Raw genomic sequence first — 57,671 nt, forward strand, 5'->3', positions numbered from 1 at the left:
CTGTTCCTTCCAAAGCCGTGGGCTCGCGCATGTTCAAGGTGACGCTTGAGGAGCTGGCGCTGCTATCAGCTGACCATCTGTTTATCACGTTCGACAAGTGGCACAGCCAAGCGGAAGGAGAGGAGCGCCGGCTGCTGGAGCAGCCGAGTGGCGCAGCCTTCCCGCTGTACAGAATAGCTGTGTGTACGAGGTTGATTTTCTTACTTGAATGAACAATGGCGTCATTTCCAATAGTAAGAAAATCGAAGATGCTTTGCATGCGCTTGCTTGAACGGGGCAGTTCTACCGAATGAACACCGCGCCGTGGCGCGCTTCACTAGGAAGCTGCACGAGCTCTCCTGCTGATTCCCAGCGAACAAGATCACTTGAGCGGTAAGCGCTATAATCAAGCTTTTGAAAACCATCTACGAGCATGATCCATTCACGTCCGTTCGGACCCTCTACAGCATACAGTGTCGGACCTTCGGTTAGCGGCTCGGTCAGCAGCTCTGAAATGAAACTGACTGCTGGGCGGTCGCCGGCTTCCTTGGCAATGCGGCATGAGCGAATCGCCTTATAATCGGTGCCGGGTTCATTGACGCCGCGCTCATCCTTGAACAGCATGAAATAATGGTCTTCCCTGTCGATGACACACGCATCGATAACATTGTAGCCCGGATCGAAATACAGCTTTGCCTCGGAAAAATGCTCAAAATCAGCTGTCGTCACCGACCATATCCGATGGTTGCGCGGCCCCGGCTGGACGGTGGATGACCAGATGATGCGATAAGCCTGAGCGGCGGTATCAAAAAAGATTTCCGGCGCCCACGTATTTTGCGTATCCGGCTCCGAATCCATAACGGGAATCAGCTTTGCCTCTTCCCAGTGGAGAAGATCGGCTGAACGCGCATAGCCAATGCTGCGGCTGCTCCAGCCATCGGTCCAAACAAGATGGTACAGGCCGCGCTTCGGGTCTGGCAAAATAAACGGGTCGCGGATTAGTCCGCTGCCCAGCTCCGATTGAAAGACTGCCTCGCCGCCCGCGAAGTCGCGCCAGCTGTAGCCATCCTCGCTTTCGGCTAGAAACAGCCGTTCATCCGTATCTTTAAAATAACTGAACATATACATGGCAGCACTCATCCTTTGCTAGCTTATTTAAGTCCTGAAGTGGCTGTGCCTTCGACAAAATGCTTTTGAGCAAAGAAGAACATCAGCACAGGCGGAATAATGGAGACGATCGACATGGCGAACAGCGAGCCCCAATTAATTTGGGCGGCGTTGTCGACGAACATTTGCAGCGCAAGCGGCACGGTGAATTTTCGCACCTCGTTCAAATAAAGCAGCTGCTCAAAATAATCATCCCAGCTCCATAGGAAGGCGAAGATCGCAATCGTATACAGCACCGGCTTGCAGTTCGGCAGCAAAATATTAAAGAAAGTCCGGAACGGTCCGCAGCCGTCCATGACAGCTGCTTCATCGAGCTCCTTGGGAATGCCGCGCAAAAACTGGATCATCAAATAGATGAAAAAGGCATTGCCGAGAAAGGCAGGCAGCACGAGCGGCACAATCGTATTAATCCAGTGGAGCTGGGAAAATAGTACATAACGTGGGATGAGGAGCACTTGCGTCGGCAGCATGAGCGTGCCCATCAGAATAGAAAACCACAGCCTTTTGAGCGGGAAGTCCATACGGGCAAAAGGAAAAGCGACCAATGAGCTTGAAATCAGGCTGCCCAATACGACCAGCGCAGAAATAAGCAGAGAGTTCGTAATAAACGTCTCAAAGCCAAAGCCGGGAACGGCTTTCCAGCCATCCACATAATTATGAAACTGGAACGAGCTTGGCAAAATGCTGGTGACGACAAATACTTCATCATTCGCTTTGAAGCTGCTTAGAAACAGCCAGATGACGGGATAAATCATCGTCAGGCTCATAACGATCAGCAGCAAATGCTTTCCGATGGCAGCAGGAGAAACACGGGTTGCCATAGCTATTTGCCTCCTTTCGTTTCGGATTCGTAAAACACCCATTTTTTCGACGTCATAAAAATAATGGCCGTGACGACGGCGATGAGTACGAGCAGCATCCAAGAAATAGCCGAGGCATAGCCCATCCGCTGCTGCTGGAAGGCAAGCTCATATATATATAACACGGAGAATAACGTCTCGTCGATAGGGCCGCCTTTAGTAATGACATAACCTTGGGTAAACACTTGGAACGAGCCGATTGTTTGCAGCACCAGATTAAACAGCATAATGGGAGAGATGATAGGCAGCGTAATTTTGAAAAAACGGCGAACCGCATTGGCGCCATCAATTTTGCTCGCCTCATACAGCTCAGTGGGCACATTTTTCAGTCCAGCTAGAAAGATCACCATGGAAGAGCCAAACTGCCAGACGACGAGCAGCACAAGCAGGAACAAGGCATAATCCGGCTGGCCGAGCCACTCTTTGCCAGGAATGCCGAACAAGGAGAGAAAGCTGTTCCAGAGGCCATCCAGGCCGAAGATTTTGCGCCACATGACGGCGACGGCAATGCTGCCACCAATCAGTGACGGCAAGTAAAAAAGCGTGCGATAAATGCTCATGCTGCGCGAGCCTTTGAACAGCAGCATCGCAACGGCAAGCGCCATAGCGAGCTTGAGCGGCACGGACATGACGACGTATTTCGTCGTCACTTCAATCGATTTCAGAAACCGCGGGTCCTGAAACATTTCGATGTAATTTTGCAGACCGATAAAGGTGGTAGACGTCAAGGTGGCTTGCGTAAAGGAAAGGTACAAGGAATTAATAAAGGGCCAAAACGTAAAAGCAAAAAAACCGATGAGCCACGGAAGCAAAAATAAATAAGCAACCAGATAGGTGGCTTTCTGGCGGGACATTTTTTTTCTTGGTGTAGACAGCTTTTCTGTTACGGCTTCCATCTTGATCTGCTCCTTCCATCCTGCAAACGACTGGGGAGGCGGCAGCCCGCTCCCCAAACGCTTGTATTCTCTATTTAATTTATAGCTTATTAGTTGCTGGCAGCTGTTCCGTATGCTTTGTAGGCGTCGGTATATAGCTTCTTCGCGCCTTCCTCTACACTGATGCGGCCAAAGGCGATTTCCTGACCAACCTTCTCAATCATGCCCTTCCAGCCAAAAAGCTGAGGACCTTTAGGCAGCGCGTAAGCAGGCGGTCCCGTCAATTTCGTTGCTTCATCAATGATCGTAATGCCGCGTTTATCGGTTTCCGTCAGGCTCGGATCTTCGAGCAGCACTTTGCGCTGTACTTCAGTTGGCAGCACGCCGCGCGTCGTTTTCAACACTTTAGCGGCATCGGTATCGTAGATCATGAAATTAATAAATTTGATCGCAGCATCCGGGTTTTTCGAATTTGCGTTAACCGACAGCAGCTGGCTCGTTCCGACCTTCACAGAGTCGCCGGATTCCTTATTTTGCGGCAGGACGATCATGTCCAGCACATCCTTTGTCTGGCTTTGGAAACGGCTGAAGCTGCTCGTTGCAATCGGCACGAATGCGGCTTTGCGCGTTATCATCAGGCTGTTTGCCGAATCATCGGAGGTTGCGGACAAATCAGCAGGCGCTACGGCTTTTGCATCGCGCAGATCGGCCCAGTATTGGTAATACGCCTTGATTTGATCTTCCGTAAAGGTCAGCGCCGTATCCGTGTTCGGGAACGGATCTTTGGCACTCAGTGCGGCAATGCCGAAAGGTATAAACACATCGAAAGCAACGGAGGAGTCAACGGCGCCGTACACTTTTCCGCCAGATTTCTCGGCAACTTCCTTAAACACAGTCGCTAGGTCATCCCAAGTGTAAGGGGCAGTAGGGGCCTTGACGCCAAGCTCATCCAGCAGCGTTTTGTTATAGGCGTATGCCTGGGTAGCAAGGCCGAGGTAGGCACCTGTTATTTTGCCGCCGACGCCTTCTTCCTTCAAAATCGTTTCGTTGAGGCCCGATACATCAAGCTTGCCTTGCAAATCAAGCAGATTGTCGCCTCCCAATTGAGTTGCAATATCGCGGGTAACTTGAATGAGATCGGGGGCAGTGTTGCCGGCAAGCTGGGCTTGCAGCTTCGTTTGGTACCCGTCAAAGCCGGAGTATTCAGGCAAAATCTTAATATCCGGGTTTTTGCTTTCGAAAATTTTAATCGCTTCGAGCGTTGCCGTATGGCGCTCCTCCGAGCCCCACCATGCGAAGCGAAGCTCTACCTTGCCGCCTGCTTCAGCAGGCTTATTGTCGTTATTGCCAGAGGAGCAGGCGGATAATACAACACTTGTCAACAGGAGCAAAGCGATGCTGAATGAGACCATTTTTCTTTTCATTGATTGACACCCTCCAAGTAGAAACGTTTATTTACAGCTTTATTGTACGGGGAAGCGTTTTCAGAAAGTAGATAACAATTCAACAATAACGACAACAAAACAATGAGATCGTTTTCATTACACATAAAAAACAACCTTATTCTGCTAAATTTGCAGTTTCCGGTTGTTTTTCGTGTATGGTGCAGCCCAGTCTCAGGGTGCTCGCTACTAGTATTCCGAAGGAGTAACGCCCGTATACTCTTTGAATATTTTGCTGAAATAGTGGGCGTTTTTGTAGCCAACGCTTGCCGCTACCTCATAAATCCGGCTGCCCGGCTTAGTCAGCAGCGTCTTGGCATGCTCCATCCGCAGCTGCATCAAATAGCTGGAGAAGCCCATTCCTACTGTTTCCTTAAACAGATAGCCCAAGTAGTTGGGCGTCAAATAGACAAGCTGGGCGAGATCATCAAGCTTAATTTCTTGATCAAGATGCTCCGCCATGTAGGTGCGGACAAAATGAATAATGTCGCGGTTGCGGCTGGCGCCTTTCTGCTCATAATGCTGAATGATCGCGGTGTAGGCCGCCCGCAGCGTATCAAAAATATCGGCTACCGTGCCAAGCTGCTGTACTTCACCCAGCAGATCGGGATGTCCGGGGCAGATGTCGGCTAAATGGTCGCCCTTCTCATGAAGCACAAGGGAAGCGATCAGCACCAGCTCCATGCTCAGCGTACGAATATAGGGGATGCCGTATTTCTTCTCCTTTTCCAGCGTACTCTGAATCGTACTCAGCACTTGCGTCGACAGCTTGGCATCGCGGATTTGAATCGCATCGACAAGTTGGTCCTTCGCTTGGCGGAAGGAATCCAAATAGTGGCCCTGATTCACCTCGATGTCGCTGTACGATACGATGCAGCCATTGCCGTAATACAGCTTGTGCTTGAGCGCTTCCTGCGCTTCGTGAAAGGACTTTGCTACCCGCTGCAGGCTGTCATAGGCTCTGCCGATGGCGAAGCTGACCGTCAAGCCCGTCTCGCGCTGCACCAAGTCCTGAACGGCGGAAAAGGGAGGCTGCAGGCCTTCGCCTTCGCTGCCAGTCGGAAGCGCTGCTTGATGCTGGAGCAGCAGCACGAAGTCGGTCGAATTATAGACCACGACCGAGAAGGGAAGCGGAAGATGCTCTGCCAGTGACTCGCTCACCATATGCTGAATGGTCAGTGAAAGCAGCTGCCGCTGCCGCTCAATATCTGCTGTATGGACTGCACTTGGGTCGGCTGGCTTCAAGTTGTCGATTTGCACAATGATCGTTTGATAAGCGGCTGCATGCAGCTTAATTCCTAGCAGCGCCTGCATATCCTGCTGATAAATGCCGCTGAGCAGATTGAAATAAAAGCGCTCCTCCAGCAGAGGCAGGCTCTGCTGGAGCTTTTTCTCCATATCGTGAAGCCGCCGCTGCTTCTCGTTCTCCTCCCTAAATTCCGCGGACAGACGGCTGACGGTTTCTTCAATTTTGTCCAGCGTGACGGGCTTGAGCAAATATTCAAAAATGCGGTAGCGGATCGCTTTTTTCGCGTAATCGAATTCCTCATGTCCAGTGAGCACAATGATTTTGCAACGATGACCGCGTTCGTTCAGGCGCTCAATGAGGCCGAAGCCGTCCATGATGGGCATGCGCACATCGGTCATAATAATATCGATAGGCTTGTCCAGCGTATCCAGCAGCTCCAGCGCCTCTGCGCCGTTGTTGGCTTCTCCGGCAATGCGAATGCCGTATAAGGACCAGTCAACCGCATGCTTTAGCCCCTCGATAACAAACGATTCATCATCAACGATCAGCATGTTCAACATGTTGAATAACCTCCCCGGAAGCGGTGTGATTGGATGGTCTTGCTGCTCTAATGCGGACTTCAACGGCGGTACCCCGCTCCGTGTGGAGATAGGTAAGGCCGTAGGCGCTGCCATCATGCATTTTGATGCGCTGATTGACGTTGACGACGCCATAACCGCCTGTCTGTTCAGCGTCTTGGACAGCTGCATTTTTTAAATTAGCATTCATCTGCTCCACATTTACGCCAATGCCGTCATCAGTCAATACGAATACAATATCCTCACCTTCCCGCCAGGCGCGAAGGTTTAGCGCTCCGGCACCCTTCGTGGCGGAGAAGCCATGGACGAGACTGTTCTCGACGAGCGGCTGCAAAATAATTTTAACCGTCTCGGCGCTTAACAGCTCTTCATCGACCTCTTCGTCGTAGGTGAACCTGTAGCTATAGCGGAAGCTCATCAGATGGATATAGGCTCGCAGATGCTCAAGCTCCAGCTTGATCGTTGTTTGGCTGCGTCCTTTATTCAGGCTGAGCCGGAAAAAGTCGCCAAGAGCGGATGTCATGCGGCTAATATCGTCAGCCCTTATTTTGATTGCCATCCAGTTGATGGCGTCCAGCGTATTGTACAGAAAATGCGGATTAATTTGCGACTGCAGCGCCTTTAATTCGGTTTCTCGCAGCTGCCGCTGCTCCTCCTCGATGCTGTGCATGAGGTCTTTAATTTTTGAGGACATAATCATGAAGCGCTGGTTCAGCTCGCCAATTTCATTCATGTAATCGGTATCAAGTGTAATGTCGAAGTTGCCTTTGCCGACTTTGTTCATCTGTTGGATCAGCCTTTTGAGCGGATTCGTAATGCTGCGGGAGAAGAAAATGAGTATAACAATGCCCAGTGACAGGCATAAAATGCTGGCAATCATGACCCGATTCATAATTTGCGGAATGCCTGCAACGACTTCATCGTAAGGCTTGAGCTGGGCGATGCGCCAACCGTATTCATTGGGATGGGTGAACATGCTTAAATATTTTTGTCCGCCGATGTTGATGACCGTATAACCTTGGCCGGAAGCTGCGGAGGCAGCGCCCTGTAAGCCGCCTTGCTGCTCGATTTGCGCCTCTGTGCCGTTCATATTGTCTGTGGAGTTTTGAAGATTAACGCCGTGAATGCCGTTTTGATCATCGACGATATAGGTTTGGTTTTGCTGTGGTAAGTTCGTCAGTGCACTGCTGAAATGATCGAATTGCAAATTAATGTTGACGTAGCCAAGCGCCTTGCCATCAGTGGAAAATATTTTATGAAAATACGTAATAATATGAGCTCCGGCCCCGTCTATTCGAATGTCGTTGGCACGTGGCGGCAAAAAACCTTCCGTACGGCTGCTCATATAATCCCAGTAAGGCTTGTCTTTCATACGTTCCTGCTCGTAAATGCCGTTAGGATTGGAATAGTTGTAGATGCTCATGCGGTCGGTAATGATAATAATTTCGCTAATATCAGAGCGGGAGTAGGCCGTGTTGGACAGCAGGTCAGTAATTGACTCATTGCTGCGGATTTGCTGGTAAATATCGGCGCCCCAGCGCCCGTCCTCCAAAATGCGAATCACATTTTGATTAATGACAATAGACAGTGCTAGCGAGCGAATCGACTGCATCTGCTGCGTCAGGCTCTCATTAGTCTGCTCCAGCTGTGACAGTGAAGCGTCGCTAATTTTAGCGGACATTAGCTGCGAAGTAGAGTAGTAAACGATGACCGCCTGCACCGCAAGCAGCAGCAAAATAACCAAGCTGCTTACGATAACGAGCGTTGGCTGCAGCTTATAGCGCTTGAACCACTTCATCTTGTTGACCTCCATCTAGGTTAAAGTGAAAATCTGAGCGAGAAAGTTAAAACCTATCTTACTGTTTAATGTTTCGGGTGGCAAGGAAGCGCTTGTATTTTAATTTGTAGGACTTTAGATGGAGGTAAGGGTTAGGCGGTGAAAGACGCTTTTGAGAACAGTGAAGCTGCTGCTAGCGATTGAAATAAGGGTTTTGGCAGTGCGACAATATGGAAAAAATCACAAATGAAAGAAGAGGGGGACTAGGATAGGATAGCTTGCATAACGGCTGCTGAAAGTAGAAAATTGGTTATTTATGCAGAAAATCAGCGAATTTAGGAGCATGATGAGGAGTGTGATGAGTATTTGTGACGAAAAGACCCGGAAAAAGGATTGACAATATTTTATAAAATAGGGTAAAGTATAAAATAATTATGAAGCGAAGCACGCTTAAATCCTCCTGGGTTTTTTGCGTGCTTTTTTGCGCTTTATGGGGGGATGGGCTGTGCCATTTTACCTATGAAGGAGTCCCCGCATGAAGAAAAATCAATTTATGTTAACGGTTGTTGTAGCGCTTGCCTTTAATCCGGTTTTGCATGCCCAAGCAGCAGAGGCGAAGCAGCAGCTAAACGATATGGACGGCCATTGGGCCCGTATTCCTGTGGAGCAGGCGGTACAATCCGGTTATGTGAGCGGTTATGCGGATGGTACATTTCGACCGAATAAGCCCGTAACTCGAGCAGAGCTGCTTGCCGCAGTCGTAAAAGCACAGCAGCTTAAGGTCGCCAATATGGACACGCCTTTTCTGGATGACACCGGGTGGTTCCGCCCCTATTTGGCTGCCGGGTTGAAGATCAGCCTATTGAAGATGCCGGAATATGATTCTGGCAAGTTCAAGCCGAATCAAGCGATCACGCGTGGAGAAGCGGCGAGGCTATTCGTTCGGGCAGCAGGGGAAGACAAGGCTGGACGCGTAAAAGGCTATGTCTATATGTCCAAGCAGCTTGGGCTGATGAAGGGTGATGCTGCTGGGCGAATCGGGATGGACCGGAATATGACGCGGGCAGAGGCGATTGTGGTCATTTATCGGTTGCTGAATTGGCAGTCTGCGCAGCTTCGGGCTGCTGGGGGCCTGGCGGAGCAGCCCGCTTATGCATCTACGGAGGAGCTGAAACAGTTGATTTTGTCACTCGAAAGCTTTTCGGGCGATGTAATGGTCAGTGGGCAGACGGTGCTGCTTAATCCTGAAGGCAGTGGAAAATCCGCAGATTATAAATTAGTGCTAGAGTATGACAGTAGGAAAAAAGCAACGACGATATGGCTATATGAGAAGCCCTCATTACATAAGGAATTGTTAATGGAACTCTTGACCCGTTATGTAGGAGAGTCTGCGGATACAGCTTACCGGGATGCGGTCAAGCTCGGCGCTGGAAAAGCGTTAGAGGCTAGATTGCTGAAAACCTATAACGGGAAGAAAATTATAATGGATAAAAGTTGGGCCAGCAAGTCTTTGGCTATTATTATTTATGCAAACTAATCTAATCTAATCGGAAGAAGGTTAAATAAGATGGGGAAAATGGGATTTCAATGGTGGAAAGGCTCTATTGTATGGCTAGTGTTGGTGGCGGTAGCGGTTACGGTTACGTTGTCGTTAACGTCGGTAGATTCTAAAGTTGCTGAGGCGGCCGCGCCTGTGTTTAAGGATATTTCAGGACACTGGGCGAAGGAATCGATAGAAGCTGCGGTGAAGGCGGGTATTTTGAACGGGTACCCGGATCAAACGTTTAAGCCGCAAAATCCGATTACGCGTGCGGAGCTGCTCAAGGTTATTGCGCTGACGACGAAGGTGGAGGCCGCAGCAGCTCCTGCTGGCAAGCCATGGTATACAGGCTATCAGAAGGCGCTGACTGATGCGAAAATCTATGCCGCTGGCGATTTTACGGGCGAGCTGAGCAAGGCGGTAACACGCATGGAAATGGCTAAGCTTGCGGTACGCGGAGCAAATGCTGAGTATCGCGGCGCAAAGCTGACGGCGGATGAGCTGATGTTCCGCGCCGTGAACGCGGGCTTGCTGTCGCGCACAGGAGCCAAGGCGGAAACGATAGATCCCGATGGGACGACTACTCGGGCACAAGCGGCGGCAATCGTCACGCGCCTGTTGAAGCTTGCGGGTGGCGGGAAGCTGTCGGTGGATCAGGGGGCTTCTAGTGCCGCTGAGATTAAGTGGCATGATCATAATGTGATCACAATGCTAGAGCAAGATGATCTTGTTAAACTTCCTTTTACAAAAGAAATGCGTCCGGGATATGAAGTTTCGATTCAGCAATTAGTTATTATGGACCCGCTTGATAAAGACGGGTATTATGCTGAATATTTAGATGGGGCTAGATTTCAAATATATGGTAAGTTTATTGATCCTAAAAAAACGCCAGGATTAGTATTTGGATACAAACTCGTAGGAAAGAATCTTGTCGTTGACGCTAATCGTAGTGAAAGCGCAGATAGTAGCTACTATATGTACACTGAAGGCGATGTTGGAGCAACTGAGATTCAAGATAAATATTATTACTATGACATGAAGACCATCGAACGTGAAGGGATTTTCAGAAATAAAATGGCACTATACTTCGGCAAAAAAGGTAATATTGAGCACAACTGGTCTTTGCCATTTATCCCGAAATCTGATATTGAGAAACAGGTAAAAAAATATGGTGGTTTTCCTATTCATCTAAGAACGTATAGTGGTCAAAAAGACTACTATTTGACTGGAGTTAAAGACATATGGGCAAAATAAAACAAATAATCTCTCTACTACTGATATTCTCAATAGCAATAGGTATTTTTACATCTCAACCATTACTTGTTTCGGCAGCTGTAGCTAGTTCAGAAACGATGACAAAAAGTTATAAAGTAATGCTGGGAACAGATGGGTATTTCGATCTTTCTTCAAGCAGAATTAATGCTACTACTGTAAATGCACCTGTTCCAGAAGGTTACAAGATAAAATCCTATGAACTATGGACAATGATTGCTAATAGTAAGGGCGAATTAAAACTAGTTAATTTAGGAAGCATACAAAGTAACTTTAATTTCGCGAATGATAAGATTACAGTGAAAAAATTTCCGGGAACAAAAGTTACAGCTATAGTTGAAGGTTACAATCCAGATATGTACTTTGCCGTAAATCGCCGCTCCAACGGAAAAGAATGGGTATTCAAAGGTGTTGATGGGGTCACATATAACGTAACTCCACCTGTTGGAAATTCTTGTTGGCAGGGAATCCTATCAATTTGCCCAGGCATATTGCCATCAAAAGATACTACTGGCAAAACTATATCAAATCAAATGAAAGATTCGCAAGGATGGGCCGTCGTTACAAATCCACAATTTAACGGGCCATCTTGGTATGCTTTTGATGATAAGCCAGTTAATATAAGTAAATTAATTTCATCAAGTATTAAAATTACAAATGCAGTTGCCACATCCAAGAACAGTAGGGCTATATACCATAAAGTTGTAGAGGCCAAAAAAGGAGTAGATGGATTTGGCTATATATCAATAGTAGTACCAATGGATAAAAATAATACAACCTGGGACTACAATGAATGTAACGGGTGTACTGAAAATGCCATTGGTATGAAATACCCAATCTCTGCAATCACTGACTGGGCAGGACAAACCTACTATTACGAAGGTGAAGTCCGAGTCACATACGAAAAACTACCGCCAGTAGACCAGCCCTACCTCGACTGCTCCTGCAAAGCTGATCCGTCAACCGTGACCTTTGCAGACAAAGACGTTGCTGTAAACTCAACAATTACTGCAACGATAAAACAGCGAGGCTCGCTTAAAATAAAAAACTGGAAAGTATTTGGCCGCCTTGAAGACGGGACCCAATATCAGACGCAGACCATAGCTCAGGTTTTGGACACGATCAGCTATAAATTTGCATTCACAATACCGAAGGCCCAGTTGAGTGGCCGAGACAGCTTCACCGAGACATACATCATGCGTGCTATAGTCACGTTCACGGACGGAACGACAGCGGAGCAGGCCATTGAATGTACGACCACCGTTACGAAGCCGGGAGCGGCTACGCCAATCGCTACAGCTTCCAATGGAGGATCCGAGCCAACGCCTACACCAAGACCGATACTCGAAGTAAATGCCAACTGGAGTCCAGCCTCTATTTTCACAGGCGATCAGGCGACTTTATCGGCGACAGCCCGAGGATATACCGATTATTCGTGGGAATTAACTGAAAATTTAGACAAATTTAATTTTGATCAAAAAGCTTTCTCTCATCCCGCGGTGACCTTTAATGAACCGGGCGTTTATAAAGCTACGTTGAATGTATCTAACGATTATGAAAGCCAGTCAGATACGGCGCTGCTCTATGTCAATGATCCAAAACCAGTAGCCATCATTTCTGGGGTAACGCGCTGGATTCAGGGGAGACCATTCCCGCAGCCTCATCATCTGAATAACTCGTTTTCACCACTGTCGGAGCGGGGAGTGACCATTGATTTCAGCAAGTCGGAAATTCGCTATAAGAAAAATGATAGTAGCACTTACACGGTTGGTATATGGCCTGCTAAAGCACCGGATCAACTTGGAGCCTATACTCTTCAGGGAAAGGTCCATGATTCTCAAGGGAGAGAAAGCGAATGGACGGCTTATCCATTGGAGGTTGTCCCTGATCAGCCGCCTGTGGTGGCGCTTTTAGCTGCCGAGCAGGGCGTGCGCCATAACGAAAACACGATTTATGTGGATGCAAGCAGCCCGGATGGCGACAAACTGGAGCGACTTTTGCTTGAAGAGCGTTACGATGCTGATAATGATGGCGATTTTAATGAGGAACCATGGCGTACGTTGTATAGCGGGACCTACAAGGAGGCGCATAGCGTAAAATATACGACAGTTGGAAAGCGGCAGTACAGGGCAACGGTTACGGAGGATTATGGCTTGTCAGCACAGTCTGCTATTGTAGCAACGGACATTATTAATCGCGCGCCAAGTGTAGATTTTACAGCTATCGGTCTGACGCAGCAGCCGGATCAGGGAGAGAGCAGCGGTCCGCCAATTACCTCCTATTCTCCGGAATCGATTTTGCGATCATGGGTTAATAAGACGCCATATGAAGGCGGATCGACCAATAAGGCAAGCTGGAAATCAAGTGGCGCTAATCTAACGACCCGCAATGCGCTATGGGCGGATTTTAATGGAAGCTATAATTTAGCAAAAAATGTGAAGCCGCTGCCGGCATGGGAAGGCAGTATCGGCCAAATTTATGCTGGCTACAAAACGACAGTGATGACCGAAGCGGGCTATTATTGGGTTTACAGCTACAAACCGCCGGAGTCTAAAAACTGGACGTTTGCAATCCGTGATGTATGGACAGGCCTGATTGAACAGACTTATGTGCATCCCGGAATCACATTCAAAGGGGCATTTTATCAGTATCATCCAACCCAAATGAAGCAGGCTTATTTTCTAGAAGAAGGGACAGTGAATGTTTCTGGGGATGCGCTGCGCTTATATGACATCGAGACCGGGCAGCTATTGGAGGAATATCCTAACATTGCACCCCCAGCGACTGGAGCCGCAACGGGTAGCAGCTATTGGGACGATCCGAGCAATAAGGTCATCGGTACAGCTTTTTCGCCAGATCGGCAGTTTCTATATGTCGCGTATCGGGAAAGCAACGGAGGACGGACGTTCGATATTCGGCAAAAGCTTTATGTAGCTAAATATTCGGTTGCACAAAAAACGCTGTATTGGACAAAGCTTGTGCATGCGGGAATAGATGCATGGAATGTTTACCAGATCGGCAGTGTAGATGTCGATGCAAATGGCAGTTTGTTAGTGGCTGCGAACATGCGCAGAGGTACGGAAGATAATTGGACTGCATTATTTTATGTCGTAAACTCTAATGGTCAGTTAATAGCCAATCATGTTACCGGCAATGGCATGCTTTCGGGCATTACGATGTCGGCTGATCGATTGAAAAGCTATGTCACCTCCATGCGTTTTGAGTTTGGAAATTACGGATACTCCCAGGTGAGTGGCGTTCTGTCTTACGGTACAGCAACTAATAGTTTTACGAGGCCGGAGAAAAACAGCGGTACGATTGATGTTTTGAAATTCCCTTACGAGCTCGCAAAAACAGCGGTTAATAAGTCCGGAGTTATGGCGACGCCATATGGTTTTTTGATAATGCCGGACGGTTCCATAACGAGAAACGATGATAGAAATCCATATCGAATGCTGGACCATTTTATAGTTGCGAATGATAAAGGACCGTCGCCAAGCGATCCGATTATGACGCAAATTTTATGGCCTAAAACAGGCTTAATCGGTCCTTTTTCACAGCCTTCGGATGAATTTTGGGCAATGGCATCTGGTGTGAAGCTATTTAATAAAATTACTTATCAGACATCGGGTGGCCAGCAAGTTTGGGCAAGCTCCGCATTTCAAAAATTACAGCATTGGGCAGGTGTATTGGGCATTAATCAAACGCCGTCTTTAGGTGCGGAAACTTATGAGAACAAAGCCTATTTTGTGACGGATACGATGAAATATTCAGATGGAAATGGCTATGATGGAGTTGCTTTTAACGCTTCATCCAATGTCCTTCCGAATGGTTCGGTTTTAGGCATCGGAACAGATGTTACCTATACGGGACCATACTCTGGCTCACTCATGAGCAAAAAAGTAGTGATTCCTTTCACAGGTGAATCAACGGGAGATTTGCCGCGTCTGCTAAACGATGCAACGGTTGAGATTGATAGTGAGGCATGGGGCGGACTGCTTTACGATCCGAATAGTCTAATGCGAAATCAGGTGCTTGAATTTGAGCTATCCATCAATCATTTATCGAATGATAAACCAGTAGGGGCAGCCATTCAAATTCAAGATGAAAAAAATATGTATGCAGTGGAGTGGACGAGCAGCTCCCTTACGCTTTACAAAGTGACGAGCGGGAACAAGACTGTTCTGACTCAGGCAGCCATGCCTCGGAGTGCGGGTATCCCTTATGCTTTCAGGCTAGAATCGCTTGCAGGTGTACACCGAGTTTCTATTAATGGGGTTAACAAGCTGGAAGCGACGGACGCCACCTACAAAAAAGGCTCAGCAGGCTTAATGTCGCTTGGACAGCAGCAGACCTCGTTTAGCCATGTGAAACGCACCAATTATGGTGATTCTATTCCAGAGGAAACCTATGAAGCCGTGCTTATAGGGGAACAGATTTTATACAATAAGCTGTTTAATGATCCTGAGACGGATGCGAAATTAGCGGAAAAATGGAGCTACGCGCATAACCCAAATTATTTTGCCAATACGCTTGGCCTTAGCCAGTATGATGGGAGAGCTTTCGGAACTGCGCTAAATTCGCTTGAAAAGCCCGGATTGTATGCCATTACATATATGGCACAGGATAATCCCGGTCTAGCTGATTACCGTTTGTTCTCGGAGCCGGTTACAAAATCACTTTATGTGCACCGCAGACCGATTGCGCAGCCGGATATTTGGTTTACGGGCACCGTTTACGCTGGAGGGGAAGCGCTGGATTATTTGACGCACGATACGTCATACGACCCGGATGTTCCCGATTATTTGGCGGATCGCTTGTTTCGAACGCGCTGGGCAGATGAAAGCGTTTGGACAACAGGGAAAAGATTGCTTTATAGCCGCCCCGGCATCGAGCTGATCGTTCAGGAGCAAGTGAAAGACATGCATGGGGCATGGAGCTTCTGGGCGGAGACGAGAGTTTATAAGGAGGCGCTGCCTGCAGTTAATCAGTCCAAGCCAGAAATGGCCATTACCTATCCTGCTGGTTCTTCTTCCGCGCCTACAGTTGTTCTTAACGATCCTAATCTGAAGTGGATATACCGGGATAAAGAAAATGATCCGCAGGAACAATTTTATTTGAAACTAACGTATGTGGATAATGGCCAAACGGCGCTGGAGGTAGAATACCCGGGCAGTGATGTCAGCTTCCAGCTTGAAGCAGGCACGATAGATATTGGACGCAAGGTGAAGGTACAGGGGCGTGTATTCAGTCGTGGAGCATGGTCGGATGACAGCAACGTCGTTTATTTTATCATTGATTCGCCGCCCACAACTTACCTGCTAAGCTACAACGGGGCAACAGCCTCGGAGCCGATCTATACGAATAACAATCGTCCGAATTTGCGTGTATTTACCATTGATCCTGAAAATGACCCTATCACAGCAATCGATTATGAGGTATTTTTTCATGCTGTGGATCGCAGGGTGCTGGACACTAATATGGCGAGTGCTGCAGCCAGTCATATACCAGCATTCAATTTGCAGGAAGGCCTGCATTATTGGAAAGCGAGAGCCTATGACAGTTATGTATGGGGGCCTTACAGCAGCAATGGTTATTTCTTTGTGGATACCGTACAGCCGGATGATGTGGAGGAGCAGCTTGAAATTAAACCGACCTCGGTAACGGTTAATTTCAATGCTTTTAGCGATGCTGCTCCATCCTCTGGCCATGCCGCCCGAGTCTTTTATATGCAAAAGGTTCATACAGATGGCAGTGTGGCGACGATTGATTTGAATGGCGATGGTTCGGCCGAATACAGTATAGCCCTTCAGCAGGAGGCACGATCTCATCAAGTAACAGGATTAATTCCCGGACAAACGTATCGATTGACGGTCATAGATACGGATGTAGCGGGCAATCCGGGGAAATACGCATATATTTATTTTGTGACCAATCGCCCGCCAACGGTTGATGCAGACTGGTCTCCGAAACCGATTTTTGAAGGAGATATCGTCACGTTCGAGGCGAATGCAGCTGATCCCGACAAAGATACGTTAATTCTAAAGGTGGAGCTTAAGTCGCCTTCCGGGAAAAAATATGCTTATGAGTATACCGTCTCCTATCCCTATGCCAAGATGGGGCCGAAGCTCAAAATGGAGCAGACAGGCGCATGGCAGCTGAGCGTCACTGTAGATGACGGTTTAGCCGAACCAGTAATGATTTCCCAAACCGTACAAGTACAGCCGCTGAAAGTGGCGGGAATGGTCAATCATACGGACGATTGGAACAGCATTCGTAAATCCTATAATAAAAAGCAGAGCGGGGATGAAGAAGCTCCGCGTGTTTACAGCGTATTTTGGGCAGGGGAAAAATTCATTTTGGTAGCGAATGCGACAGAAACAGGAACGGATACGAAGCCGGAGCGCGTTGAAGTTGCCATGAACAGCTATAAAACGAAGCTGGAGGTGAAAAATACGGCGGGCACATTATGGGCTGGCGCGCTATGGGATGCCTCCTTTGAAAAGCTTAACAAAGGAACATTAAGCTTCACATTTACAGCGTATTATAATAATGGAACAGTGAAGCAGGATGTTGTCCAGGTGTCGATAGACGGTTCGGTAAATGATATTTTAGGTGTTCACCGTCTGAGATAGAGGCAGCACGCCAAGGGCTGTTTTTTTGAACCGATGGATGTTTAATATGATGAATGGTTAACTGCATTAAGCATGAGCAGTCCCGCATTTCTTATAAATTCGTGGGACTGCTCATGTTAATGAAAACCTTTGTAGGGGCTATTGAACAAGCTGTAAAAGCTCATTGGGCTGGTCAATTAAAAAACTAGGTTTGCCGGATTCCAGCAGTTCTTTAGGGTCGAGTCCCCAAGTGACTCCGATTACCTTAATGCCGCATTTATGGGAAGCTACAATATCCCGCAGCTCATCGCCGACGTAGATCACGTCCTCCGGACGGAGCTGGTTTTCTTTCAAATAGCTTTGAATGGTTTTATGCTTGCCGAACAGACCGCTGGAGCTGCGTATGTCATGCAGGGTGTGAATGCCGTGGGGCTGCAGAAAATCTGTGACGTTGTTTGCAGCGTTGGATGTAATAACGGATAGCTTGATACCGCTTTGCAGCAAATGGCTTAATACATCTTGCATTCCGTCACAAAATGGAATCGAAGCAACATGCTCATTGTATTTCCGTTTGAATTCCTTGCTGATTTTGCGAAACAGCATAAACCGATAAAAGGGAACGTCAAGCGCTTTAAATCGCTCCTGCAAAGATAGCTGGCTCAGCTTCTTATATTCTTCTTCGGTCACAGGCTTAAAACGATATTGTGCCGCCATTTCATTATAGATGGTAAATACAGCGGCAGCAGAGTCGGCAATCGTACCGTCAAAATCAAAAATAATATGCTTGTACATACCCGTATCAGCTCCCTTGTTATGCCTATTTATACTATAAAAAGTAGACGATAACAACAAGGGTAGTTCATGACTGAACTTCGCAGGTACGGGCATTTCATCATTTCTCTAGCCGTTGACCATCGAATAAATGAACATAGCGACAAGAATATTGACGATAAAAGCGGAGCCCGAGATAAGCAGGGAGAGGAGGACTTTCGCGGCAGCAGGAAGCTGGCTGCGGAATAGATTAACGTTTCCAAGCATGGCAATGGCACCAATCGCGCCGCCTACAGCACCGCCCAGAAAGAGCAGCAGCAGAGGCAATGCGCTCAAAACCCATTCATAGCCCTTTAGTTTTTTGGCGAGCAGCACTTCCCGGCCATTCCATGTCACCTTCGGTACGTTATCGAGCATCGCCCGTCTAACCGTAATTTGCTGCGTCTCTCCATTGAGCGGGAAGAGGTAGCCATCATTTGTTTTTTCGATTTTATTGCCATTAATAAATACAGAAAAGCGTCCTGCAAAACCAGTAGTAATTTTTAATTCGGTGTTTTCGGCCAAAATAGTTTGGAATTTCATAGATAATTCTCCTTCTGTTTATAAAAATATAAAAATCCATATCCTAGTACTATTTCGATCTTTTTAACTAGAAAATGAATAGTCCTATATTCCTAACTTTAAGAACAATACGCTATTTTGATGTAGGGAGGATAATCAATATTTTCTTAAATGTCACGTAAGTTACAGGTAAAGAGTGTATGTCCACTTATAGACGAGAATTGAACACATGAAACGTAATAGTTGATTTTTGCTTGTGATTTACAAAATATTGTAAGCAAGTGTTACTGCAAGAGAAACGAAGCGAATTTCTACTCGGCTTTGCAGAGACTTTGCTCATCCCTTATGAGGGGATGGATCTGGTAAAGGCTGAGGATAGTTATCCTTCAGCGCTATCACGTTCGAAAAATGTGTCTTCATCGGCCCTAACCGTAAAAGTCTATTTCCCTTATTACCAGTAATGCCTAAGAGAAGCTTGCCGGCATTAGGGCAACAGATCAAGCTTTTATTACAAATTTTTCTATTAATTGATATTGTAGGCTCAGCTAGGAAGATGTATAATTTTTCATAGGGGTCGTTCCCAGTTCTAACTATCGGGTATCTTGCTTGCAAAAGGGTCGGCTCTTTCAACCAAAATAGGGAGGAGGCGCGTCTGTCTAAAAAATAGACAAGTATATGTCGTTATCTTCGTTTAAGTAGGTTGTATGACAGTACTTCGGATTTGTGAGTGGCTACTATACCCGAATAGGAGTGAATTGAAGAATGAGCAATCGTCAGCTTTACCCATTTATGAAAGCGCTTAAATTTCTAATTATCGCAAGTTTATTGCTTCCCCTCTACTGGGCAAAGCCTGTACATGCGGAGGAAATAGGGAATACCTTGCTCCAGCAAAGCGATTTCGAGGATGGTACGGTGCAGCAATGGGTTGGCCGCGGCGGTGTGGAGGCTCTGGCTGCAAATGCCGCAGCAGCACGCAGCGGAGCATACGGCTTGGCGGTTAGTGGACGCACAAGTACTTGGCATGGGCCTTCCCTTGATGTGACAAGCCAGCTTGAGATTGGGCAAACGTATGAGTTTATTGGTTGGGTCAAGCTGCCTGCTGGAGCAGCAAACACCAATATTTCAATGTCTCTTCAGCGCACATTGCCTGCTGGTACCCGCTATGAAAATATCGCATCTGGAGCGGTCACAGCAAATGGCTGGACGAAGCTGCAGGCTACATTCAAAATGCTAGAGCCGGCCACACAGGTAGCGGTTTATTTTGAGGTGCCAGGAAGTGCAACCGCTTCCTTTTACCTTGATGATTTTCGGTTCGAGCGCCATCCGGATCTTGGCCCAATTATAATTGAGGACACTATACCCTCGCTTAAAGATGCCTTTGCCGGAAAATTTTTAATTGGCTCAGCTTTTACCAATGATGAGCTGCTGACCGTTCCGGATAAACAGCTGCTTTCCAAGCATTTTAACAGCGTCACGCCTGGCAATGTACTGAAGTGGGACAGCACGGAGCCGCAGGAGAATGTGTTTAATTTTACAGAGGCGGATGCTGCGGTAGCTTTCGGTGTGCAAAATGGCCAGCAGGTGCGTGGACATACACTAGTCTGGCATTCACAAACGCCTGACTGGGTGTTTCGTGATGCGAACGGAAATTTGGTCAGCAAAGCGGTGCTGTATGCACGCATGCAAAATCATATTCAGACTGTAATGGAACGATATGAGGGCAAAATTTATGCTTGGGATGTAGTTAATGAGGTGATCGATGCATCGCAGCCAGATGGCTTGCGCCGCAGCCTGTGGTATCAAATTGCAGGGGAAGAATATATTGAAAAAGCGTTCGAGTTCGCCCATGCAGTGGACCCGACCGTGAAGCTGTTCATTAACGATTACAATACGCATGAACCGGCAAAAAGCCAGGCACTGTATAACTTAATTACCCGTTTGCAGGCCAAAGGCGTTCCGGTTGACGGCGTCGGCCACCAGACGCATATTAGTCTTTATTATCCAACACTTGCGGAAATTGAAAGCTCCATCATTAAGTTCAAAGCGCTTGGACTGGAGTCGCATATTACCGAGCTGGACATTAGCGTCTATTCGGATAATTCGCAAGCCTATGATACATTCTCCGCGGAGCTGAAGCAGCGCCAAGCCAATTTGTATAAAGCGCTATTTCAGGTATTTTTGCGGCATACGGACACCGTTACGAATGTAACCTTATGGGGCAAGGATGATGCGCATACGTGGCTTCGCACCTTCCCGGTAACCCGCAACAATTGGCCGCTGCTGTTCGACGAGCGTCTGCAGTCCAAGCCTGCCTATTGGTCGGTGCTGGAAACGGTCCAGACGCCTGAGGGGCCGCTCGTTCCTGCTGCACCGACTGGTCTAACAGCGACAGCTGGCAGCATGCAGGTTCAGCTTGCTTGGAATGCGGTAGCAGGCGCGACCTCGTATACGGTAAAACGGGCAACGACGAGCGGCGGGCCATATACGACGCTTTCTGCTGCTGTATCTGGCATCGTCTATAATGACACAGCCGTTACGAACGGAACGACCTATTATTATATTATTCAGGCGGCCAACAGCGCTGGGACGGGAGCAGCCTCGGCTGAAGCCGTCGCCATACCAAGCGGTACGACTGGACCGGAGCAGCCTTCTGGCGCCTTGGCAGTAGCTTATCGGGTAGGGGATAACAATGCAGGGGATAACCAGCTTAAGCCGCAGTTCATCATAAAAAATAACGGGACGACTCCCGTCGCAATGAGCGGACTAACGATTCGTTACTGGTATACGATTGACGGGGAAAAACAGCAAAACTTCTTCAGCGACTATGCCCAAGTAGGCAATGGCAATGTGGCGGGCAGCTTCGTCAAGCTGAGTACGCCGCGGACAGGCGCCGATTATTATGTAGAGCTGTCCTTTAGCTCTGGCGCGGGCAGTATCCCGGCAGGCGGGACATCTGGTGAAATTCATACGCGCATTCATAAAAACGATTGGACAAATTTCAGCGAGACGGATGATTATTCTTTTAACTCGGCACGGACGACTTATGCAGATTATACGAAGGTTACATTGTATCAAAACGGAAATTTAGTGTGGGGTACGGAGCCTGGCTAATCGAGGAATGGACGGCAAGAAAGAAATGCAGAGATTTAGTACTATGGATTAGGAAAATGGAGGGGCGGAAGGCATACCGTTGCTTTCCGCTCTTCCATTTTTAACGATAGTCGCAGTGGATCTTCCTGGGATATGTTTTCCAAAAAAAATGGAGCTGGATGTTAAACCTTGCCCGAGTTCACCTGTGTATCGATTGAGCCGCCCTGAATAATAATTTGAACGGCAGCAGCGATAATAGGAGCTATTGGCAGGATGATAAGCTTTTCACCAAAAGCCTCATGCTCCTCCTGCATCGCAATCGTGTCAGTGACGACGATTTCGCTGATATTTGGCGAGGCCAGCAAATTGCGCGCCCCTCCCGAAAACAGCCCATGCGTAGCGCAAACATAAGCGTTCTCGGCGCCATTTTGCTTAAGGGCATTAACGACATTGACGATTGTATTACCGGTATCAATCAAATCCTCAATGATGATGGGCGTTTTGCCCGCTACATCCCCAATAATATGCGTTATTTCCGTCTGGTTGTGAGCGGGGCGGTTTTTGATCATAATTGCAAACGGGCAATTCAGCTCGTCAGCAAGCTTTTCCGCCGTTGAAGCGCGCCCTGCATCGGGAGAAACGACGACCGGATTTTTAATATTTTTGCTCTTCAAAAGGTGAATAATAAGGTCGAGGGCAGTTAAATGGTCCACCGGAATTTCGAAAAAGCCTTGAATCGGATCGGCATGCAAATCAATCGTTACAATGCGATTAGCGCCCACAGTCGTCAGCACCTCGGCGACAAGCTTCGCCGAAATAGGCTCGCGGGGAGCGGTTTTTCGCTCTTGGCGGGCATAGCCGTAATAAGGCAAAATCAAATTGATTTTATTTGCGGAAGCACGTTTGGCAGCATCAATGAGCACCAGCAGCTCCACCAAATGCTCATTAACCGGATGGGACATCGCTTGAATGATGAAGACGTCACAGGTGCGAATTGGCTCTTGATAGGAAACGTGGATTTCACCGCTTTGCTGGCGGGTAATGGCCACATCGCCAAGCGGCTGCCCGAGCAAAGAACAGACCTGCTCAGCGAGCTTGCGATTGGATGTACCGGAAAAAAGCTTTATTTTTTGCATCATAAACCTCCTTAAGGAAAAACGTTTCACCAAGATGGGATTGATTTTATTATACCGCGGGCAAGCAGACATTCAAGCTCAAGAAACGCCATTCATCAAAAATATATTTTGTTTTGAAATCCGGGCTGCGGACTATTGACAACGGATTCACGATGAAATAATATAGCGTTATAGAAAAACGTTTCACTAATTTTTCGCTTTGGCAGGTGAGGCAAGGAAGGAAACGCAAATGGTCACGATAAAAGATATTGCGAAGAAAGCGAATGTAGCGATCAGCACCGTCTCCTACGTGTTGAACGGGACAAAAAATGTGAAGCCGGAGACGAAAGAACGCATCATGAATGCGATCAAAGAGCTCAATTACCATCCGAGTATGGCGGCTAGAAGCTTGAAGTCACGCAAGACGCTGACCATTGGCATCGTAGTGCCGGACATCTCCAATGCGTTCTTTACAGAAATTATTCGCGGCATTGAAGATTTATTCAATGAACATGCTTACAGTGTGATTTTGTGCAATACGGATGAGGATCAGGCGAAAGAGCTGCGTTACCTGAACACGTTGTTTGAGAAGGATATAGACGGTCTGATTTTTCTCGGAACGGGCAAAAATAGGGATGTGTTCAACAATCGCAAAGACTTCCCCGTCGTTGTCGTGGATCGTAAAGTTGTCGACAAGAAGGCAGGGGAAAGCTTCAGCTCGGTGATGATCGATAACGTTCATGGAGGCTTTGAGGCAACGAACTTTTTGCTCAGCCAAAATCGCTCAGAAGTGATGCTGGTCATTGGCGATCTAAGCATCCAGAACAGCCGTGATCGGCTGGAGGGCTACAAGAAGGCGCTTGCGCTGCATGGCGTGGCCTACGATGAGTCGCTTGTTTATGAATGCAAGGTCAGCCATGAAGCGGGTTATGTTTTTATGGATAAGCTGCTGGAGAAGCCGTTTGCGTATCGTTCGATTTTTGCAGCGAATGATTTGCTTGCACTTGGCATTATGAAGGCACTGTTCCAGAAGGGCTACCGCATACCTGAGGATATAGCGATTGTTGGTTATGATAACATCCCAACCTCTTATTTGGTCGTCCCGGCACTGACTACGATTAATCAGCCAAAATACCAAATGGGAAAAAAGGCCGGCGAGCTGCTGCTGAAAAAAATAAATGCCGAATCCCATCTGGTTGAGCATATTGTATTGAAACCAGAGCTTGTCATCCGAGAATCGACATAATTTTTTTTGATAATTGGAAAAACGTTTCACCAAATAATAAAACTTTTTTTTAAAGTTAAAGAAAAACGTTTCACCTGGAAAAAATTGAATGGAGGCATAATCATATGTTGGCTATAGGAAGCGATCACGCAGCATTTGAATACAAGCAGGAAATTAAAGTATGGCTCGATGAGAAAGGTATTGCTTATAAGGAGTTTGGCGCCTTAGGGACGGAGCGTACGGATTATCCGATCTATGGCGAGAAGGTGGCGAAGGCGGTAGCGAGCGGCGAATGTGAAAAAGGGCTGCTGTTCTGCGGCTCGGGCGTCGGCATTTCCATTACAGCGAACAAAGTAAAGGGCATTCGCGCTGTCGTATGCAGCGAACCTTATTCGGCGCAGCTGTCGCGGCTTCATAATGATACGAATGTGCTGGCGCTGGGCTCGCGTGTTGTAGGGATCGAGCTGGCGAAAATGATTGTTGAAATTTGGCTGGCAACGCCATTTGAGGGCGGCAGGCACGGAAAGCGAGTCGACATGATGAGCAGGCTGGAAGAAACGGGCTCCTGTGGATAATCTTTTGCAAGGCTAGGGGCATAATAACGCGAATGAAACGAATGAGGCTAAGCCAGCTTTGAACGTTAATTGCTTTTCGCGAAATGAAAGCGCTTAATAAGTACGCTGCAACGCCAAATATCTCAACCAGAAGAACCAGGGGAGGCGGATCAAAAAGGGCGGGGTGCGCGAAAGTCCAGAAGCGAAGCGGTATGAGTGAGGCAATATACAGGAAACAATCATCGGCTTGATTAAACAAGGGAGGTTTTTTCAATGAAAAAGACAAACATGATGCTGCTTATGGTGATGCTGACGCTTGCGATTATTGTGGCGGGCTGCGGTAATCAAGCAGGCACAGCAAACGGAGCCTCTGGCGCCTCGCCAGCAGCTTCCACAGACACCGCTGCGGGCGGCACTACAGATGCTGCAAAGCCGAAATTCGCAATTATTCTTAAAACCTTATCCAACCCGTTCTGGGTTTCCATGAAAGAGGGCATTGAGGCGGAAGCGAAGGCGCAAGGCTACGATGTCGATATTTTTGCAGCAAATGACGAGGCTGATCTTCAAGGCCAGGCGAAAATTTTCGAGGACGCGCTGGATAAAGGCTATGCAGGTATCGCATTCGCACCGTTGTCCCCAGTCGCTATGATTCCTAGCATTGTGAAAGCTAATGAGAAGGGCATCTATGTCGTCAACATTGACGAGCAAGTCGACATGACGGAGCTGAAAAGTGCAGGCGGCTATGTGTTCTCCTTTGTTACGACTGACAATGTGAAAGTTGGGGAAAAAGGCGGCCAAGCGATTATCGACAAGCTCGGCGCAGAAGGCGGAAAAGTTGCGATTATTGAAGGCAAAGCAGGCAATGCATCGGGTGAAAATAGAAAACAAGGCGCTACCAACGCATTTAAAGCGTCTGCAAATATTGAAATCGTAGATAGCCAGCCAGCGGATTGGGATCGCACGAAGGCACTGGACGTAGCGGCAAACATTTTGCAGAAAAACCCCGATTTGAAAGCTTTTTATGCAGCGAATGACACAATGGCACTTGGTGCACTTCAAGCGGTTAGCAATGCCGGCAAACAAGGGCAGGTTATCGTCGTAGGTACAGACGGGGCGCCGGAAGCGCTGGATTCGATCAATGCAGGCGAGCTGTATGCAACGGTTGCCCAAGATCCGGCACAGGTGGGCATTTCCTCACTGAACAAGCTTGTACAGCTAGTGAAGGACAAAGCGACGGGCAGCGCCGATATGGAGCCTGAATTCGTATCTGTCGAGTCGAAGCTGGTCACGAAGTAATTGCAATAACACCGGGAATGGCGTATAAGCGGCTCCCCCTTGCAAGAGGGGGACATTCCTGAGGGAGGGGCAGTATGGACTATATCGTGGAAATGAAAAATATTTCTAAGGATTTCTCCGGAGTCAAAGCGCTCCAGGATGTATCCTTTCAGCTTAAGCCAGGCGAGGTGCATATATTGCTCGGTGAAAATGGTGCGGGCAAATCGACGCTGATGAAAATATTATCCGGCGTATATGAGCCGTCCTCGGGCAGCATCGTCATTAATGGCACGGCCTTTTCTAAGCTGTCGCCGAAGGAATCGGTCGACAGCGGAATTAGCGTCATCTATCAGGAACTGAGCATGATTGACGAGTTATCTATAGCGGAGAATATTTTTGTCGGAAAGCTGCCTATGATCAAAAAATTCGGCATTCCAGTCGTCGACTTCAAAAACATGGAGGAAATCGCCCAAAGAATGATCGAGAAGGTCGGCTTAAAGCGGTCTTCCAAGGACTTGGTTGAGCGGCTGTCGATCAGCGAGAAGCAGCAGGTTGAAATCGCCAAGGCGATTGCTTCGCGGGCGAAGGTTATCGTCATGGACGAACCGACCTCCTCGCTGACGGGAGAAGAGACGAATAAACTGTTCGGCATCATCAGGCAATTGAAATATTTAGGCGTCGGCATTATTTACATTTCCCATAAGCTGCACGAACTGCTTGAAATCGGTGACCGGGTGAGCGTCCTAAAGGATGGGAAGTACGTTGGCACCAAAGACATTAAAGATGTGACGAAGGAAACGCTGGTTACGATGATGGTGGGCCGTGCGGTCAATGAGCGTCACTTGAAGCCCGAGAACAGCATCCATACCGGAGAGGAAACGCTGCTGAAGGTAGAGGGACTGACCCGTAAGGACCGAATGGTGCAGGATGTGAGCTTTGAACTGAAAAAAGGCGAGATTTTGGGCTTTTCCGGCTTAATCGGCTCCGGCCGCACCGAGCTGATGAACGCGATTTACGGCGCTGCCCCCATTGCTGAAGGACGGATCGAGCTGTTCGGGCAAGAGGTCATAATCAAAAGTCCGTATCATGCGATCAAGCTGGGCATTGGCCATGTAACCGAGAGCCGCAAGGAGACGGGCTTTCTGAAAAATTTTGAAATTTGGAAAAATATTTCGTTATCGCGACTGCTCAAAACCTCGTCGCTTGGCGGCACATGGGGACTTATTAACGAGAAGCAGGAGAAAAAATGGGCTGAGGAATATAAAGCCTCGATCAATATTAAATGCGCGAGCATTGAACAGAACATCGGCGAGCTGTCCGGCGGCAATCAGCAAAAGGTACTCATTGGCAAATGGCTGGCAGCAGGCTCTAAGCTGATGATTTTCGACGAGCCAACGAAGGGCATCGATATCGGCGCTAGAGGCGAGATTTACAAGATTATGAGAGAGCTTGCGGAGGACGGTGTCGGCGTAATGGTCGTTTCATCCGATCTGCCTGAGCTATTGTCCGTCTGCGACCGCATTATCGTATTTAGGGAAGGCCGAATGAATGGGACACTATCAATTGAAGAGGCTACCGAAGAAAACATTATGTTAGCCGCCACTTCATAAGTCAAGGAGTTACGATGATGCAGAAATTTAATGTAATTTGGAGCAAATACGGAACATTCGGCATTTTGATTTTGCTGACGCTGGTCATGGGCATCTTGTCGCCGCAATATTTTTTGACCACTGGCAATTTGACGCAGGTGCTGCTGCAAAGCTCGGTTAATATTTTGCTAGGCTTGGGCGAGTTTTTCACCATTCTAATCGCGGGCATAGATTTGTCGGTCGGCTCCATTATGGCGCTCACTGGCATGATCGCGGCGAAGCTGATGGTTGCGGGCATGCATTGGGTGCTTGCCATTATTATTGGCGGTATTTTTGTCGGCGGCTTGCTTGGAGGCATTAACGGCTTCCTGGTGAACAAAACCGGACTTCATCCGTTCATTATTACGCTGGGCACGCTGTCGATTTTCAGAGGGTTGACGCTTATTATTTCGGACGCGAAGCCCGTATTCGGCTTGCCGCAGTCGTTCAAAAGCAGCATTGCCGGCTGGCTCGGCCCGGTTCCGATTCCCGTCATTATAGCGCTGATTGTGGCGCTCGCCTTTATTTTCATTACGAATAAGACGAAGCTAGGCCGCAACATTTATGCGCTAGGCGGCAACAGCCAGGCTGCGTGGTTTTCCGGCATTAACATCAAGCGCCATACGATGATTGTATTTGTTATTTCTGGCATAGCAGCAGGGATTGCAGGCATTGTAATGACAGCCCGTTTAGGCGCGGCAGAGCCTCTTTCAGGCAGCGGTTATGAGACACAGGCGATTGCGGCAGCTATCATTGGCGGCACAAGCTTTTTCGGCGGAAAAGGTAAAATTATCGGCGTTGTGATGGGCGGACTCATCATCGGCGTCATCAGCAATGGACTTAACATTCTCAGCGTGCCTACGTATTATCAGCAAATCGTAATGGGTGCCCTTATTATTTTGGCTGTATTCCTCGATCGTCTGTTTGGTGTAAAAAGATAAAAAAATTAGGAGTGGATTCGAGATGGAATACCAATTTTCCCCATCATTAATGTGTATGAACCTGATGGATATTCGCAACCAGCTTGATGTTATTAACGATCGTTCCGATATGGTGCATATCGATATTATGGACGGCCATTTTGTCAAAAATATTACGCTGTCCCCTTTTTTCATGGAACAGTTGAGAGATTCGCTGAAGGTTCCTATGGATGTGCATCTCATGGTAGAGAAGCCTGCCGACTTTATTCAGGCGATTATTGACGCTGGGGCGACTTATATTAGTCCTCATGCCGAGACGATCAACAGCGATGCCTTCCGTATAATTAACCAGATTAAACAAGCCGGCTGCAAGGCGGGAATCGCTTTGAACCCGGCTACGCCACTCAGCTATATTAAGCATTATATTCATTTGCTGGACAAAATTACGATCATGACCGTTGATCCGGGATATGCCGGACAAAAATTCATTACAGAAATGCTCGATAAAATCAGAGAAGCGAAAGCTTTGAAGGAAGAGCATGGCTATACCTATTTAATCGAAATTGATGGCTCCTGCAACAAAAATACGTTCGCGCAGCTGGCGGAAGCCGGAGCGGAAGTATTCATTGTCGGCACTTCGGGATTATTTAACCTCGATAATGATCTGAATAGGGCCTGGGATAAAATGATGGACGATTTCAATAGGGTGATACAAAGATGAAAGAGTTTGTGCTGGGAGTAGATATTGGCGGGACCCATATTCGGCTGGGAAAAGTGACACGGGACGGCCAGCTGCATGAGTTCCATATACAAAAAACGCAGCTGCTTCGCAACTCGGACAAACCGCTACAGCTGCTGATTACGATGCTAAGCGATTATCTGGCCGACTGCAAGGGAGAGCTTATCGCCGTGTCATTAGGTTTTCCATCGATTATTAGCAAGGATAAGAAGGTCGTTCTATCAACCCCGAATATGCCGGGCTTTGACCAATTAAACGTCGTTGATGCGCTGGAAACTGTCTTTAAAGTGCCCGTTTTTATCGATAATGATGTAAACAATTTGCTGCTGCAGGAAATCGTTGATCGCAGGCTGCCGGATATAGGCGTCATCGTCGGCTTTTATATTGGAACCGGCTTCGGTAATTCCATTTATATGAACGGTCAATTTCTGCGGGGGAAAAATGGTGTAGCCGCCGAGCTAGGCCATATTCCCGTCCTTGGCCGCGAAGAATTATGCGGCTGCGGCAATCCGGGCTGCGTGGAGCTCTATGCCTCAGGCATGCGCCTCCAGCAAATCAAGCAGGAGCATTTTGCAGAATGCGAGATTCAAGATTTATTTTCGCAGCATCAGCAATCAGAGGTGCTCCAGCGGTATTTGGATGCGCTGTCGATCCCGATTGCGACGGTAATTAATGTGCTCGATCCGGATTATATTATTATGGGCGGCGGCGTTATTCATATGGAAGGTTTTCCGCGGGAGGCACTGGAATCTTATATTTATCGTCATGCCCGCAAGCCATATCCGGCAAACAATCTGAATCTCTCTTATGTGGAGGCTTCACAGACATCAGGCGTCATAGGCGCGGCGTATCATGCGCTCAAAAGCCTGAACAAGCCTGTTTTGGCGATAGGTGAATAATATGCCCCCCTTGATTGGCAAAGCTTTTGCCGACAAGGGGGGTGTTTTCGGTATCCATTCATACCTATCTGCAATTATTGGGGGTCTGATCCGTCGTGCACATATTGAGCTCAAATCACAAATTGGATATGCTAGAGATGATGAAAGGGAGATAAAAAAGGAGTTGAGGGCATGGGGCAATCGTTGCGAGTAGAAGAGCTGACAGAACTAAATGAGCATACGTTAGAGGAGTTAGCCGGGCTCATTGTAGAAGTTGTAGAAGATGGAGCATCGATCGGCTTTCTTCCTCCTCTTAGCAGCGAGTATGCTAAAGCCTATTGGCAGGGCGTATTGGAGCCGGGCATATTGCTGTGGGTTGCCAAAGAGGGAGAGCAAATTGTCGGCACCGTACAGCTCCAACTGGCGCAAAAGCAAAATGCGTCCCACCGGGCGGAAATCGCCAAAATGATGGTGCATCCCCAGCAGCGGCGCAAAGGCATTGCCAGACTGCTGATGCAGGCAGCGGAGGAGCGGGCTGTTGCGGAACAACGAAGCCTGCTCATTCTGGATACGCTAGAAGGAGCGCCTTCTAATATTTTGTACCAGTCGCTGGGCTTTATTGAAGCGGGGCGTATTCCGAAATTTGCCCGTTCAGGTGATGGCAACCTCTATGCCACGGTTTTATATTATAAAGAAATATAGCTGGCTCGCATATGCGGGCAGGGTGGAGATGTCATTACAACTCGATACTTCACTGCTATGTGGCGTTAATTAGGTAGGGACTTTCCAAATTCCCGGTTATAAATCGAGCTGACGAGATTTAGCACTTTGGCGCTTTGGTCTGTGAAGTGTAGCTCGCCGGCTTTGCCATTTACAAGATAAGTGCCAGGCTCAGCTTGCCTTTGCTTGCCGATTGCTGCTTCATAAAGCAGTGAAGCCCCTTTGCTTGGATGCGGGAAAAACAGCTTCATGATTGGCGTTATATAAAAAGGCAGGCCGGATTTTTTCCCTTTTCTAATCGTGTTATTGCCGCCCGGATCAACGCTGATGATGCGAAGGCCTTCAGCTGCAAGCACTGGGGCCAACTCCTTGGTCCACAGGGAAAGAGCTAGCTTGGAGGTGGAGTAGGGACCAAAAAGCTTCTTGAATTCCGTTGGGTGCTCCAACGTTTGCGCGTCGAATTTCTTCAAGGTTTTGAAAGAGTTGGTCGACGTATTAACGACAGTCTTATAGCTTCCTTTTTTGAGCAGCTCCTTCAGCTCCATAAAGATGGCATAAGGCGCGACCGTTTGCAAATCAAAATGCAGCTCCCGTCCTTGCCTGGTCAACTGCAGCTCAGAGAAGCTTCCACCAGCATTGTTGAATAGCAAATCAAGCTTCACTTCTGCTAATTTAATTCGCTTTAGCGCCTGCTTTAAGCTTGCAAAATCAGCTATATCGGCTTTATAAACGCGAAGCTGGCCCTTGTGCATAGCAGCTTGAATCTCCTCGTCGTCCTCCAGAAAATCGGAACGAATGAGCGCGGCGACATGCCACCCTTCCCCAAGCAGCCTGCGAGTAAGCGCCAGCCCTATTCCATTGTTAGCGCCTGTAATGAGCGCTGTTTGTACATCTATTGGTTTGTTCATCGTTTATCCTCCTCTTTATGGTTGAATCATCCCAGCAGCTAGCCGTTGATGCTGCTCTTGATGGCATTAGCGTACAACTTGGAGGTGACTCCAAGTCAAGCGATCCGGCAAAACTTTTTGAAACAAAGGGCTTGCAACTTTTTTTAAGATCGGATATAGTGAAATCAAGTTAGTGATTGATCAATCAATATCAAATGAAAGGCAAGGTGCGTTTATGGCAAAAGGAACAGCAACAGCTGCCAGCAGGCGTTCCGACATCGTATCCGCGGCTATCGAGATTTTTTCCGAAATCGGTTATTATCGCGCAACTACAGCGCAAGTAGCCGAGCGGGCAGCGATTTCCCAGCCTTATGTGTACCGCTTTTTTACGAAGGAGTCCTTGCTGGTGGAGGCGCTTGATGTATCTTGGCAGCGCATTGTCAAAGCTTTTCAACAGGTCATTGACACGGAGGAGCCAGCTACATTGGAGTCAGGGCTGATCCGCGCCTATGAGGAAATCATGGGATCGCATCGCAATGAAGCTTTATTGCAAATGCAGGCGCAGACGATACGGGAAACACCGGTCCGTGATGCAATGCGGCAGGGTACCGCGCAGGTTAAGCAGCTCGTTGAGGATGCGTTTACGCAAGCGGGCATCGCCGATGCTGGTGCGCGTACGACGAATTTTTTAGCTAGAGGCATGCTCTGCAATGTGGCAATGGCGCTGGAAATGCCGGAATTGTTCGTGAAAGAATAGACCATTGTTATTCGTTTTCGTGGTCTTTTTTTAATCATTAGTAATTGGTTGATCAATCACAACAATAAAACGAGTTGAAAACCGAGAGGAGCTATTCAAATGAATCATTTAATCGTGTACGCACATCCGAGAAAAGAAAGCTTTAACCATGCTATTTTGCAAACAGCGGTCGAAGGGCTGACGAATAAGGGGCATGAGGTCGTTGTGCGGGATTTGTATGAGCTGGGGTTTCAGCCGATTGTAAGTGCAAGTGAAATCATTGGCGGGCTGAGCGAGGATATTGAACAGGAGCAGCAGCATTTAAAATGGGCCGACGTCATCACGTTCATTTACCCAATCTGGTGGACCGGGCTGCCTGCTATGATGAAAGGTTATATCGAACGTGTATTTTCTTACGGGTTTGCTTATAAGTATGTGGATGGCGTGCAGATGGGCCTGCTAAAGGGGAAAAAGGCCGTCATTATCAACACGCAAGGCAAGTCTAAGGCTGAATATGAAGCAAATGGCATGGCAGAGGCGCTGCGTTTAACGTCGGATAAAGGGATTTTCGAATATTGCGGGCTGGAGGTTATGTATCATCTTTTCCTCGAATCCGTTCCAGGCTCCGATGAGGCAACGCGTAAAGCATGGCTGGAGCAAATCGCCTACATGGCAAGCAAGGCTTGATCGGACAGCATTTTTTGTTTATTTGTAATTGATCAATCAATAATTGTTATGGGCATAAGTATTGTAAAATAAGGCGGGCCGCAGTTCTCCATGGATCTCCATGGAACTACGCGCTTGCCTTTTTTGAGTTTCTTTTTACATTTGAGTGTAAATATAAAATGTAGAATCCAGTCGAATGCTGCAATATGTTACAATCTTTTCAAAAGAAAAATAAGCTTTCTATCGGAGGCCATCATGCAGCCATTTACGAAAAGAGTCATTGAAATTATAAAACGCATTCCTGCAGGAGCTGTCATGAGCTATGGGCAGATCGCCGAGCTTGCGGGAAGCCGCAGAGGGGCGCGCCAGGTCGTGCGGATTTTGCATACCCAGAGCAGCATTCATCAATTGCCGTGGCACCGGGTTGTCAATGCGCAGGGCGAAATCGCGATCCCGAGTGAAGAGGGGAATATGGAGCAGCGGTCTCGCTTGGAGGAAGAGGGCATCGAGGTGAGTGTGCAGGGCAAGCTGGATTTGGCAAAATATCGTTTTAATCCGGCGCCAGCGGACATAATGGGAGCGTGGGATAACCTGGATCCAGACGATGTGGACCAAATGTTTTAATCCCGGATTCAGAGAAACGAGGCAAATGAATGCGTAAAATGCAATTAAGCGTTTCGGGCAAAAAAGTGATCTTAACCGCAATAACATTCGTGTTATTGTTGACGGCATGTGGACGCTCGGAGCAGCCAACTCCATCCTCATTGCGGGCGTCCTCGGCATCGCCACAGGACACGCCCACGGCAGCATTGCTGCCAGAACAGCATTATGGAGACAAGCTGCAAATGCAGGACAAGCAGCAGAAGCTGTATCATTTTATAACGACTGAGCTGTCTGGAACGGCTGGCATTTATACGAATTTGCAGGATACGGAGCAAAATGCGGAGCTGACGACGGGGCATGAAATGCTTAGCGAGTCAGCGGGACTTATGATGCGCTATAAAGCGTTAACGCAGCAAAAGTCTGCTTTTGAGGAGGAGTGGGCCCGCGCCAAGCAATCCTTCAATATGGAGACGGCTTTCAGCTACCGCTTCAGCCCCAAGCTGCAAAAGCGTTATACGCTAAACGCGGCGGTTGACGATTTGCGCATCATTCGGGCGCTGTATGAGGCTGGAGACGTTTTTCAAAATGAAGGCTATAAGCAGGAGGCCGCCAGCTTCGGCTTGCGTTTTTACGAGCATAATGTGAAAAATGGCTATTTGTATGATTTTTATGATGAAACATACCAAATAACGAATGATTTTATTACGCTCTGCTATATTGATTTGAAGACGCTGGCACAGCTGCCTATCGAGGCGGGGGAACGGCAAACGCTGATTGCGAATATGGAGAAAATCATCAAGGACGGTTATTTAACGGATGAATTTCCTTTCTATGAGACGCGTTATGATTATGGCAAGGGGAAATACAGCTCGGATCATATTAATATGGTGGAATCTTTGTTAACTGTGCTGATATTAGCCGAAATGGGTGAAGAAAAAGCCGAAAGCATCCGATACATAAAGGATAAGGTGAAGGCGGGTACGCTTTACGGTCAATACACGAGGGAAGGCGCAGCCACAACGGATACGCGCTCCACTGCCATCTACGCGATAACGGCGATGATTGGCTCCGTGATTGGTGACCAGACCTTATATGCCGACAGTATTGGTAAAATGAATGAGTTCCAAATCGAGGAGGTCGGAAGCCCGCTGCTCGGCGGCTTTGGCGACACGGCAGCTCAGCAGGCCTACTCCTTCGACAATCTAATGGCTTTGCTTGCTTATACTTACTAAAAATCCTTTTTCATAATTTTCCTTAGCAGAAACTTTGGTGAAAAAGGCAAGCGGAGTGAAAGGCTTGAGCTGGAGAAGCGGTGGCGTTCGTTTTTACCCTTAAATGTCTTCCAATTGCGGCTTAATCACAGAAATTCAAGGGTAATGGCGATCGTAAGCCAAACCTTTCGCGCAGCGATGATCCTTCTTCACCAAGCTTATAAAAGTTATATAAGAAAGAAGGCGCCCACCATGATAGCAGACAGGGCCAAGCACTACGCGCGGCGAGCCTATGCCTTATTGAATAGATACCTATCGCCTGCCAGCTTCGCCGCTTTGGCAGTGTTAATCATTACCATCATCGCCTTGTTCACGCCCCCGTATATTGGGATGGCGGACAACGGGGACTTTTTTCGTATTTTGTACAGCAACGGCTTGTATTTTAACGCCCCGGATTATGACAGCCAATATCTCGGCTACTTTGTAAAGAAATTTGGCATTTTGCAATATTACAATGAAAACGGGACGACCTTTACGTCCTCGCAATCCTGGTTTATTCAATTGTCGATTGCGCTTAATACACTGCTGGCCAGCAGCCAGGTGTTCGACGTGCGTTTTCAGGCAGCTATATTGACGATTCTTTACGTCATTGCGATTTATTTGCTCGTCGAGAGCCTGACTTGGAAAATAGCCCGTAAATACGGCTATATCATCGCGCTGCTGGCGATTTTTATGTTTGGAGACACCGGATATACGGCGTTTTTCAATTCTTTTTTCAGCGAAGGCATCGTGCTCATTATGATGATGCTCGTCTTTGCCTCAGGGCTGCTGCTTTACCGTCGCCGTTATAATGATTACGCGATGCTCGCCGTGTTTACGATTAGCGGCTTTCTGCTAACGACGAGCAAGCAGCAAAATGCTCCGGTTGGCGTCATAATTGCCGTGATCGGGCTGTTCTACCTATTCATCCATGTAAAGCGGACGTTCCGCGTGCTCATGCTGACATCGCTCACCGTTCTGATGCTGGCAGGCATTGCAACGTATGTGCTTATTCCGAAGGAGTTCGTCAACATTAACAAATACCATGCGATGACGCGGGGAGTGCTGATGGGCTCGGACGATCCGGAAGGCGCCTTGGAGGCGCTCGGCATGGACAAGCAATATGCAATTTTGAAGGACAGCATTTATTATGAGCCGTTTACGACGGTAGATGTGGATTCTCCGATATTGGAGGAAAATTTCTACAGCCAATATGGCTTTGGTGCGATTGTCGGCTATTATATCAGCCATCCCGATCAGGCTGGCAGCATGCTGAATTTGGCAGCGAAAAATGCGTTCACCATCCGCCCCGCGGCGATGGGCAACTATGAGAAGTCAGCGGGCAAGCCGTTTGGCCAGCAGACGATCTTTTTCTCCGGCTACAGCCTGCTGAAAGAGGCGCTTGCACCCAAAACCTTCGGCTTCATCGTCATCTGGATGCTTGTCGTCGTCTCCGTATATATGCCGGCTTTCGTAGCGGCGATCAGGGCACGAAATTTAAGGCGGGCTTCGCGCCTGCCGCTCATCGTCATGATGATGCTGGCCGGCTTGTCCGGCATCTTCGTTTCGATTATCGGGGCGGGGGACGCCGATTTGGCGAAGCATGAATTTCTGTTTACCGCGGCTTTTGATCTCATTACGTTTTTGGTCATCGCGGACGCCGTGCGCCGCAGATTATGGCATAGCGAGCAGGAACAGGATTCGCCAAACAAAATTCAAGTAGAGAGGCTGGGAAGGTGAGAAGGTGAAAAAAAGCAAATGTAGACAACCATTACCGAAAACGCTATTGAACCTGCTGCTGTTGCTCTGTTTGCTTTATAGCTCTTCCACTTCTTCTCTGGCTGCGGCAGCGGAAAGCCAAACAGAGCCAATCCGCGTGCTGCTGCTCTATGACAGCTTGGCCAAGGACTCGCCAAAGGCTGGCAACGTTGAAGCGCTGCAGCAGCAATTGGCCGCTTTCGGAGCGCAGGTTACACTCCTCTCCGTTGATGGTTATTCAGGCGGCATGCTAGAGCAGTATAGCAAGGTGATTCTGGTGCGCAATGCAGCGGATATGGAGCTGACGAATGCCGCTTTTGTTCAGGATAGGGCAGCCTATCGGGGCGATTATTTTCACATCGGTGAGGAGTTGCCTGCTCCTCAGCAGGAAGCACTGCATATTGCCATTGAACAAACGCAGAGCGAGGAAACGATGCGGCTTGCGATAGGCCCGTTTTCAGATGAGGCGGTGCGTGTGCAAAACACCCCGTACATCGTGCTGGAGCAAACGACAGCAAATCCTTCGGTGAATCTTCAGGCTGAGGCCTACGGAAGCTTCACGCTCAAGCAGAATAGCGGGAAGAACAGCAGCTCCCCTTACGCGGTGAGGAATGAGCATACGGGGTATGTGCCTTATTTTCAGAAGGGGAATTTGAGCGAGCTGGCGATGTCGTATGTGCTGAAGGATTGGCTGGGACTTGCCGAGCCAGGGCAAACCTACTTGCTTTTTAAGGAAATTTACCCGTTTTCGGATTTAACGCTATTGGCCCAAATGGCCGATACTTTATATGATGCGGGCATTCCTTTTGCGATAAGCGTCCAGCCGGTGTTCAGCAATTCGGAGTTTCCGGCGATGCAGCGCTATCTGGAGGCGCTAAAATATGTGCAGTCGCGAAACGGCACTGTGCTGGTCAATGCGCCAGTCGTAGCTTCAACCATTGGTCAAAATGACCAGACGCTGAAAACGAAGATGACCTCGTTCATTGACGTATTAGCGGCTTACGGCATTGCCCCGCTCGGCATGGGGGCAGAAATGTATTGGTCCTACGACAAGGAATACGCGGTGGACGGCATGGGCTTCTTCGATTCGGCGGTGCTGCTGCCTAATCAGAAGCTGATGTACCGCTCGCAGACGAACGTTTCCAAGCCCTTCGACTCATCGCTTTACAGCGTAAGCCCGAGCTATCTTGCCAGCTTTGACCGTGAGGGCAAGGCTTGGGAGCCGCTTCCGATGAATACGGCGTTGACGTATGATTTTGCGGAAAATGAAGCACAGCTGAGCGCCGATCTTACCAGTATTACCGAGAGCTGGATGACCTTTGCGGATTATAAGCAACAAGGCCACGAGGTACGGACAGAGGCGCATATCATCCAATCGAAAGGCGGCCATTTGACGATTAATGGTCAAGCGTTAGCCTTGAATGATGCGCTGCGGCAGGTCAGCTCTGATTTTGAATATGCGGATAAGGGAACGGTAAGCTTTACCACCTTGTTTAATGTGCAAAATAAAGTTTTTATCGTCATTATTATGGTGTCGCTATTCATATTCGGCTTCTTCTTTATGATCGGATACCGACTGTATAGACGCAAATACTTCAAATAAGGAGACAGCTATGACAATCGCAGACATCCTCATGTTGATTGCCGTTATCTGTATTTGGTCGCTCCTGCTCGTCAATGTGGTGCTGATTATCGCTGGCTATTTATTTTATATCCAGAGCGAAGGGAAGCCGGTACCGGAAATCAAGGGGGAGACTCCTTTTGTCACCATTATGGTTCCGGCGCACAATGAGGGCAAGGTCATTACGAAGACAGTAGAGTCGCTGCTTGCGCTTGATTATCCGCATGAACGCTACGAAATTATCGTCATTAACGATAATTCCTCGGATAACAGCGCAACGCTGCTTGCCGAGGTGCAAGCCAGATACGCAGGACGCAATTTAATCGTTATCAACACCGACAAGGTGACAGGCGGCAAGGGCAAGTCAAATGCGCTCAACATTGGCTTCGAGCAGAGCCGCGGCGAGCTTATCGCCATTTATGATGCGGACAATACGCCGGAGCGCACAGCGCTTCGCTATCTGGTCGGCGAAATTACGAATGATGATACGCTGGGCGCGGTCATCGGAAAGTTTCGTACACGCAACCGCGATACGAATCTGCTCACTCGTTTCATTAATATTGAGACGCTGTCCTTCCAATGGATGGCGCAGGCGGGCAGATGGAAGCTGTTCAAGCTTTGCACGATACCCGGCACGAACTTCATTATGTGGCGCCATATCGTCGAGCGAATTGGCGGCTGGGATGTGAAGGCGATTGCCGAGGACACCGAGATCAGCTTCCGCATTTACATGATGGGGTACCGAATCAAGTTTCAGCCGAAGGCCGTCACCTGGGAGCAGGAGCCGCAAACGCTCAAAGTATGGTTCAAGCAGCGAACGCGCTGGGCGAAGGGGAATATTTATGTCATTGTAAAAAATATCCCCTTGCTGTTTGACCGCTCGGCGACGAACATCCGCTTTGATATTTTATATTTTTTATCGATTTATTTTCTGCTTCTCACGTCGCTCGTTATGTCGGACCTGCTGCTCATTCTCCACGCCTTAGGATATGTACATACGACGATTGCCGGGTTCAGCTCCTTTCTCTGGGTGCTGGCGGTCACGCTGTTTATTGTAGGCACTTATATTACGCTAACGACGGAAAAAGGCGAACTAAGGCTGTCCAATGTGTGGATTATTATGCTGATGTACGTATCCTATTGCCAAATGTGGATGGTTGTTGCCGCTTACGGCTTATACACGTACCTCAAGGATTTAGTATTTAAGCGCGAAGCAAAATGGTACAAAACCGAACGTTATTAAAGCTGGAGGAGAGCATCATGAAAAGACGCATATTTATCATTACCTTCATATGCATGGCGCTGCTGCTTGGACAGCTGGGCCAGCTTGGAGCAGCAACAGCAAGCGCAGCAGAGGCGCCGGGTACAGAAAGCTATGAGATTCCCTTCATTACAGCAGATACATCCGTGTCAGGTGTGATGGCGACGCGCCAGGACTTTTTTCAAATACCGTCCTATTGGAATGTGAGCAGCGTCATCGTCAATATGGACTACAAGGTGTCGCAGCTTGCCGACAAGGACCGCTCCAGCGTCACTTTGGCGATTAATGGCGTAGCTTTCTATTCGTTCCGACCGGATCGCACAGTAGAGAAAAAGCAGCGACTGAGCGTGACGATTCCTCGCGAGCTGCTGGCGGAAGGCACAAACACGCTGTCGACAGAAGGAAGCATTCAGACGATCATCAATGATCAAATTTGCTCGCCGGATGAGGAGCGGGACAACTGGCTCCAGCTATACAGCAGCTCCAGCGTGGATGTTCGTTATGTAAGCAAGCCGCTGGACGGCTCCATCCGTGATTTTAATGAGCGCTTTATGAGCCTCGATACAGTCAGCAGAAGCTTGAATACGATAGCAGTGCCGACGCAGGCTTCTGCGAAAGAAATGGAAGCGGCCGTCTATGCGCTGTCTGGCTTTGCCAAGGCAAATACGCTTCAGGACAAGACGATTCCGCTGCTTGCCTTCGACGATGAATATTATGCAGGCAAAAGGCTTGTTACGGCTGTTGCCTTGTATGATCAGCTTCCAAGCGGGCTGAAGACGGCTGTCGGCACACCGGATTTGAACGGTAAAGCGCTGATTCAGCTTGTACGCCAAGGCGAGCAATGGGCGCTCGTTGTAACCGCGAAGGATGAGGCGCTGCTTGTGAAGGCAAGCCGGCTTGTGGCGAATCAGGCACTGATGGGACAGCTCGACAGCGACCGCAAAATCGTCGATGAGAGCACCGATGTATCGACGCCTATGGTAAGCATTAGCCGCAATGTCGTTTTGACCGAAGCAGGCGACGAGCTGAAGGGCCCGCGCCATCAGGAGAAAGCTTATTTTGTGTCGCTGCCAGCCAATCGTTCCATCGCTGACGCAAGCAAGATCAGCCTCGATTTCCGTTATGCGAAAAACCTGGATTTTGACCGTTCGATGGTGACGGTGCTCATCAACAATACGCCAATCGGCAGCAAGAAGCTGACGGAGGAGCTGGCTAATGGAGACTCCATTACATTGCCGATCCCCAAAAACCTGAATATTTCCGGCAACTTCTCCGTCGTTGTCGCCTTTGATCTGGAGCTGAAAAATGCCGTTTGTGTGCAAAATCAGAACCAAATGCCATGGGCTTTCGTTACGAAGGATTCCATGCTCCAATTGAATACGAAGGACCGGACGGAGCTGTTGTTCAACAACTATCCGTATCCCTTTTTACGAGATGGAGCGTTTAATCAGGTAGCGGTTGTACTGCCAAAGGAACGCGATTCCTATACGTACCGTACGGTAGCCAACCTGTTTAACTTGCTCGGTCAATATGCGGAAGGCAATACGGGAGACGTTCTCTTTTATAACGATGATGTCGCTGCTGATGCTTTGAAAGCCCGCAACGTCATCGCGATTGGAACCTTCCAAAGCAACAAGGTGATTCGAGATCATAATGACGCGCTGTACTTCAAATATGATGCGAATGGCGCAGGCCTGCAGTCCAATGAGAAAATAAGCATCGACACCGATTACGGCAAGCGTATCGGGACCTTGCAGCTGATTGATTCCCCGTATGAGGCGGGACATGGCTTGCTCGCTGTTACTGGGGCAGAGTCGGAATATTATTATTTAGCCTCCAAGCTGGTCGCCAGCCAAGGGACGGTATGGAAGGTGTTCGGAGATGGCGTATCGACGGACAAGGACGGCAACATTAACGCATTTCGGTTTAAAAAAGAAGCCGAGCTCGAGCAAGCCTCCGTCATTAGCAATGTGATGGAACGCACCGATGTGCTCAGCTTCGTGATCACGACAGCGCTTGTCATGGTGCTGGTGCTCGTATCGCTGATTTTCCTGGCTCGCAAATATCGCAGAAGACGGGGTGAGCGCGATGAGGCGTAATCAGAGCAGTCTTATTTCCGACAGCGGCTTCCTGCTGCTCATCGTCGTCAGCTTTATTTGTATCGTATTTACAGCGGGAGATCCTGATCGTTATTTGCAAAATGTTATTTTTCTAAATGTGGCTTTTCTGATTGCAATCATTACGTATTTCACGAATGTGACGACAGGGCTGATTCTCAACATCGTATTTATTTTTGGCTTCGGCACCTATACGCTGTATGGAACGCTTGTGGGGGGAGAGGCGGTCAGCAGCGGCAATTATTTCTGGCTCGTCATGACGCCGGTATTCACCTTGGTGACGTGGATGTTCACGCTTGCGGGCAGACAGCTCCAAACGGAAAATGAACAGCTCAAGAAAACGAACAGCCGGCTGGCGACGATGGATGAAAATACGAATCTGCGCAACAGCCGCTCGTTCCAAAATGATGCCGCCGTCTTCATGGCGCTGTCCACACGTTATGAAATTCCGCTCACGCTGCTTGTTGTGAACGTGAAATATTGGGATGAGCTGCGGCGGATGGTCAGTGAGGAACGGATGACGGAAGCGATATTCGAGCTTTCGCAGATGAGCCAGACGAGCATTCGGACGAATGATTCGATTTATATGCTGAGCAAGGATAATCCGACTTGGGGACTGCTGCTGTTCACGGACCGCCAAGGGGCGAACATCGTCATTGAGCGCTTGCGCCATAAAATTCAGGAGTTTAATTCCGCTGAGTTTTCGAATAAATATAAGGTGGAGCTGAGCTTGAAAATCGGGGCGCTGCAATATGAGCCGGAAGCAATCCCGACGCCGCTGGATTTTATTGTGCAGGCGCGGAAGCAGCTGGAGTATGATGTGTAAGCCAGAAGGATAATGGGAAGACGGATGCCGAATGGATAACTTGTACTTTCTCGTCAGATATCCTGCAAACTCATTTTTGAAAACATTGGAAAATAAATAAACTTATGGATGGATCTGTAGAGTTTGTGCAAGCTCAACCAACACAATGTTAGTGATTTTCAGCAATTCTTAAGCAAAAAATACGACAGTCTTTCCCCATGAAATCAGGGGAAAGACTGTCGCCCATTAAATACAAGATATAATTTTAACTTTATGAATGATAAACAAATAACTAATTTACTTATTCAACATTTATTTTTTTTGCAAGTTCAATCAAATAGTCCAAATTTAGAGTTCCCGGAGAGGCAACTGTATAGAATTTTTCGTCTGTTATAAGATGAACTTGTTTACGGTTAGAAGCATTTTCGATTACTGCATGATGTCCATTCAACTTTATAACTTTAACATCATTAGCATTATACCAGGATTTAGTATCTTCAATTGCGGCCTGCTCGTCACCAAAGGCATTAGTAGACTGAGAGATTAAAACCTCATGCTTCCCATCCTGAAGTTGATAAATGGCAAGAACCGTATCACCATGCCCTGTCCGCTCTGCCCGGATATCAACTAATTGAGAAATCGAGTTATCCGTGGTTTGACTAGTACTAGCCAGACTGCGGGAAGATTTGCTTCCCGCCAAGTCAAGTGGAATGTCAATTTGCTCTGTTATATTGGAAATATCTATTCGTGAATTATCAGACTGGTCGTTAAGTGCGGGTGCTAATATTTCATCTTGTGCAACCAAAGAAAACTTTTGAATACCGGTTGCGTTATTTGAATTCGAATCATTTACAACAGTATTTCTGCTGTCTACCTGTTTGAAAATCTTAGTAGTATCAATAGCAGCATAAGCAGAACCGCCCAATGTCAAAGTAAGCACCGAGGTTAAAATAATTACTGTTTTCTTATTCATATCGTGTGTCCTCCTATAAATAAATTTTTAATTAATAACCCCAGATGATACAACATTACCGTTAGATCTGTACCTTAAATAATACTCTACCTCAGAACTTCCAGCGCCATTTGTGGATAAACGATAAAAGGTTTCGTATGTGGTGCTTTCGGGATTTCGGTTCCGGAAAATCACAGGAAGTTGTGTATCTGCTGCAACCGTCTTTTCGACAATTGGAGCAGCTCCGTACAAAATTTCGCCTTGGTCATTGTATTGCTGTTTTTCTCTTAGTTTAGCAACCATCTCATCAACAATTGGAGTGTTTGGATTTAAAGATTTTGTGATTTCTCCAGAGGGCATTTCACTTACCAGCATATCAACATCATTAATTCTTACTAATTTGGTCTTTTCAGATGTTTCGGATAGTGATGGATCGAAGGCAGAAGTGTCCCCGCCTCCACCAATAAAATTAAATGAGTTATTTTCTAAACCAATCGTTATCATCGTCTTAGGAACTCCGTCTAACGTAACAATAAAGCTCCATTGATCGAGTGGTTTAATAACATCTGAAATTTTTGTTGAACTGCTCTCTGCTAGTTTTTCTTGATCAATTCCCCAAACTTGAAAACCTTCACCCAATTTTGTTGATTTAATTTCTTCTGCGTTCTTAAAGTCATACTTCCAATAGCTTTGCGATATCATTTCTTGAAAATTCAATAGTTCTTTTTCAGCAGCAGCAACAATTTCAGGAGAGATTTCACCTTTAGAATATTCCTCAGCAGCAGCGAATACCGACATAGATGAAATGATAAATACAAAACCAAATACTAAACATAGTTTCATGAATTTTTTCATTTTAATTCCTCCTATCTTATACACCATAAGCCCACATATCTTTGCGGCCTTCAATCCACGTTCGATCTCCAAGGCCGCCATTAAAGTTATTATAAGTTAAAATTTTGTGAGATCCTGTAGCAGGATCCATATACTCAACGATGTTATTTTCATTAGAATCGACGTAATAGCCATCAATACCAACAATGTGCCCGACACTTCCTACACTCCACATCCAGTCAATAACAATATATTCTTCCCGAAATATCAGCACACCCTGTGGTTCCCTTTACATTAGTAACAAATCCGCATTGTGAGGTCGCCGTGTCACCATAATATCGTAAAATACTATTTGCAACAGCTGACCAGCACCAGAGTGATTTAGCTTGTTGCACATTAGGAATACCTAGACTTGCAGCAAATGAAACAGAGAAAGTAATTGGAGTAATAAAATCGCTTTTTTAAATGAGTTCTTGAACTTTGGATGCGTAATTTCTGACGTGAGGAATAGTGAAACAAGTGATATCACAATGCCTTCATAATGTATAGACTTCATTGGAATCTAAAAAGTTTCTTAATTTGGAAAAAAATAATAAGTGGTTAAATTAGTGAGGGTTAAGGGTAATCTGTTCCCAAATTATGAATTTTTATGGTGTGCCTTCTTGAATTGAGCATGTATGCAAACAATAAAAAACGTTCTAAATTAAAGGTGTGAAGGAAAGGTGTGAAATACGAAGTGATTAATGGGGCAAAATGAAATGATCTTTTCCATGAAAACCTTTTTTTTGTATATTTTAAAGGCGGAAAATATATATATTTGGCGAAAAATAAATAGATCCATACGATAGTAAAAGAGCTGAATGAAATAAAATCCAGTATAATAGTCTTCAATCATTAAAATATTGGAGACGAAGAAATGAGCATACGAGTGAGTGTGACAGAAGAACAGAAAGCAGCGCTACCTTGTATACTACAGAAAAGCTTACCAGAAACAAGGCGTGTTGGGTCTCCATATCGGACATCCACCCGGACGGAAGCGCTTGTTGACGGCTGAGCAAGAGCAACAGGTGTATGAAGTCGTAACGAATCAGACGCCTGCGGATCAAGGATTTCCTGCCCGAATGAACTGGACTTCTCCACTCGTTCGAAAATGGATCGAACAAACGTGGGAGATTCGGTGTTCGGATCGAGGGACGGGAGATTTGCTGTTTCTTTGGCGGTGTACTGTTCTTCTTGCACTCAAAATACTTCGCCAGATTCAAAATTTAGCGTTCCGATCAGCTTCGCTCCCTAATGCTTACCGTAGGTGGGAATGATTTTTGCTGACCCTTGGGATACCAGATACGAGAGATCGCTTGGTAATCCCGAATCATAGACTCATGCTAATCTCATCCAGCCTTTTTTAAAGGAAAATCAAGCTAACTCACCTTTGTATACTTGCCACCGTATAGTCAGAATTTGAATATGGTTGAAGAATGATGTTCTTCAGCTCAAACTCTAGCAGCAAATATATCTTATGGTACCTAACCAGATGAAGACAACCCTGGTCATACATCTAATGGGAAGATTATGAATCGTCCTCATTTTCACGCCACTGTATTAGGTATACGAACTGGCGGCCACCCCTTCTGGTAATAACTACGTTAATAAATAATTTCAAACCCAGTGCTAGAGTTGCGCACTGGCTTCACTCATCGGAGGTGGAATGAATTTTGTGTTACTTTCTACATATTGCAACAAATGATAAAATACCCTCAAGCACATTAACTCATTACCAACAAAAACATGATATCCATATAGACCAAATTAATGAATATCTCAATGTTACTGTACCTCAACATTATTACCTCATACACAGACAGTGTTCTTGTGACTTTATTAGAGAGATTAATAACAGTTATAATGAACTCTCGATATTATTTAAAGGTCTTCTTTCTAAGCCATTTGATATGATCCTTCTAGATGCAACTATAACTCCAGATACTAATACGCATCTTAGTGAGATTATTACAAAAAGACAGATAACAGAATCAGTAAGTCTGAATGATTTTTTGATAAATTACCCAACTAGATTAACGGTTTCGAAATTTTATACAATCATTTAATCAGAGTCTATGCCATATTAATATATTCTCCCTTTCGTATGATGAGATCAACCATTTTTATCTGGTTGGTCCTTTTTGTTCTAACATACTTTTTCATCCTACTAGTAATACAACGGCTTGCTTGTGATTTGGCACTTGAATAATGCCTGATCTCAGTTTTTCCTTCGCTTCATCATCATAAGGATAGAGCACCATATGTAAGAACCAGTTCGAGCTGCGGGAGATCGGCATTGTAACGCTGCATTTTGCCAGTAGTCGCTACGCGGCGTATCTTGGTCTACGTTGTGACGCGGTAACAAAGGGCAAGGCCTTCAATGATCCAATCCTCATCAACGAAGCGCGTTCATTCTACTAGAGATCAAGGCCCTTTTTTATATTTTTATGAGGCCCTGCTTTCGTAATTCAGGTGGAAGTTAAATTCAAAATCAATTGAAGTTAAATTTAAAATAAAATGTCGAATATGGAGGAGGATTGTAAATTTAGATGTGGAATAGTTGATTATGGAAATCACTTTTTTCGGTTGATTTAGGAGGGGATATCAGTTGCTTACAGGCAAGCTTCATATGGCGCAGGCAGAGGAGAAGCATCATTCATTTCTATATCGTGTTTATGCGAGTACCCGCGAGGAAGAAGTAGAAGCATGGGGCTGGGAGGAATCTTTTCAGCAGGCCTTTCTGCGCATGCAATATGATCTGCAGAAGCGCTCCTATGAGGCACAGTATCCAGGTGCGGAGAACTATATAGTAATGAAGGATGATTTCCAAATCGGAGTTTGCATGCTTGTTCGCAAGGCAGATAGAATGATACTCGTTAATGTGGCACTGCTGCCAGCTTTCCGCAATTCTGGTTATGGCACGCACTTGCTTCAGGAGCTTCAGGAAGAAGCGGCTGAGAAAAAGCAGCCTATTCAACTACATGTGATGCAGGGCAATGAGGCGCTCCGTTTATACGAAAGACTAGGGTTCCACATGGTAGAGGAGCAAGGCATGCATATGTTGATGGAATGGAAGCCATAGACTCCTAAGACAGGACAGGCCTCCGGCTCAACTATTGTTTTCAACAGCTTTATATGATCAATCGGAGGGGATTATAAAATGAGCGAGGCTTTTATTGGTGAAATTCGCATGTTCGCTGGTAATTATGCTCCACAGGGCTGGGCGAAATGTGAAGGCCAAATTTTATCTATATCAGAGAATGAAACGTTATATATGCTATTAGGGACTACCTACGGTGGTGATGGCATGTCGACCTTTGGACTACCGGACTTGAGAGGTAGGCTTCCCATCCATAAAGCGAACAATTATCCCTTAGGCATGAAGGCAGGGTCAGAAAGCGTTACGCTCCTAACTAACCAGCTGCCTTTCCACACTCACGTCCCCATTGCAACACAAACTGCAGGCAGTGCCTCTTCTCCTCAAAATAATACCTGGGCGAAAGCAGCCGTATATTCCACAGGTCTTGATAGCAGCAACAATCCACTTCCACAGGCTCCTATGAATAACAACAATCTTTCTTCCTTCGGTGGCAGTCAGCCCCATAACAATATGATGCCTTCCTTGACCGTTTCTTTTATTATTGCACTTGTTGGGATCTTTCCACCCCAGTCTTAGTTGTTTTATAGATTTAATTCTTTTTATATAGGAGGTTGAAAATGAATCCATTTGTTGGCGAAATTAGAGTGTTCCCATTTGGTTTTACACCGAAAGGCTGGGCTCCATGCAATGGGCAATTATTGCAGATATCGACAAACACAGCGTTGTTTTCGATTCTTGGCACGTATTATGGCGGGAATGGGAGGGATAATTTTGCGCTTCCGAATTTACAAGGACGGGTTCCCGTTCATGTCGGACAGAATATTCCACTTGGCAGTGTGGCAGGAGAGGAAAATCATACCTTAACGGTAAACGAGATGCCGATGCATACGCACCAGCTTGCTGCTTCCTCGGAAACGGCTGATCAAATATCTCCAGCGGGGAATGCTTGGGCAGACACACCTTATACGCCTTATGCGCCTCCTTCTGCGAACGTCACTATGAATGCAGGGGCTATTGCCACGGCAGGTGGCAGTCAGCCGCATAACAATATGCAGCCATTTTTGGCGCTGAATTTTTGTATCGCTATTTCTGGAATATACCCACCAAGAGGTTAAAGGAGGCAGCCTTATCATATGGATGCATTTACAGGGGAAATACGCATTTTTGCGGGGAGTTATCCACCGAATAACTGGGCATTGTGTAACGGAGCGGAGCTGCAAATTAGATCCAATACGGTTCTGTTCTCTATTATCGGCACGCAATATGGCGGAAATGGAACAACAACCTTTGCATTGCCTAATTTAATGGAGATGGCCCCTATGGGACAGGGAGCAGGCCCTGGACTTACGCCGACAACGGTAGGCGAGCAGGGTGGAAACGCCAAAGTAACGCTGCTTTCTACTGAAATTCCTGCCCATACACATGCTGCTAACGGAATTGCGGTGGAGCAAAACTCTGATGATCCAACCAATCATTATTGGGCGGAGACGAAGGCATCAGGACGGCCAGCCGTTCAGCGGCCGCTATATAAAGCCGCAAATAATACGCAAATGAATCCACTAGCGCTTACTCCAGCAGGCGGCAGCCAGCCACATAACAATATGCAGCCGTATTTGGCAATGAATTTCATAATATGCCTTTATGGAGAATATCCTCCAAGAGGATAGAGGAAGCACAGGCTGATTGAGATGGGATAGTGATGGAAGTCTCTCTTTTGAAAAAAAGAGTGATTACTTGTGGCGGGTGCAGGAGATCTCGGCAGATGCCAGATAGAGCACCCGCTTTTTGAATGGAAGAGTGCAGTTTGTGAAAAATGTGAAGATTTCTATTAGAACAAGGGGAGATGCAGTTATGAGGCATCATTTAGTGGGGCAGAAGGATGGCAAAGTTACGATGAAGCGAGGAGAGTCTGGCAGCCCGATCAAACGAGTTGCCGTTTTACTGCTTGTGCTTGCCGTTATGCTTAATCTGCTTCCGGCAAGTCTGAATGCAGCTGCGGGAACAGCAGATGGCACTTATCATTTTGGTGATAGTTTAGGGGCAAATGATTCAGGCGGACCGGGATTCAAGAAGCAGGGAGATAAGTTTGTTGTAACGAATGGCTTTGCACAGGATGGAACCTCTTTATGGTCAGAGCATTTGCAGAGTCCGAATACCTCTGGAGAACTCGTCATTAAAGCAGAAGGGCAGAACGTGCTGGACAACTTTACCTTTCAGAATTTAGGTATCAGCGCATATTCAGACTTGGTGAACCCTAGGCTTGATCAGCTTACGGTCACATTAAAGGATGCTGGAGGTGCAGTAATTGCTACGCATTCAAGCGCAGGGTCAGTTAACCTGTATGAAAACGGAGTCAACCAGAAATTTCAAATATCAACTTTATTGGGCAATGGAACCTCGTACAACTACTCCAATGTTGTTTCTGTAACGCTTCAGTGGCGCTTTTCAAATTCCTTAGCGCCATCCAACTTGAATATTGATGACATCACGCTGACGAATATGATCAGCCCTATACCTCAGGACACACCAACGTTTAATCCGGCGGCAGGGGCAGTCGCGTTTGGGACAGAGCTGGAAATTATATCGGCAGGAGCCGAGCATATTTACTACACGACAGATGGTAGTACGCCAGCGACAGCGGTAGGCGGTTCGACGCTGGAATATAATGCGTCAGCGAAGCCTGCAATTAGTGGAGCAATGACCGTGAAGGCGATTGCGACGAAGACAGGCAAGCTGGTCAGTACTGTAGGCATCGCGAGCTATACGCAGGCAGCGACAGCGAATTTGACGGGACTCGCGCTAAGCGGTAGTCCGAGCGGTTTTGTGTTTGCTGGCGGGACTTACGCGTATAACGGCGTGACGGTAGCGAACGGAGTTGCTAGCGTGACGGTAACGCCAAGCGGAGCAGGAACGCTTACCGTAGACGGGACGACGGTAGCAAGCGGGGCAGCCTCGGCGGGGATTACGCTAACGCCAGGTGTAGAGCGCACGATTACCGTTGTGGCAACAGAAACGGGAAAAAGTGCAAAGACTTATGTGATTAAAGTGACGCGCGAGCAGGCAACTCAGGTCACGCCGACGTTTAATCCAGCAGCGGGAGCAGTCGCTTTCGGTACGGAGCTGGAGATTATATCGGCAGGAGCCGATCATATCTACTATACGACGGATGGAAGCACGCCAGCGACAGTGATAGGCGGTTCGACGCTGGAGTATAATGCGATGGCGAAGCCAGTCATAAATGCAGCAATGACGGTAAAAGCGATTGCGACGAAGACAAACAATCTGGATAGTGCAGTGGCGAGTGCCAGCTATACGCAGGCGGCGACAGCGGATTTGACGGACGTTGAGCTAAGCGGTGCGCCGAGCGGTTTTGTGTTTGCAGGCGGGACGTATGCGTATAACGGGGTGACTGTCGCGAATGGTGTGGCGAGTGTAACGGTGACGCCAAGCGGAGCGGGAACGCTGACCGTAGACGGAACGACGGTAGCGAGCGGGGCAGCCTCGGCGGGTATCACACTAACGCCGGGAGTGGAGCGCACGATTACCGTTGTAGCAACAGAAACGGGAAAAAGTGCAAAAATGTATGTGATTAAAGTGACGCGCGAGCAGGTAGCGCAGGAAACGCCGACGTTTAATCCAGCAGCGGGAGCAGTCGCTTTCGGTACGGAGCTGGAGATGGTATCAGCAGGTGCTGATCACATCTACTACACGACGGATGGAAGCACGCCAGCGACAGCGGTGGGCGGTTCGACGCTGGAGTATAATGCGGCGGCGAAGCCAGTCATAAATGCAGCAATGACGGTAAAAGCGATTGCGACGAAGTCAAACAATCTGAATAGTGCAGTGGCGAGTGCCAGCTATACGCAGGCGACGACAGCGGATTTGACGGACGTTGAGCTAAGCGGTACGCCGAGCGGTTTTGCTTTTGCCGGTGGCACGTATGCGTATAACGGGGTGACTGTCGCGAATAGCGTCGCGAGCGTAACGGTGACGCCAAGCGGAGCGGGAACGCTGACCGTGGACGGAACGACGGTAGCGAGCGGAGCAGCCTCGGCGGGCATTACGCTAACGCCGGGAGTGGAGCGCACGATTACCGTTATAGCAACAGAAACGGGAAAAAGTGCAAAAACGTATGTGATTAAAGTGACGCGTGAGCAGGTAGCGCAGGAAACACCGACGTTTAATCCAGCAGCGGGAGCAGTCGCTTTCGGTACGGAGCTGGAGATTGTATCGGCAGGTGCTGATCACATCTACTACACGACGGATGGAAGCACGCCAGCGACAGCGGTAGGCGGTTCGACGCTGGAGTATAATGCGGCGGCGAAGCCAGTCATAAGTGCAGCAATGACGGTAAAAGCGATTGCGACGAAGACAAACAATCTGGATAGTGCAGTGGCGAGTGCCAGCTATACGCAGGCGGCGACAGCGGATTTGACGGACGTTGAGCTAAGCGGTACGCCGAGCGGTTTTGCTTTTGCAGGCGGGACGTATGCGTATAACGGCGTGACGGTAGACAATAGCGTCGCGAGTGTAACGGTGACGCCGAGCGGAGCAGGAACGCTGACCGTGGACGGAACGACGGTAGCGAGCGGAGCAGCCTCGGCGGGCATTACGCTAACGCCGGGAGTGGAGCGCACGATTACCGTTGTAGCAACAGAAACGGGAAAAAGTGCAAAGACTTATGTCATTAAAGTGACGCGCGAGCAGGTAGCGCAGGAAACGCCAACGTTTAATCCAGCAGCAGGAGAAGTCGCTTTCGGTACGGAGCTGGAGATTGTATCGGCAGGAGCCGATCATATCTACTATACGACGGATGGAAGCACGCCAGCGACAGCGGTAGGCGGTTCAACACTGGAGTATAATGCGGCGGCGAAGCCAGTCATAAATGCAGCAATGACGGTAAATGCGATTGCGACGAAGACAGACAATCTGGATAGTGCAGTGGCGAGTGCAAGCTATACGCAGGCGGCGACAGCGGATTTGACGGACGTTGAGCTAAGCGGTGCGCCGAGCGGTTTTGCTTTTGCAGGCGGGACGTATGCGTATAACGGCGTGACGGTAGACAATAGCGTCGCGAGCGTAACGGTGACGCCAAGCGGAGCAGGAACGCTGACCGTGGACGGAGCGACGGTAGCGAGCGGAGCAGCCTCGGCGGGCATTTTGCTAACGCCGGGAGTGGAGCGCACGATTACCGTTGTGGCAACAGAAACGGGAAAAAGTGCAAAAACGTATGTGATTAAAGTGACGCGCGAGCAGGTAGCGCAGGAAACGCCGACGTTTAATCCAGCAGCGGGAGCAGTCGCTTTCGGTACAGAGCTGGAGATTGTATCGGCAGGAGCCGATCATATCTACTACACGACGGATGGAAGCATGCCAGCGACAGCGGTAGGCGGTTCGACGCTGGAGTATAATGCGGCGGCGAAGCCAGTCATAAATGCAGCAATGACGGTAAAAGCGATTGCGACGAAGGCAGACAATCTGGATAGTGCGATTGCGAGCGCCAGCTACACGCAAGCAGAGGTATCAGACCTCACTAGCCTTGTTTTGAGCGGCTCGCCAAGCGGTTTTGTTTTTGCCAGCGGCACGTATGATTATAGCGGATTGACAGTTCCGTATAGTGTCTCGACTATAACCGTGACGCCAAGCGGAGCCGGAACGATTAAAGTGGATGGCGCGACGATAGCCAGCGGAATGGATTCTTCCCCAATTAGTCTGAATGCTGATATTGAGCAGACGATCACGATCGTTGTAGAAGAAGCAGGGAAGCTGTCTAAAACCTATACGGTGAAGGTGACGCGCCTAAATATTCAAGTTCCTGGCACATCTACGGCTATCACAGCTGCTCCCGGCAATGCACAAGCAGTCGTTAGCTTTACTGCCCCTGTCGACAATGGGGGGAGCCCAGTGAAAGGGTATGAAGTGACAGCGATGCCAGGGAATATTACAGTTTCTGGTGTTAGCAGCCCAATAACGGTGACGGGACTCACGAACGGAACCACTTATACGTTCACCGTAAAAGCACTTAATATTGCGGGCAGCAGCGCCTCGTCTGCTGAGTCTAATGCGGTAACACCGACTGCTCCTTCGAGTGGAGGAAGCAGCGGAGGAAGCGGCGGAGGAAGCACGAGCAATCCAAGTACGCCAACGACTACTGGTGTTAATGTCTTAATAAATGGAACCATATACAACATAGGCTCGACTACAACTACAATGGTCAACAATCAAAGTGTAACGACATTGACCGTGAATCAGGCAGCGCTAAAGAGCAGGCTTGCGGATGAAGCAAGCGGAGTTGTCGTTACGTTTCCTGTGGATATCAAATCGGGTTCGTTGATCGTGAAGCTTAATGGGGATAATGTGAGGGCGCTGGAGCAAAAACAAGCCGTTGTCAAAATTCAAACGGGAAGCGCCACTTATACGCTGTCTGTAGAACAAATTGCAGGTTCATCTGTTATACGTGAGTTGCTGCAGCAGACAGGGCTGGATCAATTGGAGTTTCAAATTGAGTTGGCAGCGCTAACTCCAAGCAGGCTGCAGGAAGTGAAAACAGCCGCTGCAAAGGGTGGCTTTGAGCTTATTGGAGAGCCATTTGAGTTTACAGTCAAGGTTGTAAATGGAACAACACGGCAGGAGATTGCGAAATTCAATACTTATGTAGAGCGCGAAATAGCGATTCCGAGCACCGTTGATCCACAGCGAATTACAACAGCGATTGTAATTGAGGCAGATGGCAGCATCCGCCATGTTCCAACTAAGATCGTACAGGCGAACGGCAGTTATTGGGCGAAAATATATAGCCTGACTAACAGCACATATGCTTTGGTCTGGAATCCAGTAGAGTTCCAAGATGCTGCTGGCCATTGGGCGCAGCAGGCAATCAATGATATGGGCTCCCGGATGGTCATCAGCGGGGTGGGTGGCGATCGTTTTAATCCAAATGCATCGATTACCCGTGCTGAATTTGCAGCTATTATGGTAAGGGGTCTGGGATTGAAGCTGGAGACCGGAGCATCTGGATTCTCTGATGTGCAGGCCAGCGCTTGGTATAATCAGGCGATTCAAACGGCCGTTGCCTACAAGCTGATCAACGGTTTTGAAGACGGAACCTTCCGGCCTAATGAGCCCATAACCCGCGAACAAGCGACGATCATTATCGCTAAAGCAATGGCCATCACTGGACTAAAAGCGGGATTGCCAGAAGGAAATGCAGACGATATATTACGGCCTTATGCCGATGCGAATGAAGCGGCAGCATGGGCAAGAAGCAGTCTTGCGGACAGCTTGCAGGGTGGAATTCTTTCAGGCAGGTCGGGTATGCAGCTGGCCCCTAAAGCTGTTATCACCAGAGCTGAAATTGCAGTAATGGTGCAGAGGCTGCTTGTTAATTCAAAGCTGATTTAAAAGATTGAAGCATGGAACAGCCCCTGAGGACTTAGGTCTTCGGGGGCTGTTTGCGCTGCGGCCATCCGCAAAATTTTATCCGAAAAGCGCTATTCCATTCCCTCATCCACTGAAAATAATTCCTGAAGGCTGGCAACCGCCTGCATCCGGTCACTGGTGCCCAGCTTGCTGTAAATGATGCTGACGTAATTTTTGACCGTGCCGACGCTCATAAATAACGTATCCGCAATTTGCGGGTTAGTCAGCGGCTGTACCATCAGCGCAATAATTTGCTTTTCGCGTTCTGTGAACTGGAGGCCTAGCCTCCTGAGCTTCCGCGCATTCATTTCTTGCGGCGCTGCTTTGGACATTGCTGACAGCCGCGCTGCGAGCTTCGTCGCGATTTCGGGGGTTAGCATATGCTGCCCAGCCGCAGCACTGCGAATGGCGGCAAGCAGATTTGCTTTGTCCATATCCTTGAGCAAATAGCCGATAGCCCCGCCAGCCAGCCCTTCAATAATATAGTCATCATCGGTAAACGTCGTCAAAATCAAAATCCGCTGCGCCGGATGCCGGGCCCTAATTTTGCGAATGGCGCTGATGCCATCCATAACGGGCATTTGCACATCCATCAATACGAGCGTTGGCCGCAGCTCATCAACAAGCTCGCAGGCGTGCTGCCCGTTTTCGGCCAGACCAACGACCTCCATATCCTCCTCCAGCTCAATGACTGTCCGCAGGCTTTCGCGCAGCAGGCGCTGATCATCGGCTATTACTAATCGAATAGGCTCCATTTAAGTATGCTCCTTCTGTGTGGGTAGTATAATTTCTATCAAGCAGCCGGTACCTTGCGCGTTATCAACGTGAAACTGGCCGCCCGCTGCTTCTGCATGCTGCTTCATATAATGCAGCCCAAGGCCGTCCGGCTGTTCCGGGCGATAGGGAATTCCCTCATTGCCAAGGGAAAAAATAACCCGTCCTTCCCGCTGCATCAGCTGGAAGTCAAAGTGCTTGCTTGCGCCATGGCGAATGCCATTAGTAAGCCCCTCTTGCAGTGCGTAATAGAGCAGCTTCTCCTGCTCCTGACTAAGCTGCACTCCGTCAAGCTGCATAGTGCGTGTGATGACGACCATTGCATACGATTCCGTATGCTGCAGCAGGCGCTCAATGCGTCCGCTGAAATCATTTTCCCGTTCATCGTCCTGTTCGCCACGCTCTTTCAAGCTGCGCAAGGACTGACGCACATCCCGCAAGCCTTGCCGTACCAGCTCCTGCGAATTAATCATATGCTGCTTCGCGGCTTGGGGCTTGTCAGCGAGCAGGCTTTGTCCCGCCTCCAGCTGAATCAGCGTCGTAGTCAGTGCATAGCCCAGCGCATCGTGAATTTCTTTGGAGATGCGATTACGCTCCTCATAAGCGCCAATATCGGCCATGGCGATTGCCGTCTCCTTCATCGATTCGCGAATATGCACCGTTCGCTCCAAAACCTCCCGCTCCATCGACTGTTCCCATGTCGCGAGCTTGAGATGGAGCCTGAGCCGCAGCATCAGCTCCGATTTCGTGACCGGCTTAATCAGATAATCATTTGCGCCGCTAGCAAATCCAAGCTCCAGATCGGCTGGCTGATTGCGCGCTGTCAAAATGAGGATTGGCACATGCTCGTCATATTGCTGCCGAATGACCTGGCACAGCTCATAGCCGGACATCTGCGGCATCATTAAATCAACGATAATGAGGTCCGGCTGGTAGCCCTCTGCCAGTAGCTGAAGGGCGCCGTGTCCACCGGTCGTTTGCCGAACTTGAAAACCCTCTGCGGTCAAATGGTTGGACAGCACCTGCAAAATAATCGGATCATCGTCCACAGTTAGCACGGAAGGGGCTTCCATCACAGAAGCAGCCCGTGCTACTTCTTCAGCTCCTACTTTTGCGCCCGCCGCAGCCGATTCCTTTTCCGCCGTCTCTGTGGCTTCTGTAGTCCTTGTAGTCTTGGTAGCCGCAGCATCAGCTCCGCCGTCAGCTAGTCCCGCGGCAGTTTCCCTGCTCGTTAGATGTTCCCTGTGACTGTCTCTCACAATCTCGTTAACCTTCTCTTTATCGGTCTGACCCGCCGAATAAACAGGAAGCGTAAAGCAAATCGCCGCCCCCTTGCCAAGGGCCGATTCCGCCCAAATTCGCCCGCCGTGCAGCTCCACGAGATTGCGGGAGATGCTGAGCCCAAGCCCTGAGCCCTCGTAACGCCGGATCATCGAGCCGTCTCCTTGCTCAAAGGCTTCAAAAATCGTCTCCAAATGCTGGGGTGCAATGCCTTCTCCAGTATCGCGGACTGTTATAAGCAGCCACTTTCCTTGCTGCGCTGCTGTGATGGCAACCCAGCCGCCATGAGTAAATTTGATAGCGTTACCCAGCAAATTGTTGAAAATTTGCATCAATCGATTTTCATCAGCAAAAGCCAGCAGCCCGGCAGGAATGTCATTGCGAATGGCGAGCTGCTTGCGCTCGGATAGCGGCTCCAGCAGCTCTATGGCAAGCGAAGCGGCTTGCCGAATGTTCAGGACAGTCGGCTGCAGCACGATTTCTTTATGCCTCAGCTTCGTTAAATCCAGCAAATCATTAACGAGATGCGACAGTCGCTGACCGCTTGTATGAATGAGCCTCAGCTGCCCTACGGCTATATCCGGCAGCTTTCCGGCAGCCCCTTCGGCTAAAGATTCCGCCAGCCCAATAATGCCCTGAAGTGGTGTTTTCAGCTCATGCGAGGTATTAGCGAGAAACTGGTCCTTAATTTGATTCGACAACATAAGCTTGGTGGACAGCTTCTCTATTTCCTTGAAGG

Annotated in this window: 42 protein-coding genes and 2 pseudogenes (2 of these 44 running past the window's edge); 29 read left to right on the forward strand and 15 right to left on the reverse strand. The window is 48.1% G+C overall.

The window, feature by feature from the left end:
• Nucleotides 1-212, forward strand: the 3' portion of a protein-coding gene (locus tag ABEW34_RS05795; RefSeq protein ID WP_430155800.1) for a hypothetical protein. 115 nt of this gene lie to the left of the window's left edge; only the last 212 of its 327 coding nucleotides appear in the window; its start codon lies beyond the left edge, outside the window; its stop codon occupies nt 210-212.
• 70 nt (nt 213-282) lie between these two features.
• On the opposite strand, the gene ABEW34_RS05800 is transcribed toward ABEW34_RS05795, so the two are convergent.
• From ABEW34_RS05800 to ABEW34_RS05825, 6 genes are all read right to left on the reverse strand, one after another.
• The gene (locus ABEW34_RS05800; protein ID WP_430155803.1) at nt 283-1,107 is read right to left on the reverse strand and encodes a glycoside hydrolase family 43 protein; all 825 of its coding nucleotides are present in this window, start codon (nt 1,105-1,107) and stop codon (nt 283-285) included.
• Between the two features lie 23 nt (nt 1,108-1,130).
• Nucleotides 1,131-1,967 (reverse strand): carbohydrate ABC transporter permease, encoded by an 837-nt coding sequence (locus ABEW34_RS05805; RefSeq protein WP_430155806.1) that lies wholly within the window; start codon nt 1,965-1,967, stop codon nt 1,131-1,133.
• A 2-nt stretch (nt 1,968-1,969) separates the two neighbouring features.
• Nucleotides 1,970-2,902 carry a carbohydrate ABC transporter permease gene (locus ABEW34_RS05810; RefSeq protein WP_099517271.1) on the reverse strand — a complete coding sequence of 311 codons (933 nt, stop codon included), beginning with the start codon at nt 2,900-2,902 and terminating at the stop codon, nt 1,970-1,972.
• A gap of 89 nt (nt 2,903-2,991) precedes the next feature.
• Nucleotides 2,992-4,305: an ABC transporter substrate-binding protein gene (locus tag ABEW34_RS05815; RefSeq protein WP_430155810.1), complete on the reverse strand. Its 1,314-nt coding sequence runs from the start codon at nt 4,303-4,305 to the stop codon at nt 2,992-2,994.
• A 207-nt stretch (nt 4,306-4,512) separates the two neighbouring features.
• Nucleotides 4,513-6,132 carry a response regulator gene (locus ABEW34_RS05820; protein ID WP_430155813.1) on the reverse strand — a complete coding sequence of 540 codons (1,620 nt, stop codon included), beginning with the start codon at nt 6,130-6,132 and terminating at the stop codon, nt 4,513-4,515.
• Nucleotides 6,110-7,948 (reverse strand): sensor histidine kinase, encoded by a 1,839-nt coding sequence (locus tag ABEW34_RS05825; RefSeq protein ID WP_430155816.1) that lies wholly within the window; start codon nt 7,946-7,948, stop codon nt 6,110-6,112. The genes ABEW34_RS05820 and ABEW34_RS05825 overlap by 23 nt, the downstream gene beginning before the upstream one ends.
• Nucleotides 7,949-8,462: 514 nt before the next feature.
• On the opposite strand from ABEW34_RS05825, the gene ABEW34_RS05830 reads away from it, so the two are divergent.
• The 3 genes from ABEW34_RS05830 (at nt 8,463) to ABEW34_RS05840 (ending at nt 17,374) form a co-directional block, all read left to right on the forward strand.
• A complete protein-coding gene (locus ABEW34_RS05830) occupies nt 8,463-9,464 on the forward strand; it encodes an S-layer homology domain-containing protein (protein ID WP_430155819.1) in 1,002 nt (333 codons plus the stop codon).
• Between the two features lie 30 nt (nt 9,465-9,494).
• Complete coding sequence (locus ABEW34_RS05835; RefSeq protein ID WP_430155822.1) at nt 9,495-10,721, forward strand: S-layer homology domain-containing protein; 1,227 nt, start codon at nt 9,495-9,497, stop codon at nt 10,719-10,721.
• 842 nt (nt 10,722-11,563) lie between these two features.
• Entirely contained in the window at nt 11,564-17,374 is a 5,811-nt protein-coding gene (locus tag ABEW34_RS05840; protein WP_430155825.1) for a hypothetical protein, read from the forward strand.
• Between the two features lie 138 nt (nt 17,375-17,512).
• On the opposite strand, the gene ABEW34_RS05845 is transcribed toward ABEW34_RS05840, so the two are convergent.
• Nucleotides 17,513-18,145, reverse strand: coding sequence for an HAD hydrolase-like protein (locus ABEW34_RS05845; RefSeq protein WP_430155828.1), 633 nt, complete (start codon nt 18,143-18,145; stop codon nt 17,513-17,515).
• Between the two features lie 108 nt (nt 18,146-18,253).
• Complete coding sequence (locus ABEW34_RS05850) at nt 18,254-18,706, reverse strand: hypothetical protein (protein ID WP_430155831.1); 453 nt, start codon at nt 18,704-18,706, stop codon at nt 18,254-18,256.
• 741 nt (nt 18,707-19,447) lie between these two features.
• Here ABEW34_RS05850 and ABEW34_RS05855 point away from each other — a divergent pair.
• Entirely contained in the window at nt 19,448-21,796 is a 2,349-nt protein-coding gene (locus ABEW34_RS05855) for an endo-1,4-beta-xylanase (RefSeq protein ID WP_430155834.1), read from the forward strand.
• Between the two features lie 161 nt (nt 21,797-21,957).
• Here the strand turns inward: ABEW34_RS05855 and ABEW34_RS05860 are convergent, their stop codons facing one another.
• Nucleotides 21,958-22,914 (reverse strand): ribose-phosphate diphosphokinase, encoded by a 957-nt coding sequence (locus ABEW34_RS05860; protein WP_430155837.1) that lies wholly within the window; start codon nt 22,912-22,914, stop codon nt 21,958-21,960.
• A gap of 226 nt (nt 22,915-23,140) precedes the next feature.
• Here ABEW34_RS05860 and ABEW34_RS05865 point away from each other — a divergent pair, with 226 nt between their 5' ends.
• The 8 genes from ABEW34_RS05865 (at nt 23,141) to ABEW34_RS05900 (ending at nt 30,811) form a co-directional block, all read left to right on the forward strand.
• Nucleotides 23,141-24,136, forward strand: a complete 996-nt coding sequence (locus ABEW34_RS05865) for a LacI family DNA-binding transcriptional regulator (RefSeq protein ID WP_430155839.1) — start codon at nt 23,141-23,143, stop codon at nt 24,134-24,136.
• 104 nt (nt 24,137-24,240) lie between these two features.
• Nucleotides 24,241-24,690: a ribose 5-phosphate isomerase B gene (gene rpiB / locus ABEW34_RS05870; RefSeq protein WP_430155841.1), complete on the forward strand. Its 450-nt coding sequence runs from the start codon at nt 24,241-24,243 to the stop codon at nt 24,688-24,690.
• 252 nt (nt 24,691-24,942) lie between these two features.
• Nucleotides 24,943-25,965 (forward strand): D-allose transporter substrate-binding protein, encoded by a 1,023-nt coding sequence (gene alsB / locus ABEW34_RS05875; RefSeq protein ID WP_430155844.1) that lies wholly within the window; start codon nt 24,943-24,945, stop codon nt 25,963-25,965.
• Nucleotides 25,966-26,039: 74 nt separating this feature from the next.
• On the forward strand, nt 26,040-27,554 hold the full coding sequence (locus tag ABEW34_RS05880) for a sugar ABC transporter ATP-binding protein (RefSeq protein WP_430155847.1): 1,515 nt from the start codon (nt 26,040-26,042) through the stop codon (nt 27,552-27,554).
• Nucleotides 27,555-27,571: 17 nt separating this feature from the next.
• Nucleotides 27,572-28,513 carry a D-allose ABC transporter permease gene (alsC, locus tag ABEW34_RS05885; RefSeq protein ID WP_430155850.1) on the forward strand — a complete coding sequence of 314 codons (942 nt, stop codon included), beginning with the start codon at nt 27,572-27,574 and terminating at the stop codon, nt 28,511-28,513.
• Nucleotides 28,514-28,535: 22 nt separating this feature from the next.
• The gene (gene alsE / locus ABEW34_RS05890) at nt 28,536-29,213 is read left to right on the forward strand and encodes a D-allulose 6-phosphate 3-epimerase (RefSeq protein WP_430155853.1); all 678 of its coding nucleotides are present in this window, start codon (nt 28,536-28,538) and stop codon (nt 29,211-29,213) included.
• Nucleotides 29,210-30,130 carry an allose kinase gene (gene alsK / locus ABEW34_RS05895; protein ID WP_430155856.1) on the forward strand — a complete coding sequence of 307 codons (921 nt, stop codon included), beginning with the start codon at nt 29,210-29,212 and terminating at the stop codon, nt 30,128-30,130. The genes alsE and alsK overlap by 4 nt, the downstream gene beginning before the upstream one ends.
• Nucleotides 30,131-30,301: 171 nt before the next feature.
• Nucleotides 30,302-30,811 carry an N-acetyltransferase family protein gene (locus ABEW34_RS05900; protein ID WP_430155859.1) on the forward strand — a complete coding sequence of 170 codons (510 nt, stop codon included), beginning with the start codon at nt 30,302-30,304 and terminating at the stop codon, nt 30,809-30,811.
• A gap of 65 nt (nt 30,812-30,876) precedes the next feature.
• On the opposite strand, the gene ABEW34_RS05905 is transcribed toward ABEW34_RS05900, so the two are convergent.
• Nucleotides 30,877-31,737 carry an SDR family NAD(P)-dependent oxidoreductase gene (locus ABEW34_RS05905; RefSeq protein ID WP_430155862.1) on the reverse strand — a complete coding sequence of 287 codons (861 nt, stop codon included), beginning with the start codon at nt 31,735-31,737 and terminating at the stop codon, nt 30,877-30,879.
• Between the two features lie 214 nt (nt 31,738-31,951).
• Between ABEW34_RS05905 and ABEW34_RS05910 the strand changes: the two genes are divergently transcribed.
• The 9 genes from ABEW34_RS05910 to ABEW34_RS05950 all read left to right on the forward strand — a co-directional run bounded on the left by ABEW34_RS05910 (nt 31,952) and on the right by ABEW34_RS05950 (nt 42,554).
• Complete coding sequence (locus ABEW34_RS05910; protein ID WP_430155865.1) at nt 31,952-32,473, forward strand: TetR/AcrR family transcriptional regulator; 522 nt, start codon at nt 31,952-31,954, stop codon at nt 32,471-32,473.
• Nucleotides 32,474-32,572: 99 nt separating this feature from the next.
• Complete coding sequence (locus ABEW34_RS05915; protein ID WP_430155868.1) at nt 32,573-33,139, forward strand: NAD(P)H-dependent oxidoreductase; 567 nt, start codon at nt 32,573-32,575, stop codon at nt 33,137-33,139.
• 234 nt (nt 33,140-33,373) lie between these two features.
• Nucleotides 33,374-33,742, forward strand: coding sequence for an MGMT family protein (locus tag ABEW34_RS05920; RefSeq protein ID WP_430155871.1), 369 nt, complete (start codon nt 33,374-33,376; stop codon nt 33,740-33,742).
• A gap of 29 nt (nt 33,743-33,771) precedes the next feature.
• On the forward strand, nt 33,772-34,953 hold the full coding sequence (locus ABEW34_RS05925; protein ID WP_430155874.1) for a hypothetical protein: 1,182 nt from the start codon (nt 33,772-33,774) through the stop codon (nt 34,951-34,953).
• Nucleotides 34,954-35,184: 231 nt separating this feature from the next.
• Nucleotides 35,185-36,711 carry a hypothetical protein gene (locus ABEW34_RS05930; protein WP_430155876.1) on the forward strand — a complete coding sequence of 509 codons (1,527 nt, stop codon included), beginning with the start codon at nt 35,185-35,187 and terminating at the stop codon, nt 36,709-36,711.
• A 4-nt stretch (nt 36,712-36,715) separates the two neighbouring features.
• Nucleotides 36,716-38,332 (forward strand): hypothetical protein, encoded by a 1,617-nt coding sequence (locus ABEW34_RS05935; protein WP_430155879.1) that lies wholly within the window; start codon nt 36,716-36,718, stop codon nt 38,330-38,332.
• Nucleotides 38,333-38,342: 10 nt separating this feature from the next.
• Complete coding sequence (locus ABEW34_RS05940) at nt 38,343-39,593, forward strand: glycosyltransferase family 2 protein (protein WP_430155882.1); 1,251 nt, start codon at nt 38,343-38,345, stop codon at nt 39,591-39,593.
• A gap of 17 nt (nt 39,594-39,610) precedes the next feature.
• Nucleotides 39,611-41,710, forward strand: coding sequence for a cellulose biosynthesis cyclic di-GMP-binding regulatory protein BcsB (locus ABEW34_RS05945; RefSeq protein ID WP_430155884.1), 2,100 nt, complete (start codon nt 39,611-39,613; stop codon nt 41,708-41,710).
• Nucleotides 41,700-42,554 (forward strand): diguanylate cyclase domain-containing protein, encoded by an 855-nt coding sequence (locus ABEW34_RS05950; protein WP_430155887.1) that lies wholly within the window; start codon nt 41,700-41,702, stop codon nt 42,552-42,554. The genes ABEW34_RS05945 and ABEW34_RS05950 overlap by 11 nt, the downstream gene beginning before the upstream one ends.
• A gap of 280 nt (nt 42,555-42,834) precedes the next feature.
• Here ABEW34_RS05950 and ABEW34_RS05955 read toward each other — a convergent pair whose 3' ends face one another.
• The 3 genes from ABEW34_RS05955 to ABEW34_RS05965 are packed head-to-tail and all read right to left on the reverse strand — an operon-like array spanning nt 42,835 to nt 44,593.
• On the reverse strand, nt 42,835-43,506 hold the full coding sequence (locus ABEW34_RS05955) for a hypothetical protein (RefSeq protein WP_430155889.1): 672 nt from the start codon (nt 43,504-43,506) through the stop codon (nt 42,835-42,837).
• A gap of 27 nt (nt 43,507-43,533) precedes the next feature.
• On the reverse strand, nt 43,534-44,340 hold the full coding sequence (locus ABEW34_RS05960) for a hypothetical protein (RefSeq protein WP_430155891.1): 807 nt from the start codon (nt 44,338-44,340) through the stop codon (nt 43,534-43,536).
• Nucleotides 44,341-44,356: 16 nt separating this feature from the next.
• On the reverse strand, nt 44,357-44,593 hold the full coding sequence (locus ABEW34_RS05965; protein ID WP_430155893.1) for a hypothetical protein: 237 nt from the start codon (nt 44,591-44,593) through the stop codon (nt 44,357-44,359).
• Nucleotides 44,594-45,302: 709 nt separating this feature from the next.
• On the opposite strand from ABEW34_RS05965, the pseudogene ABEW34_RS05970 reads away from it, so the two are divergent.
• From ABEW34_RS05970 to ABEW34_RS06000, 7 genes and pseudogenes are all read left to right on the forward strand, one after another.
• Nucleotides 45,303-45,497, forward strand: a pseudogene (locus ABEW34_RS05970) (hypothetical protein); the annotation flags it as partial.
• A 200-nt stretch (nt 45,498-45,697) separates the two neighbouring features.
• Nucleotides 45,698-45,792, forward strand: a pseudogene (locus ABEW34_RS05975) (transposase); the annotation flags it as partial.
• 1,174 nt (nt 45,793-46,966) lie between these two features.
• Complete coding sequence (locus tag ABEW34_RS05980; protein WP_430155895.1) at nt 46,967-47,440, forward strand: GNAT family N-acetyltransferase; 474 nt, start codon at nt 46,967-46,969, stop codon at nt 47,438-47,440.
• A 78-nt stretch (nt 47,441-47,518) separates the two neighbouring features.
• Nucleotides 47,519-48,034, forward strand: a complete 516-nt coding sequence (locus ABEW34_RS05985) for a phage tail protein (RefSeq protein WP_430155898.1) — start codon at nt 47,519-47,521, stop codon at nt 48,032-48,034.
• 41 nt (nt 48,035-48,075) lie between these two features.
• Nucleotides 48,076-48,573: a phage tail protein gene (locus ABEW34_RS05990; RefSeq protein ID WP_430155901.1), complete on the forward strand. Its 498-nt coding sequence runs from the start codon at nt 48,076-48,078 to the stop codon at nt 48,571-48,573.
• 18 nt (nt 48,574-48,591) lie between these two features.
• Nucleotides 48,592-49,125: a phage tail protein gene (locus tag ABEW34_RS05995; protein ID WP_430155904.1), complete on the forward strand. Its 534-nt coding sequence runs from the start codon at nt 48,592-48,594 to the stop codon at nt 49,123-49,125.
• A gap of 184 nt (nt 49,126-49,309) precedes the next feature.
• A complete protein-coding gene (locus ABEW34_RS06000; protein ID WP_430155907.1) occupies nt 49,310-54,859 on the forward strand; it encodes a cadherin-like beta sandwich domain-containing protein in 5,550 nt (1,849 codons plus the stop codon).
• An 89-nt stretch (nt 54,860-54,948) separates the two neighbouring features.
• Here ABEW34_RS06000 and ABEW34_RS06005 read toward each other — a convergent pair whose 3' ends face one another.
• Nucleotides 54,949-55,632, reverse strand: coding sequence for a response regulator (locus ABEW34_RS06005; RefSeq protein WP_430155909.1), 684 nt, complete (start codon nt 55,630-55,632; stop codon nt 54,949-54,951).
• On the reverse strand, nt 55,633-57,671 hold the 3' portion of the coding sequence (locus ABEW34_RS06010; RefSeq protein ID WP_430155912.1) for an ATP-binding protein. The gene runs 1,285 nt beyond the window's last position; the window shows 2,039 of its 3,324 coding nt (coding positions 1,286-3,324); its start codon lies off the right edge, out of view; it ends in the stop codon at nt 55,633-55,635.

Origin of the sequence: Paenibacillus algorifonticola (assembly GCF_050481745.1) — a bacterium.
Classification (GTDB): domain Bacteria; phylum Bacillota; class Bacilli; order Paenibacillales; family Paenibacillaceae; genus Pristimantibacillus; species Pristimantibacillus algorifonticola_A.

Bases quoted from the DNA above. Each gene is read 5' to 3' on its own strand.
- ABEW34_RS05840 (WP_430155825.1), top strand. From the start codon at position 11,564: ATGAAATACCCAATCTCTGCAATCACTGACTGGGCAGGACAAACCTAC.
- ABEW34_RS05800 (WP_430155803.1), bottom strand. From the start codon at position 1,107: ATGTATATGTTCAGTTATTTTAAAGATACGGATGAACGGCTGTTTCTA.
- ABEW34_RS05955 (WP_430155889.1), bottom strand. From the start codon at position 43,506: ATGAATAAGAAAACAGTAATTATTTTAACCTCGGTGCTTACTTTGACA.
- ABEW34_RS06000 (WP_430155907.1), top strand. From the start codon at position 49,310: ATGAGGCATCATTTAGTGGGGCAGAAGGATGGCAAAGTTACGATGAAG.
- ABEW34_RS05940 (WP_430155882.1), top strand. From the start codon at position 38,343: ATGACAATCGCAGACATCCTCATGTTGATTGCCGTTATCTGTATTTGG.
- alsC (WP_430155850.1), top strand. From the start codon at position 27,572: ATGCAGAAATTTAATGTAATTTGGAGCAAATACGGAACATTCGGCATT.
- ABEW34_RS05945 (WP_430155884.1), top strand. From the start codon at position 39,611: ATGAAAAGACGCATATTTATCATTACCTTCATATGCATGGCGCTGCTG.
- ABEW34_RS05990 (WP_430155901.1), top strand. From the start codon at position 48,076: ATGAATCCATTTGTTGGCGAAATTAGAGTGTTCCCATTTGGTTTTACA.
- ABEW34_RS05860 (WP_430155837.1), bottom strand. From the start codon at position 22,914: ATGATGCAAAAAATAAAGCTTTTTTCCGGTACATCCAATCGCAAGCTC.
- ABEW34_RS05805 (WP_430155806.1), bottom strand. From the start codon at position 1,967: ATGGCAACCCGTGTTTCTCCTGCTGCCATCGGAAAGCATTTGCTGCTG.
- ABEW34_RS05830 (WP_430155819.1), top strand. From the start codon at position 8,463: ATGAAGAAAAATCAATTTATGTTAACGGTTGTTGTAGCGCTTGCCTTT.
- ABEW34_RS05825 (WP_430155816.1), bottom strand. From the start codon at position 7,948: ATGAAGTGGTTCAAGCGCTATAAGCTGCAGCCAACGCTCGTTATCGTA.
- ABEW34_RS05820 (WP_430155813.1), bottom strand. From the start codon at position 6,132: ATGTTGAACATGCTGATCGTTGATGATGAATCGTTTGTTATCGAGGGG.
- ABEW34_RS05960 (WP_430155891.1), bottom strand. From the start codon at position 44,340: ATGAAAAAATTCATGAAACTATGTTTAGTATTTGGTTTTGTATTTATC.
- alsK (WP_430155856.1), top strand. From the start codon at position 29,210: ATGAAAGAGTTTGTGCTGGGAGTAGATATTGGCGGGACCCATATTCGG.
- ABEW34_RS05815 (WP_430155810.1), bottom strand. From the start codon at position 4,305: ATGAAAAGAAAAATGGTCTCATTCAGCATCGCTTTGCTCCTGTTGACA.
- ABEW34_RS05950 (WP_430155887.1), top strand. From the start codon at position 41,700: ATGAGGCGTAATCAGAGCAGTCTTATTTCCGACAGCGGCTTCCTGCTG.
- ABEW34_RS05845 (WP_430155828.1), bottom strand. From the start codon at position 18,145: ATGTACAAGCATATTATTTTTGATTTTGACGGTACGATTGCCGACTCT.
- ABEW34_RS05930 (WP_430155876.1), top strand. From the start codon at position 35,185: ATGATAGCAGACAGGGCCAAGCACTACGCGCGGCGAGCCTATGCCTTA.
- ABEW34_RS05850 (WP_430155831.1), bottom strand. From the start codon at position 18,706: ATGAAATTCCAAACTATTTTGGCCGAAAACACCGAATTAAAAATTACT.
- ABEW34_RS05995 (WP_430155904.1), top strand. From the start codon at position 48,592: ATGGATGCATTTACAGGGGAAATACGCATTTTTGCGGGGAGTTATCCA.
- ABEW34_RS05920 (WP_430155871.1), top strand. From the start codon at position 33,374: ATGCAGCCATTTACGAAAAGAGTCATTGAAATTATAAAACGCATTCCT.
- alsE (WP_430155853.1), top strand. From the start codon at position 28,536: ATGGAATACCAATTTTCCCCATCATTAATGTGTATGAACCTGATGGAT.
- ABEW34_RS05865 (WP_430155839.1), top strand. From the start codon at position 23,141: ATGGTCACGATAAAAGATATTGCGAAGAAAGCGAATGTAGCGATCAGC.
- ABEW34_RS05900 (WP_430155859.1), top strand. From the start codon at position 30,302: ATGGGGCAATCGTTGCGAGTAGAAGAGCTGACAGAACTAAATGAGCAT.
- ABEW34_RS06005 (WP_430155909.1), bottom strand. From the start codon at position 55,632: ATGGAGCCTATTCGATTAGTAATAGCCGATGATCAGCGCCTGCTGCGC.
- ABEW34_RS05985 (WP_430155898.1), top strand. From the start codon at position 47,519: ATGAGCGAGGCTTTTATTGGTGAAATTCGCATGTTCGCTGGTAATTAT.
- rpiB (WP_430155841.1), top strand. From the start codon at position 24,241: ATGTTGGCTATAGGAAGCGATCACGCAGCATTTGAATACAAGCAGGAA.
- ABEW34_RS05835 (WP_430155822.1), top strand. From the start codon at position 9,495: ATGGGGAAAATGGGATTTCAATGGTGGAAAGGCTCTATTGTATGGCTA.
- ABEW34_RS05910 (WP_430155865.1), top strand. From the start codon at position 31,952: ATGGCAAAAGGAACAGCAACAGCTGCCAGCAGGCGTTCCGACATCGTA.
- ABEW34_RS05810 (WP_099517271.1), bottom strand. From the start codon at position 2,902: ATGGAAGCCGTAACAGAAAAGCTGTCTACACCAAGAAAAAAAATGTCC.
- ABEW34_RS05925 (WP_430155874.1), top strand. From the start codon at position 33,772: ATGCGTAAAATGCAATTAAGCGTTTCGGGCAAAAAAGTGATCTTAACC.
- ABEW34_RS05855 (WP_430155834.1), top strand. From the start codon at position 19,448: ATGAGCAATCGTCAGCTTTACCCATTTATGAAAGCGCTTAAATTTCTA.
- ABEW34_RS05915 (WP_430155868.1), top strand. From the start codon at position 32,573: ATGAATCATTTAATCGTGTACGCACATCCGAGAAAAGAAAGCTTTAAC.
- alsB (WP_430155844.1), top strand. From the start codon at position 24,943: ATGAAAAAGACAAACATGATGCTGCTTATGGTGATGCTGACGCTTGCG.
- ABEW34_RS05905 (WP_430155862.1), bottom strand. From the start codon at position 31,737: ATGAACAAACCAATAGATGTACAAACAGCGCTCATTACAGGCGCTAAC.
- ABEW34_RS05880 (WP_430155847.1), top strand. From the start codon at position 26,040: ATGGACTATATCGTGGAAATGAAAAATATTTCTAAGGATTTCTCCGGA.